Genomic DNA, 40,480 nt, shown 5'->3' with positions numbered 1-40,480 from the left:
TCCCCATGCCCGCGCCCGCCTCCGCGCCTCCGTCCACGCCAGTTCATCGGGCACCGCCTCCGTCCGGGCTCCGGCCGTGGCCCCCGTCCGCCAGGCCCGGCAGGGGCCCGTACCGTGGCTGCCACATCGCGTCCTGCACGGCCTGCACCAGGTCCGCCGGACGGTTCTCGGCGACCCCCTCGGTGATCGCGGCCCGTGCGACGGCCACGGCCACGGTCGCGGAGGAGGCACGCAGATCGGCCACCGGCGGCAGCAGCGCCGCGCCCGGCGCCCCCACCCGCGCCTGGTCCGCGACGGCCTCGGCGGCGGCGAGCAGCATGCCCGGAGTGACCCGGCGGGCGCGGGAGACAATGGTGCCCAGACCGAGCCCGGGGTAGAGCAGGGCGTTGTTGGCCTGCCCGATCGCATGCCGTACGCCCTTCAGATCGACGGGGCCGACCGGGATGCCCGCGGTGGTCAGCGCCTTGCCGTCGGTCCAGGCGAGGATGTCGGAGGGCATGGCCTCGATCCGCTCGGTGGGGTTGGACAGCGGGAAGATCACCGGCCGTTCGACATGCCGGGCCATCTCCGTCACCACCTCCCGGGTGAAGGCTCCGGGGACGGTGGAGGTACCGATCAGGATGGTGGGCCGTACATTGCGTACGGTCGCCGCCAGGCCGATCGCGCCGTTGCCGGCCCAGCCCTCCGCCTCCGAGGCCGGCCGGGCGTATCCGCGCTGGTAGTCGCGCAGATCGTCCATGTCGTCGGTGAGCAGGCCCTGCTTGTCGATCAGCCACACGCGGCGCACCGCGTCGTCCCGGTCCAGGCCGTCGCGGACCATCGCCTCCACGAGCTGGTCGGCGATCCCCACGCCGGCGGTGCCCGCGCCGAAGACCACCAGCCGCTGGTCCCTGAACGGTGTCCCGGTGACCTTCAGCGCCGAGACGACGGCCGCGAGGGTGATCGCGCCGGTGCCCTGCAGATCGTCGTTGAAGATCCGATAGCGGCCGGCGTTCTGCTCCAGGATCCGGCGGGCGTTGTCCGGGCCGAAGTCCTCGAAGTGCAGCAGGGCGTGCGGGAACAACTCGGCCGCGGTCTCCAGATAGGAGGCCACGAACTCGTCGTACAGCTTCCCGCGCGTGCGGCTGCGCCGTACCCCGAGGTAGAGCGGGTCGTTGAGCAGCGTCTCGTTGTCGGTGCCCACGTCCAGTACGACCGGGATGCAGCGGTCCGGGTGCAGGCCGGCCGCCGCGGTGTAGACGGCGAGCTTGCCCACCGAGATCTGCACCCCGTTGACGCCCCAGTCGCCGATCCCGAGGATCTCCTGCGCGTCGGTGACCACCAGCATGTCCACATCGTCAGGGCCGAGCCCCTGGTGTTCCAGGGCCGGCCGGATGTCCTGCGGATGGTCGATGGACAGATAGACGCCGCGCGGGCGGCGGAACTCATGGCTGTACCGCTTGATCGCGTCGCCCACCGTGGGGTCGTAGACAATCGGCAGCAGCTCGGCGAGATGATCGGCGAGGACGCGGTAGTACAGCACCTCGTTACGGTCGTGGAGCTGCTCCAGATACACGTTCTTGGCCAGCGCGCCGGGCTGTCTCTGAAGCTGTTCGTACGCGCGCTGAAGCTGCTCGTCCAGGGACAGCACCGCGTCGGGCAGCCGTCCCACCAGCTCCAGCCTCGCGCGCTCCTCGGCGGTGAACGCGGTGCCGCGGTTGGTGAGGGGGTCGGACATGACAGGGGGCAGGGCCTGGGACACGGGAGCACTCCTCGGAGAAAGGTCTCATCGAAGATCCGTCATGTGTTCTATGGTCGTCCCCGTCCGCCGGACTCGCGCGGCAGGAGCTCCGAGGCTGATGTCGGATTTCTGCCAGCCCGGCGGGCCTGTGTGCCGGATGCTGGAAGTCATGTACACCGATACCGAGCGCTGCGTACGGGCCGTGAGGTCCAAGGACGCGCGGTTCGACGGCTGGTTCTTCACCGCGGTGCTGACCACCCGGATCTACTGCCGGCCGAGCTGTCCGGTCGTACCGCCCAAGGCCGAGAACATGACGTTCTACCCGAGCGCCGCCGCCTGTCAGCAGGCCGGGTTCCGGGCCTGCAAGCGGTGCAGGCCCGACACCAGCCCCGGCTCCCCGGAGTGGAACGCCCGCGCCGACGCCGTCGCCCGCGCCATGCGGCTCATCCAGGACGGGGTCGTCGACCGCGAGGGCGTGCCCGGTCTGGCCGGCCGGCTCGGATACTCCGCCCGGCAGATCGAACGGCAGTTGCTGGCCGAGCTGGGGGCCGGGCCGCTCGCGCTGGCGCGCGCCCAGCGGGCCCAGACCGCGCGCGTACTGATCGAGACGACGGCGCTGCCGATGGCCGAGGTCGCCTTCGCGGCGGGCTTCGCCTCCATCCGTGCCTTCAACGACACCGTCCGGGAGGTCTTCGCGCTGTCGCCGAGCGAGCTGCGTACGCGCGCGTCACACGGCGCGCGAGCCACTCACGGCGCGCGCGGCACACGGGTTCCCGAGCAGGCGGGCACCCGCGGGGTCATCTCGCTCCGGCTGCCCTTCCGCGCGCCCCTCAACCCCGACAACCTCTTCGGCCATCTCGTCGCGACCGCCGTCCCCGGTGTCGAGGAGTGGCGCGACGGCGCGTACCGGCGCACGCTCTCCCTGCCGTACGGGCATGGCATCGTCGCCCTCTCGCCGCGCCCCGACCACATCGCCTGCCGGCTCTCCCTCACCGACCCGCGCGATCTCACCCTCGCGATCAGCAGCTGCCGCCGGATGCTCGACCTGGACGCCGATCCGGTCGCCGTCGACGAACAGCTACGCGCCGATCCGCAGCTCGCCCCGCTGGTCGACAAGGCGCCGGGGCGGCGGGTGCCCCGTACCGTCGACGCGGCGGAGTTCGCCGTGCGGGCCGTCCTCGGCCAGCAGGTCTCCACCGCCGCGGCCCGCACCCACGCCGCCCGGCTGGTCACCGCGCACGGAGTGCCGGTCGACGACCCCGAGGGCGGGCTGACGCATCTGTTCCCGGCCCCCGAGGCGCTGGCCGGACTCGACCCGGAGGCGCTGGCCCTGCCACGCACCCGGCGTACCACCCTCATCACCCTGGTCGCCGCGCTCGCCGACGGTTCGTTGCGGCTCGGCGCCGACAGCGACTGGGAGCTGGCGCGCGAGCAGCTCACCGCCCTGCCCGGATTCGGGCCCTGGACGGTCGAGGCGATCGCGATGCGCGCGCTGGGCGACCCCGACGCGTTTCTGCCGACCGATCTAGGCGTCCGCCGGGCCGCCGACCGGCTCGGTCTGCCGTCCACCCCGGCCGCGCTCACCAAGCGCGCGGCGGCCTGGCGGCCGTGGCGGGCGTATGCCGTGCAGTACCTCTGGGCGACGGACGACCATCCCATCAACCGCCTTCCCGTATAAGCGCGTTCGTTTCGTATCAGCACGTCAACCCGGCAAGTGTGTTCAGTCCGGCAGGCAAGGAACTTCCCTCATGACCACCACACACATCACGCACACCGTGATCGACAGTCCGTACGATCCGCTGACACTCGTCGCGGCCGACGGTGTCCTCACGGGCCTCTACATGGTCGGGCAGCGGCACCGGCCGCCCGAGGAGAACTTCGGCGAGCCCGACCCCCGGCCCTTCGCCGAGGCCGTGCGCCAGCTCACCGCGTACTTCGACGGAGAGCTGACGGAGTTCGATCTGCCGCTGCGGCTCGACGGCACCCCGTTCCAGCGCGGTGTCTGGGACCAGCTCCGGAAGATCCCGTACGGCGAGACGCGCTCGTACGGTGACCTGGCCGAGTTTCTCGGCAGGCCGGGCGCCTCGCGCGCGGTGGGGCTGGCCAACGGCAAGAACCCGATCGGCATCGTCGTGCCGTGTCACCGCGTGATCGGTTCGACGGGCAGCCTCACCGGCTACGGCGGCGGGCTCGACCGCAAGCAGCGGCTGCTGGCCTTCGAGGGAGCGGCGACCGGGGTTCCGGCCACCGCCACCCTGTTCTGACCGGGTCAGTTCTGATCGTTCTGACCCGGTCAGTTCTGATCGGGCCGGTCGCCGCGGTATCTCGTCAGCAGCGCGGGCAGCGCCGTACCGATCGGCTCGCGGATGATCTCGTGGGCGCGGTCGTCGTACGGCGTCGGCTCGGCGTTCACCACGATCAGCAGGGCCCCGTGATCGGCGGCGATCCCCGCCAGTGAGGCAGCGGGCTGCACCTGAAGGGTCGTACCGACCACGATGAACACCTCGCACGCCTTGGCGATCGCCACCGACTGCGCCAGCACCTCGGGGTCGAGCCGCTCCCCGAACATCACCGTGGCCGACTTGAGGATCCCGCCGCACGCCAGGCAGCGCGGGTCCTCCTCGCCCGCCGCGACCCGGCCCAGCGCCTCCTTCATCGACGACCGGACATGGCATCCGGTGCAGACGATCTCCCGTGCGGTGCCGTGCAGTTCGAGGACCTTGCGGGCCGGCATCCCGGCGAGCTGGTGCAGCCCGTCGACATTCTGGGTGATCACCCGGACCGCCGTCCCCGACCGGCTCAGCTCCGCCACCGCGCGATGCGCCCCGTTGGGCTCGGCGCGGAGTGTGGGACTGTCGCTCCGCATCCGCCAGGACCGGCGCCGGATCTCCGGATCCGTCATGTACAGGTCGTATGTGACGAGCTTCTCGGCCCCCGGATCGCGGCGCCACAGCCCGTTCGGACCGCGGTAGTCGGGGATGCCGGAGTCGGTGGAGATCCCGGCGCCGCTGAGGATCGCGACGAGAGTCATACGGCGAGCGTACGCAGCGGGGCCCGCGCGCGGCGAACGAATTGGTCCGGCGCGGGGCCTTGGCCGGATCCGCCCGTCAGGGAGCGGCAGGCTTGCCCACGGCGGCGAAGGGCGTCGGTGTACGGCCCGTCCAGCGGTGCATCACGGCGCGGCCCGTCCGGAGTGTGGCACCGCCGTCCTGGACCGTACCGGTCTCGGCGAGATAGTAGCGGCCGTCGTCGAGCGAGACCAGCCCGTACTGGCCCGCCGATTCCCAGCCGTACACCCCGGTCGGCGCGTGATGCAGGCCGCGGGGCAGCAGCGACAGCAACTGCCCGCGTTCCGGGCGCTGTTGGCCGCGGACGGTGCCGAGGGCGGCGCGCTTCGACCCGTCGACCACAAAGAGGGAGTAGTTGGGGAACCGTGTCTTCGTGCCCTTGTACACGGCCAGCAGCCAGTCGCCGCTGTGCGCGTCGTACTCCAGATTCTGCACGCCGTAGGTGGTGTTGCCGGTGTACGCGAAGTACTTGCCGTCGGGCGAGGCCGGGCCGCTGGTGTGCGGCGCGGACTCGGTGAGCGGCCTCTCGTACTTCCGCCAGCGCCGGACGTCGTACTGGAGCAGCACCTGGTGATCGTTGTCCCGGCGGTCGGCGTTGGCGTACACCCCGTACGCGACGGTCAGCCGGTCACCGCCGCGCCGGTCGAAGGCGGGGCCGAACGCGACGCCGTCGACACCGCTGCATCCGTACCGGTGGTCGGGGGTTTTCGCGGTGTCGCCGTCGAAGACCCCGTCGCGGTTCATGTCGGCCGTGTAGTCCTTCACCACTTCCTTGAGATGGACGGTGGAGACCACGCCGGTGGACTGGGCGTCCATGTTCATCCGGGTGATGCGGTCTCCGTCGAAGATCGCGACATAGAAGGCCTTCGCGGCCTTGTACTCCAGCGAGCCGTAGATCCGGCCGTCCCGCGCGTTGAGGTCCAGATCACCGAGATGACCGGTGAAGCCGGTGACCGAGCCGAGGGGTGTGCCGCGCAGATCGGTCTTCACCAGGAGGTCGGTGAAGGAGAAGTACATGTGGCCCTTGGCGCGGTCGACGGCCATGCCCTGGAGATGCCCCGACCGCCAGGCACCGCCGTTGACGGTGGTCGGCAGTACGGGAGGCCCAGCCGCCGGGCGCCGGTCCTGGGCGTGCGCCACGCCCCCGCCCCCGCCACTGCCTCCGGCGAAGGAGGCCGACACGACGACCAGGGATGTGAGCAGGGCCGCCAGCCGGCCGCGTGTCTGGCTTCGCGGGCTTCGCATGAGTCCTCCGGGGATCGCGGGACTCAAGAATGATGCCGGGCGGGGGAGTTCGGCGGGGCGATGCCGGGCGAATGTGGCGCATAGTCGCTGATCGCGCGTCACAGACCTGGTGTGAGGGCGATCGGCATCACCAGGGCGGTGAAGCTGCCGTGGTCGGCCGAGCACATCGTCACCGGCAGGACGGCCGGGGCCGGATCCGGGAGCATCTCGCGGTACGCGGGGAACTGCCCGTCGGACAGGGCGAGTTCGCGGTCGCGGGCTTGTCGTCCGTACGGTCCGTACCGTCCGTGGCGCGCGCCTCGGCGCCGTCCGGGCCTGCTCCGATGGTCGCCTCCGGGTGGCGGGTGGCCCAGGCGGCGAGCGCGTTCCGGGGCCGCTCCCGTACGGTCTCCCGGGGCCGCTCCGGCACGGTACGGGCGTCCGCCGCGCAACCGTCCAGCCCGACCCCGGCATCCGCCTGCGCCGTCCGCGGCCCCCGCGACAACCGCGCCCGCGCCTCCTCGCCGGGGCTACGCGTCAGGACGTGCCCGGGGGCAGGCCGTTCTCCAGTTCCACCGTGCCCGCGCCCGACTCCACCACGTCGAGTGCCGCCTGTACCCGCAGGCCGAGCGAGCCCAGCAGGTACGCCGGGATCTCCTCGCGGTCGAGCAGGCGCCACGACAGCAGCTCCTCCTCCTGGAGCCGGATCGCCGCGAGCTGCCGCTCGTCCAGCACCCCGCCGTCGTACAGATACACCGCGATCGGCGGCCGGGCCTTGCCCGGTACCCAGTCGACGGCCAGCAGCCGCCCCGGTTCGATGTCCAGGCCGATCTCTTCGAGCGTCTCGCGGTGGGCACCCGAGCGCGGGGTCTCGCCGTCGTCGGACTCGACGGTCCCGCCGGGCAGCGCCCAGCCCTCCCGGTAGTTGGGCTCGACGATCAGCACCCGCCCCGCGGCATCCCTGAACAGCATGGCGGCGCCGGCGAGCACTCGGGGAAGACCCGCGATATACGCGGCGTATTCGGTATCCGTATCGGTCACACGGGCAGCCTAAAGGCTGCCCCGGTGGATAGGGTCGGGGAGGCGCGACTGCCTGTTCGAAAGCAGAGGGAGTCAAGTGACGGACGGAGCAGTAACCGAAACCGCGCGCGTACTGGTCGCGGCGGACAAGTTCAAGGGGTCCCTCACGGCCCTGGAGGTCGCGGAGCGGGTGACGGCCGGGCTGCACCGGGTCGCCCCCGACGCGGTGGTCGAGACCATGCCGGTCGCGGACGGCGGCGACGGCACGGTCGCGGCTGCCGTGGCGGCCGGTTTCGAACGGCGTGAGGTACGGGTCACGGGACCGCTCGGCGACGAGCTGACCGCGGCGTATGCCCTGCGGGACGGTACGGCCGTCATCGAGATGGCCGAGGCGTCCGGCCTCCAGCACCTCCCCGCGGGCGTCTTCGCCCCCCTGACCGCGACGACGCGCGGCTCCGGCGAGCTGCTGCGCGCGGCGCTCGACGCGGGCGCGCGGACCATCGTCTTCGGGGTCGGCGGCAGCGCCACCACGGACGGCGGCGCGGGCATGCTCGCCGCGCTCGGCGCGCGTTTCCTGGACGCGGGCGGACAGCCCGTCGGGCCGGGCGGCGGCGGGCTGCGGGACCTCGCCACCGCCGATCTGTCCGGCCTGGACGGGCGACTCGGTACGACGGAGATCGTCCTCGCCAGCGATGTCGACAACCCCCTGACCGGGCCCAAGGGTGCCCCCGCCGTCTACGGCCCGCAGAAGGGCGCGAGCCCCGAGGACGTGGCCGTACTCGACGCGGCGCTCACCCACTACACGACGGTGCTGGAGGCGGCCATCGGCTCCCGCGCCGCCACTCTGGCGCTCTCGCCGGGCGCGGGCGCGGCGGGCGGTATCGGGTACGGCGCGCTGGTCGGCCTCGGCGCGGGCTTCCGGCCGGGGATCGAGGTGATGCTCGACGTCCTGGGCTTCGCGCCCGCGCTGGCCCGGGCGACCCTCGTGATCACCGGCGAGGGCTCGCTGGACGAGCAGACCCTGCACGGCAAGGCCCCCGCCGGGGTCGCGGCGGCGGCCCGGGCACGCGGCATCGAGGTCATCGCGGTCTGCGGCCGGCTGGCCCTGCCCCCGGAGGCCCTGGGCCGCGCGGGCATCCGCCGCGCGTACGCCCTCACCGAACTGGAACCGGACCCGGCGGTCTGCATGGCCCAGGCGGGCCCCCTGCTGGAACGCCTGGCGGCAAAGATCGCGACCGACTTCCTGACCTGAGCCGCCCCCCGGCCGGAACTCCTGCCAGGGCCCTGCGGAGTCGACCTCCACCGGGCGGGCACCCGGCGCGGGGCCGGCGGTTCCGTCCTCAATCGCCGGACGGGCTGGATGTGGCGATGGTCCGGCGCATGGGATGCCGGGGCCGACTCCGGCCGGGAGGGGACTCGGCGCTGGGGCTGGTGGTTCCGTTCCTCAATCGCCGGACGGGCTGGATGTGGCGACGGTCCGGCGCACGGGATGCCGGGGTCGACTCCGGCCGGGAGGGGACTCGGCGCTGGAGTCGGTGGTTCCGTCCCTCAAACGCCGGACGGGCTGGATGTGGCGACGGTCCGGCCCACTCGATGCCGGGGCCGGCCCGGCATCGAGGGCGTCCGGCCCCGGCGCCGTGCCGTCTCCGTCCTCAATCGCCGGACGGGCCGGAAGTGGCGATGGTCCGGCGCATGGGGTGCCGGGGTCGGCTCCGGTCGGGCGGGCGCGCGGCGCTGGGGCCGGTGGTTCCGTCCCTCAAATGCCGGACGGGCTGGATGTGGCGATGGTCCGGCGCATGGGGTGCCGGGGTCGGCTCCGGTCGGGCGGGTACCCGGCGCTGGAGTCGGTGGTTCCGTCCCTCAAACGTCGGACGGGCCGGAAGTGGCGATGGTTCGGCCCATGGGATGCCGTGCCCGGCCCCCCGCATCGGAGGGCATCCGGCCCCGGCGCCGTGCCGTCTCCGTACGCAAACGCCGGACGGGCTGGTCGTGCGTCACGCCCTGAGGTGTGTCCTCGCCCGCCCCCGCGCGTGTCCGGCCCGCCCCCGCGTGTGCGGCACGTATGACTTAGAGGTCTGCTGACCACAGGCCCGCGTGCCGAGCGAAGGAGCACTCCCCATGGGCTACCGCCTGAAGACGATCAAACGCGACGAACATCTGGCCTTCGTCCGGGCCAGACCCTCGATCAGCCATATGCAGGTTCCCGCGTGGGGCGACGTCAAGCCGGACTGGCGGGCGGAGAGCCTCGGGTGGTTCGACGAGCGGTCGCGCATCATCGGCGCGGGGCTCGTCCTCTACCGGCCGGTGCCGAAGATCAAGCGGTATCTCGCCTATCTGCCCGAGGGCCCGGCCATCGACTGGTTCGCGCCGGACCTGGCGCGGTGGTTCCATCCGCTGCTGGCCCACCTCAAGTCCCGCGGCGCCTTCTCGGTGAAGATGGGCCCGCCCGTCGTCGCCCGCCGCTGGAAGGCGGACGCGGTCAAGGCGGCCATCGCCGACCCCGAGATCCGCCGGCTGCGTGATGTCACGCCCAGCATGGAGGAACGCCGCGCCTACGCGATCACCGACCGCCTGCAACGGATGGGCTGGCGGCAGAGCGACGACGGATCGGACGACGGCTTCAGCGCCGGCCAGCCGCGCCATGTCTTCCAGGTGCCCCTCGCCGGGCGGACCCTGGACGAGATCCAGAACGGCTTCAACCAGCAGTGGCGGCGCAACATCAGGAAGGCCGAGAAGGCCGGCGTCAAAGTGGAGCGCGGCGGCTACGAGGACCTACCGGTCTTCTACGAGCTGTACCGCGAGACCGCCGAACGCGACCAGTTCCTGCCGCGCCCGCTGACGTACTTCCAGGGCATGTGGACCGCGCTGATCAAGGAGGACCCCGACCGTATGCGGCTCTATCTCGCCCATCACGACGGCGAGGTCCTGTCCGCGGCCACGATGCTCAACGTCGGCGACCACTCCTGGTACTCGTACGGCGCGTCCACCGGCCGCAGACGAGAGGTGCAGCCGAACAACGCCGTCCAGTGGCGCATGATGTGCGACGCCCACGAGCGGGGCGCGCGCGTGTACGACCTCCGGGGCATCACCGACACCCTCGACGAGAGCAACCACCTTCTCGGTCTGCTCCGCTTCAAGGCGGGCACGGGCGGCGAGGCCGTCGAGTATCTCGGTGAGTGGGACTACCCGCTGAACAAGCTGCTGCACAAGGCGCTCGACCTCTATATGGCACGGCGCTGAACAGCCACCGCGCCGAGCGGCGCGCTGCCGGCTCCACCGACTCCGTCGGCTCTGCCATAGGAACGACGCGGCCCGCCCGGACCCCGGCCGGGCCGCGCGGCGGTCCTCCCGGCCGACGCCCCGCCGAGGCGGAGGCGCCGAGCGTGCCCGTGCCGCGCTCCAAGGCCCGCCGGGGTTACGACGAAGCGTTCCCAGCCACGTGTCGCGAGGAACTCACCATCCGAGCCACCGATATGACGGCCCGTCGGATCGCGCAGCCGAGAGGGCCCCGGGCGCGTGTCGCACCCGGGGCCCTCAACGACTCGTCCACCGCGGTGGAACGTACCGCTGTCGAAATTACGGGAGCTGCGCCGCCCGCGCCTCGCGGCGGTTGTCGCGGAACGTGTTCACCCGCCGTGCCGTGGCGAACAGCGGAATGACCGCGCCCGTCACGACCTGGAGCGCACAGCCCGTCTGGAGCAGCAACTGCCCGCCGGGAGCGTCGAACGCCCAGGCGGCCAGCAGCGCCATCGCGGCCACGATCCAGCTCAGCATCGCCACCGCGAGAATGCCCCGCGGCTTCGGATACTCCACACGGCTGACCATCAGCCACGCCACCCCGACGATCGCCAGCAGCGTCGGTACGAACGGCAGTTCCAGTAGCACGATCGAGATGACCGTCAGCGCGCCGAAGGGGCTCGGCATGCCCTGGAACATTCCGTCCTTCAGCGTCACACAGGAGAATCTCGCCAGCCGCAGCACAACAGCCAGCAGCACCACCACCGCGGCCAGCGCCGACACCCGCTGATGGGCGTCGTCCGCGACCATGCCGTACACCAGCACGAAGTACGCCGGGGCGAGTCCGAAGCTGATCAGGTCCGACAGGTTGTCCAGCTCGGCGCCCATCGGCGAGCTGCGCAGCTTGCGTGCCACGAGCCCGTCGAACAGATCGAAGATGGCCGCGCACAGCATCAGGATCACTGCCGTCGCCGCGGAGTGCCGTGCCATCCCGCTCTCGTCGCTGCCCGTGAGATGGGGGATGAGAATGCCGGTGGTGGTGAAGTAGACGGCCATGAAGCCGCAGGTGGCGTTGCCGAGCGTCAGGGTGTCCGCTATCGACAGCCGCAGTGACAGCGGCATTTCCTCCGCGTCGTCCTCCGCTTCGGCCTCGGCCTCGGCGGCCCAGCCGGCTTGCGTATCAGGATCAATCACGGTCAATTCGAGTCACCCCTGCGGTCGTGGTCTGACCGACCTCGACAGCGACCTCGACACCTTCCGGAAGGTAGATGTCGACGCGCGAGCCGAAACGGATCAGGCCGATGCGCTCGCCCTGTTCCACCTTGGTGCCCTGGGGGATGTACGGGACGATGCGGCGGGCCACAGCGCCCGCGATCTGCACCATCTCGATATCGCCCAGCTCGGTGTCGAAGTGCCAGACAACGCGCTCGTTGTTCTCGCTCTCCTTGTTGAACGCCGGAACGAATCCGCCGGGGACGTGCTCCACCGAGGTCACGGTCCCCGCGAGGGGAGCGCGGTTCACATGGACATTCAGCGGACTCATGAAGATGGCGACCCGGGTGCGCCCGTCCTTCCACGGCATGATGCTCTGCACCACACCGTCGGCCGGGGAGATGACCCGGCCCTGAGTGATCTCACGCTCGGGGTCGCGGAAGAACCACAGCATGCCCGCCGCGAGCGCGGTGGCGGGCACAGCGAGAACAGCGGCACGCCGGGAACGGCGCGCACGGACCAGTCCGATCGCCGCGGTGGCGACTGTGGGCAGGAGCCACGGCGATGCTCCGCGCGCGAGGCGGACCCGGCCGCGTGGTGCAGAGGTTTGGCTGTGGGGCATGGATGACCTTCGTAGCGGATGATGCCGCGCGGGAAACAGGGGACGGCGGCTTTCCAGCGATGGTATCGGTTGCGAGCAGCAACTGAGCAAGCCAGCAGCCGAGTCGAGCGGCCGGAAGACGGTGGCTTCCGGCGACGGAGTGTGATGTGTACGGCGGCCAAATAAGATCAAACGCGACAATCAACTCTGGGCACGGTACTCCTCCAGCAGTCGGCGTCCAATGATCATTTTCTGGATCTCGGCGGTTCCCTCGCCGATCAGCAGCATCGGTGCTTCGCGGTAGAGGCGCTCGATCTCGTACTCCTTGGAGAAGCCGTAACCGCCGTGGATGCGGAAGGCGTCCTCGACGACTTCCTTGCAGTATTCGGAGGCGAGATACTTCGCCATCCCCGCCTCCAGGTCGTTTCGTTCGCCGGAGTCCTTTTTGCGTGCCGCGTTCACCATCATCGCATGGGCCGCTTCGACCTTGGTGGCCATCTCGGCAAGCTTGAACTGGATCGCCTGGTGCTGCGCGATGGGCCTGCCGAAGGTGTGACGTTGCTGGGCATATGCCACACCCAGTTCGAAAGCACGCTGTGCGACGCCACAGCCACGCGCGGCGACATTGACCCGGCCGACCTCGACCCCGTCCATCATTTGGTAAAACCCACGACCGGTGGTCCCGCCGAGTACCCGATTGGCCGGAATGCGCAGTCCGTCCATGATCAGTTCGGTGGTGTCGACCCCCTTGTACCCCATCTTGTCGATCTTCCCGGGGATGGTGAGGCCCGGCCGTACCTCACCGAAGCCGGGCTCCTTCTCGACCAGGAAGGTGCTCATCGACCTGTGCGGGGGCGTCCCCTCCGGATGGCCCTCGTCCGTACGGCACAGCACGGCGACAAGCGTGGAGGTGCCGCCGTTGGTGAGCCACATCTTCTGGCCGTCCAGTACGAAACCGTCGCCGTCCCGTACGCCCTTGGAGGTGATGGCGGAGACGTCCGAGCCGAGACCGGGCTCCGACATCGAGAAGGCGCCCCGTACCTCCCCCGCCGCCATCTTCGGCAGGAACGCGTCCTTCTGCTCCTGGGTGCCGTGCTGCTTGAGCATGTACGCCACGATGAAATGGGTGTTGACGATGCCCGAGACGGACATCCACCCGCGGGCGATCTCCTCCACGCAGAGCGCGTAGGTGAGCAGCGACTCGCCCAGACCGCCGTACTCCTCGGGGATCATCAGCCCGAACAGTCCGAGGTCCTTGAGGCCCTCGACGATCCGGGTCGGATACTCGTCGCGGTGTTCCAGCTCCGTGGCGACCGGAAGGATCTCCTTGTCGACGAAGTCCCTCACGGTGGCCAGGATCTCCCGCTGAATGTCGGTCAGCCCGGCGGTCCGGGCGAGTCGGCTCATGGCTGGGTCACTTCTCCCGCGGCTCTGGGCGGCCGGGCTGCTCGCCGCCGCGCTCCTTGACGTACTTCTCGGTCGGCACCATCACCTTGCGGCGGAACACACAGACGACCGTGGAGTCCTGCTTGTACCCCTTGGTCTCCACATACACGATTCCGCGGTCGCTCTTGGACTTCGAGGGCGTCTTGTCGAGCACGGTCGTCTCGCCGTAGATCGTGTCGCCGTGGAAGGTCGGCGCGATGTGGCGCAGCGACTCGACCTCCAGATTGGCGATGGCCTTCCCGGAGACGTCCGGCACCGACATGCCCAGCAGCAGCGAGTAGACGTAATTGCCGACGACGACGTTCTTCCCGAAGTCGGTCGTCCTCTCCGCGTAGTTGCTGTCCAGGTGGAGCGGATGGTGGTTCATGGTGAGCAGACAGAACAGGTGGTCGTCGTACTCCGTGACCGTCTTGCCGGGCCAGTGCTTGTAGACCGCACCGATCTCGAACTCCTCGAACGTCCTGCCGAACCGCATCGTCATGCCTCCGGGGCTTCGAAGGCGGTGGTACGGCGCATCCCAGCGGCCCGGCCTTTGCCCGAGATGACCAGCGCCATCTTGCGGCTGGCCTCGTCGATCATCTCGTCGCCGAGCATCGCCGAGCCCTTCTTGCCGCCCGCCTCCGAGGTGTAGTAGTCGTACGCGTCGAGAATCAGCTCGGCGTGGTCGTAGTCCTCCTGGGAGGGCGAGAAGATCTCGTTCGACGCCTCGATCTGGCCGGGGTGCAGCACCCACTTGCCGTCGTAGCCCAGCGCGGCCGCCCGGCGCGCCACCTCGCGATAGCCGTCCACATCGCGGATCTGGAGGTACGGGCCGTCGATGGCCTGGAGATCGTGGGTACGGGCGGCCATCAGGATCCGCATCAGGATGTAGTGATAGGCGTCCGCGCCATAGCCGGGCGGCTGCTGCCCCACCACCAGTGACTTCATATTGATGGACGCCATGAAGTCGGCGGGACCGAAGACGATGGTCTCGAGACGCGGGGACGCGCCGGCGATCTCGTCGACGTTCACCAGACCCCTGGCGTTCTCGATCTGCGCCTCGATACCGATCCTGCCGACCTCGAAGCCCATCGTCTTCTCGATCTGGGTGAGCAGCAGATCCAGTGCCACGATCTGCTGGGCGTCCTGGACCTTCGGCAGCATCACGCAGTCGAGGTTGTGGCCCGCGCCCTCCACGACCGTGATCACATCGCGGTACGTCCAGTGCGTCGTCCAGTCGTTGACGCGCACCACCCGGATCTTGCCGCTCCAGTCGCCCTTGTTCAGCGCGTCGACGATGGTGTGCCGGGCGCCCTCCTTGGCGAGCGGCGCGCAGGCGTCCTCCAGATCGAGAAAGACCTGGTCGGCCGGGAGCCCCTGGGCCTTCTCCAGAAAGCGTGGATTCGAGCCCGGTACGGCGAGACAGGAGCGGCGCGGACGCAGCCGGTCGGCGGGGGCTGCGGCCGGCTCGGCGGTGGCGTGCGTGGCAGGCGCGGTCATGCGGGGACCTCCAAGGGGTCGAGCTTGTTCGCTTTCCTGATCTCATCGACGATACGGCCGATGATCTCGGTGATTCCGAAGTCCTTCGGGGTGAAGACGGCGGCCACCCCGGCCGCCCGCAGTTCCTCGGCGTCGCCGTTCGGGATGATCCCGCCGACGATCACCGGGATGTCGCCCGCACCCGCCTCGCGCAGCCGTACCAGCACCTCCGGCACCAGCGCGCCGTGCGAACCGGACAGCACCGACAGGCCCACACAGTGCACGTCCTCGGCGAGCGCGGCACCGACGATCTGCTCGGGTGTCAGCCTGATGCCCTGGTAGACCACCTCGAACCCGGCGTCGCGCGCACGGACCGCGATCTGCTCGGCGCCATTGGAGTGCCCGTCCAGGCCGGGCTTGCCGACCAGCAGCCGCAGCCGCCCCGAGCCGAGTTCACCGGCGGTACGGGACACCGCCTCGCGGACCGCCGCGAGCGCCGTGTCCGGCTCCGCGCTCACCGCGACGGGTGCGCCGCTCACCCCGGTCGGCGCGCGGAACTCGCCGAAGACGTCCCGCAGCGCCCAGGCCCACTCGCCGGTGGTCACCCCGGCCCGCGCGCACTCCAGGGTCGCCGGCATCAGATTCGCGGTGCCGGCGGCGGCCTTCTTCAGCGCGGCCAGCGCCCCGGTGGCCCGTGCCTCGTCGCGGTTGTCCCGCCAGGTGTGCAGCGCCGCCGCCACCCGGGCCGCGTTCGCCGGATCGACCGTCATGATCGCGGTGTCCAGATCGGCGGTCAGCGGACTGGGCTCGGTGGACTCGTAGCAGTTGACCCCGACGATCCTCTGCTCGCCCGACTCGATCCGCGCCCGGCGTCCGGCGTGCGAGGCGACCAGCCGCGACTTGAGATACCCGGACTCGACGGCCGCCAGCGCGCCGCCCATCTCCTCGATCCGGTCGATCTCGGCGAGGGACTCCGTGACCAGGTCCGCCACCTTGGCCTCGACGACATGCGAGCCCTCGAAGATGTCCTCGTACTCCAGCAGATCGCTCTCGTGCGCGAGCACCTGCTGTATGCGGAGCGACCACTGCTGGTCCCAGGGGCGCGGCAGCCCCAGCGCCTCGTTCCAGGCGGGGAGCTGTACGGCGCGGGCGCGGGCGTCCTTGGACAGGGTCACGGCGAGCATTTCGAGGACGATCCGCTGGACGTTGTTCTCCGGCTGGGCCTCGGTCAGCCCGAGCGAGTTGACCTGGACGCCGTAGCGGAACCGGCGCTGCGAGGCGTCCTCGATGCCATACCGCTCCCGGGTGACCGTGTCCCAGATCCGGGAGAACGCCCGCATCTTGCACATCTCTTCGACGAAGCGGACCCCGGCGTTGACGAAGAACGACATCCGGCCGACCACCTCCCCCCTGCGCTCCTCGGGGATGCGGCCCGACGCGAACACCGCGTCCAGGACGGCGATCGCGGTGGACATCGCGTACGCGATCTCCTGCACCGGGGTCGCGCCCGCCTCCTGGAGGTGGTAGCTGCAGATGTTGATGGGGTTCCATCTGGGGATGTGGTTCACCGTGTACGTGATCATGTCGGTGGTCAGCCGCAGGCTGGGCCCCGGCGGGAACACGTACGTGCCGCGGGAGAGGTACTCCTTGACGATGTCGTTCTGCGTCGTCCCCTGGAGACGGGCGATGTCCGCGCCCTGCTCCTCCGCGACCACCTGGTAGAGCGCCAGCAGCCACATCGCGGTGGCGTTGATGGTCATCGAGGTGTTGGTGCGGTCCAGCGGGATGTCCTGGAACAGCCGCCGCATGTCGCCGAGATGGGAGACCGGGACCCCCACCCGGCCGACCTCGCCGCGGGCGAGGACATGGTCGGGGTCGTAGCCGGTCTGGGTCGGCAGGTCGAAGGCGACGGAGAGACCCGTCTGCCCCTTCGCGAGATTGCGCCGGTACAGCTCGTTGGACGCCTCGGCGGTCGAATGGCCCGCGTAGGTCCGCATCAGCCAGGGCCGGTCCCGGTGCCGCTCGCCCATCTCAGGCTCCCCGGACGAGGGTGGTGCGCGAGGCCCCGGCGGTGGCCGCCGCCTCCGCCGGGGTGTCGCGGAACAGGTTGATGGCGTCGATGTGCCGCGCGCGCAGCTCCTCGTCCCGTACGCCCAGACCCTCGCGCGGCGCCAGTGCCAGCACCCCGACCTTGCCCTGATGGCGGTTGGCGTGGACGTCGTGCGCGGCCTGGCCGGTGTCCTCCAGCGCGTACACCTTCGACAGGGTGGGGTGGATCCTGCCCTTGGCGACCAGCCGGTTGGCCTCCCACGCCTCGCGGTAGTTGGCGAAGTGGGAGCCGATGATCCGCTTCAGGGACATCCACAGATAGCGGTTGTCGTACTCGTGGGTGTAGCCGGAGGTCGAGGCGCAGGTGACGATCGTGCCGCCCTTGCGGGTGACATAGACGGAGGCGCCGAAGGTCTCACGGCCCGGGTGCTCGAAGACGATGTCCACGTCCTCGCCACCGGTCAGTTCGCGGATGCGCTTGCCGAAGCGCTTCCACTCGCGCGGGTCCTGGTGGTGCTCGTCCTTCCAGAACCGGTAGTCCTCGGCCGTACGGTCGATGATCGCCTCGGCGCCCATCCGCCGGCAGATCTCCGCCTTCCGGTCGCTGGAGACCACACACACCGGCGTGGCCCCGCCCGCGAGCGCGAACTGCGTGGCGTACGAGCCGAGTCCGCCGCTCGCACCCCAGATCAGCACATTGTCGCCCTGCTTCATCCCGGCGCCGTTGCGGGAGACGAGCTGGCGGTACGCGGTCGAGTTGACAAGTCCCGGTGCTGCCGCCTCCTCCCAGGTCAGATGCTGGGGCCTGGGCATGAGCTGGTTGGACTTCACAAGGGCCAGCTCCGCCAGGCCGCCGAAGTTGGTCTCGAAGCCCCAGATCCGCTGCTCCGGGTCGAGCATCGTGTCGTTGTGGCCGTCGGACGACTCCAGCTCGACGGAGAGACAGTGCGCCACGACCTCGTCTCCCGGCCGCCAGGCGTTGACCCCCGGGCCGGTGCGCAGCACGACGCCGGAGAGATCGGAGCCGATGACGTGGTACGGCAGGTCGTGCCGCCTGGCCAGTTCGCTGAGCTTGCCGTACCGCTCCAGGAATCCGAAGGTCGGCAGCGGCTCGAAGAGCGAGGTCCAGACGGAGTTGTAGTTGACCGAGCTGGCCATGACGGCCACCAGGGCCTCGCCGGGGCCGAGTTCGGGCACCGGCACCTCGTCGAGATGGAGCGACTTGCGGGGGTCCTTCTCGCGGCCGGGGAGACCGGCGAACATCTCCGTCTCGTCCTTGTGCACGGTCACCGCGCGGTACGAACCGGGGACGGGCAGTGCGGCGAAGTCGGCGGACGTGGTGTCCGGCGACTGGATCGCGTCCAGGATTTCCTTCACGGTGGTGCCTCCGGCGAAGCTGGGGGAGCGAGCCGCGAGGGCCGCTCGCTGGGGTGCGGTGGAGGTGTGCCGTCGGTTCGGCGGGGGCGCTGCTGATCGGCCTGTGGTGCTGACCGTGCTGATCGGCGGCGCCGGGTGAGCGCGGGAGGTGCCTGTGACGCAGGCGTCCGGGCGCACAAGCGAGACGGCTTGCGGGAACAGCCGGACACCTTCACGGTATGGCACGCCGTGACACCTGGCAAGGCACTGGGTGCCAGAAATCCCTCTCACTTGTCACCGGTGCGGCACGCATGAGCAGATCCCTACCGCTGTGCAAGCGGCAAATATCACTTCATGTGGGCAAAGGAACGCATGGCGTATCGCGATCAAGGGGGAGCACCGGGAAAGCGAAGGCAGAGGCCGGGGGACGCGGCTACGCGTCCCTGAGCGCCTGCTTGATGGTCCGCATGACCTCGTCCAGCGGTGCGTCCGTACGCGCCACCGTCACCAGCACATCGCCGCTGGTACGGGCCGTCGCGGCGGCGTGCTGCGGCTTGCCCCCGATGGTCCGGCCCGCGCCGATCCCGGCCCCGAAGGTCTCCCGGACGATCGCGAAGGCATGGTCGAGCTGCGCCTCCACATCGCCCTGCCCGCCGGCCCGCAGCCAGCGGCGCAGCACATGGTTGTGCGCGGTGACGACGGCCGACGCGGCGACCTCCGCCAGCAGCGGGTCGTCATTGCCGTCGGCATGGTCGCGCTCGTCGAAGTGGCCCAGCAGATAGCGGGTGAACAGCCGCTCGTAACGGGCCACCGAGGCGATCTCGCGCTCCCGCAGGGTGGGCACCTCGCGGGTGAGCCGGTAGCGCTCCACGGAGACCGCGGGGGAGGCCGCGTACATGCGCATGACCTCCTTGATGCCCCGGCAGACCGTGTCCAGCGGGTGCTCATGGGCGGGCGCGGCGTTGAGCACCGCCTCCGCCCGTACGAGCGTGTCGTCGTGGTCCGGGAAGATCGCCTCTTCCTTGGAGCGAAAGTGCCGGAAGAAGGTCCGGCGGGCGACCCCGGCGGCGGCGGCGATCTCGTCGACGGTGGTCGCCTCGTACCCCTTGGTCGCGAACAGTTCCATCGCCGCGGCCGCCAGCTCCCGGCGCATCTTCAGCCGCTGAGCGGCCGCGCGGGTGCCTGCGGCACTCTCCGGAACGTCGGTCCTGGTGTTCGTACGGGAGGACTTGGCGGGCTGGGACATGAGGTGAACGTACTGCATCGACGCAGGAGAGCGCGCCCGCGGGGCCCGGACCTTGATCACTGAGTGGACCGGTACCGGGATCCCGCGGGGCCGGTACGGGGATCAGCGCCGGGCGTACTCGCGGAAGCCGCGGCCGGTCTTGCGGCCGAGACAGCCCGCCGCCACAAGATGTTCGAGCAGTGGCGCCGGAGCCAGGCCAGGATCCCGGAACTCGCGGTGCAGGACCCGCTCGATGGCCAGTGACACATCGAGCCCGACCACATCGAGCAGTTCGAAGGGACCCATCGGATAGCCGCCGCCCAGTCTCATCGCGGCGTCGATGTCGTCGAGGCTCGCGTAGTGCTCCTGGACCATCTTGACCGCGTTGTTCAGATACGGGAACAGCAGCGCGTTGACGATGAAGCCCGCCCGGTCTCCGCAGTCGACCGGGTGCTTGCGGACGGCCGTGGCCACCGCGCGGGCGGTGGCCCGGACGTCGTCGGCGGTGAGGACCGTACGGACCACCTCGACGAGTCTCATCGCCGGGGCCGGATTGAAGAAGTGCATCCCGACCACGTCCTGCGGGCGCGAGGTCGCGCGGGCACAGGCCACCACCGGCAGCGAGGAGGTCGTCGTGGCCAGCACCGCGCCCGGCTTGCAGACCTTGTCGAGCGCGGCGAAGAGCTGCCGCTTGATCTCCAGGTCCTCGGCCACGGCCTCGACGGCGAGATCCACCTCGCTGAGGGCGTCCAGCGAGCCGGCCGGGGTGATCCGCGCCAGGGCCTGGTCACGGGCCTCGGCGGTCAGCCGGCCCTTGTCCACGGAGCGGGCCAGGGACTTCGCGATCCGGGCGGCGGCGGCCTCGGCCTTCTCCGGGGTGCGCGCCGCGAGCACCACATCGAAACCCGCCTTGGCGAAGACCTCCGCGATCCCGCTCGCCATGGTGCCGGAGCCCGCGACACCGACCGAGCGGACCGGGCGGGCGGCGGCACTCCCCGGACTGGGCATTTCCGGCGGGGTGAGCGCGTCCGGCACCACCGCGCCGCTGCCCGGGCCCTCGTACGTGTAGAAGCCGCGGCCCGACTTGCGGCCGGTCAGCCCGGCCTCGGCGAGCTGCCTGAGCACCGGCGCGGGCGCGTGCAGCCGGTCGCGGGACGCCGCGTACATCGCCTCCAGGACCGTACGGGCCGTGTCCACGCCGATCAGATCGAGAAGCGCGAGCGGGCCCATCGGCAGTCCGCAGCCCAGCTTCATCGCCGCGTCGATGTCCTCGCGCGAGGCGTACCTGGCCTCGTACATCGCGGCGGCCTGGTTGAGATAGCCGAAGAGCAGACCGTCCGCGACAAAGCCGGGCCGGTCGCCCACCGCGACCGGCTCCTTGCCCAGCTCCCGGGCGAGCCCGGTGACGGCCGCCACGGCCCGGGGCGCGGTGAGGACCGAGGACACCACCTCGACCAGCTTCATGGCCGGGGCCGGATTGAAGAAGTGCAGGCCGAGCACGCGCTCGGGGTGCGCCGAGTCCGCGGCCAGCCGGGTCACGGACAGCGCGTTGGTGCCGGTCGCAAGGATCGTGGAGGGGCCGACGATCCCGTCCAGCGCCCGGAAGACCCGCTGCTTGGTCTCGTACGACTCCGGCACCACCTCGATCACCAGATCGGCGCCGGCGGCGGCGTGCAGATCGGAGAAGGTGCGGAATCGCGCGAGGACCGTGCGCCGCTCCTCCGCGGTGAGCCGCCCCCGTGCCACGGCCCTCGCGGTGGACGCTTCGAGCGAGGCGACCGCCCGGGCTGCGGCGATGTCACTGATGTCGATGCCGACGACCTCGCGGCCTGCGCGGGCGAGGATCTCGGCGATACCGGTACCCATGGTGCCGAGGCCGACGACGGCGATGGTGGAGAGAGGGATGTCCATCACGGGACTCCAGGGGATGAGTGACGACTGAGAGGGGCGGGCCCGGAATGGCTGACCAGGGGCCGCGGGGCGCGGCGGGCGCGCGTGGCTGATGCGGTCACGGTGCTGGGCGGCGGACTCTGTCCCGGAGCCGCGCCGTACCGGCGGTCCGGACGGGCCGGACCGCAAGGGTGCTGAACCGACAGCGCTCTCGGCGGCTGCGTCACCAGGCCACCGGGAGCAGCGGGGGTTTCCCGCTCATTTGAGATTAACCGACGAGTAACGAGCGCGCCAGAGAGGAGCGGCTGTGCGCTGGATCACTGTGGGCCGGGGGCGAGGCGCGCCTGGCCCTCGTCGGCGCGAGCCGGTCGGCACGTCAGGGTTTCCGGGTGACCGCTGTCGTCGTGTCCGGTGAATCGAGCAGGGCGGCCAGCAAACTGAGCCGCTCGTCGTCCGGGCTTCCCGCCTCGGCGGTGTAGGTGATGAGCACCGGGCCGGGGGTGCCCGGCACCGGGTAGGCGTCCCATTCCAGGCTCAGCTCGCCGACCATCGGGTGCTGGACACGCATCCGGCCACGGACGGCCTCCTCGACGTCGTGGCGCGCCCACAGCGATGCGAACTCGTCACTCCGTACGGCGAGTTCGCCGACGAGTTCCACACCGCGCGGGTGCCCCGGATCGGCGGCGATCTGGGTCCGCAGCATCCCGGTCAGTTCGGCCACGGTAGCCGCCCGGTCGGGGCACGCCCGGTCGGCTTCGGGGTGCAGCAGCAGCTTGAGCAGATTCCGTTCGGCCGTGGGGAGCAGGGTGAACTCGCCGAGCAGGGCACCGGCCAGCGGGTTCCATGCCAGGACGTCCAGGAAGCGGCCGACGACCATCGTGGGCGTGGTCATGGTGCGCAGCAGCCGCAGCGTGGTGGGCGGTACCTCTTCGGGCTCGTGGCGGCGCGGACCGCGGGCGGGCGTGCGGGCGGCGGCGGCGAGGCTGTGCAGGTACCGGGACTCCTCGGCGGAGAAGTTGAGGGCACGCGCGAGAGCGTCCAGGACCTGTTCGGAGGGCCGGACGTCGCGTCCCTGTTCCATGCGCTGGTAGTAGTCCGCGCTCACCCCGGCCAGCAGGGCCAGTTCCTCCCGCCGCAGCCCGGCGACACGCCGCCTCGGGCCCGGTTCCAGGCCGACATCCTGTGGCAGCAGCCGGGTGCGGCGGGCACGCAGGAACTCGGCGAGCTCACGCCGGGGATCGTCACTCACGGCAAGGGAATGGTCGGTCACGGCGCCAGTATGCCCCGGGCGCGGCTCGTGAGGGTGGGTCCGCCGGACCCAGGAAAAGCGGAACGACCGTGGTTCCGCGCGCAGGGTCCAGCATCGGATCATCCACCCCGCCACGGAAGGGCAACGACATGAAGGCCGTTCAGATCACGAGCTACGGTGCGCCGGACGTCCTGCGCGTCAACGAGGTCGCCCGTCCCGCTCCCGGCGCGGGCGAGGTACTGGTGTCGGTCGAGGCGTCCAGCGTGAACGGACACGATGTGATCGTCCGCGCGGGAGGGCTGAAGATGGTCTCGGGACGCCGGTTCCCGATCGGTGTGGGGCTGGACTTCGCCGGCGTCGTCGCCGCGACCGGCGCCGATGTCGAGGGTTACCGGGCCGGGGACCGGGTGTGGGGCACGGTGCACCCCCGGGAGCGGCACACCACCGGTGGGGCGGCCGAATACGTCGTAGTGCCCGCGGACCGCATCGCGCCCGCGCCAGTGGGCATCTCGTCGGTCGAAGCGGCCTCCGTGGTCGTCGCGGGCACCACCGCGCTGATCGCGCTGCGCGACAGCACACACCTTGCCGCCGGGGAACGGGTTCTGGTCCGGGGCGCTGCCGGCGGCGTCGGCACGGCCGCGGTGCAACTGGCCCACGCGATGGGCGCTCATGTCACCGCCCTGGCCCGCGACCGCCACGCCCGGCTTCTCACCGGCCTCGGCGCCGACGAGGTCTTCGACTACGGCTCCACCACCTCGGACCGGATCGGCCCCTTCGACGTGATCCTCGACACCGTCGGCACGGAACTGAACTGCTATCGAAGCCGACTCGCCAAGACCGGCCGCATGGTCACCGTCGGACTCTCCGCGCCCGCCCTGGCCGCGATCGCCGCCTCCAGCGTGTACGGTCCCCGCCGCATCCGTACCTTCAGCGCCAACCCCGGCACCGCCGTCCTCCGCGATCTGGCCGGCCATGTCACCTCGGGTGCGCTGCGCCCGGTGGTCAACGGCGTGTATCCGCTCTCGGACACGGCCGCGGCGCACCAGGCATTCGAACGGGGCGGCGTGGCGGGCAAGCAAGTGATCCAGGTGACCGCATGACCCCGCGGCGGCTCCGCGTCGGCGGATCCATCGACGGCGAGCCGCGCGGTACGGACTACCGTCCCGTCGGCTGCGGGGGCAGGAGCCCGGGAGGGTTCGTCCAGCGGCCGTGGTGACGGCCGGGCGCCTTCCGGGTGAGGGTCTGTTCGAACCAGACGGTCTTTCCGTACGCCGTACTGCTCGTCCCCCACTCGTGCGCCAGCGTGCTCACCACCCGCAGTCCGCGCCCGGACTCGTCGTCGGGCCGCGCGCTCAGCAGGGCCGCGGGGGCCGGTGTGTCATCGGTGACCTCGCACAGCAGCGCGTCCGTGCGGACCAGCCGCAGCCCGACCCGTTGTGACCGCGCGTGATTCATCGCGTTGGTGACCAGCTCACTCACCATCAGCTCGGCCGTCTCCACCGCGTCCGGCAGCGACCAGCCCAGCAGCCGGTCGCGCACCAGCCGTCGCGCCCTGCCCACCTCGCGCGGATCCAGGGCGAGTTCGTACTCCGCGACATCGCTGTCAGGAATGCCGTTGAGGCGGGCCATCAGCAGCGCAACATCATCCTTGCGCCCTTCCCGGACGTTGAGCGCGCGGATGATGGCGTCGCAGGCGGTGTCCATGGCGGCGGCGGGATGCGCGGCGGACGCGCAGAGCGCCGCCAGGCCCCGGCCCTCCCCGATGTCTTGACCTCGCACCTCGATCAGCCCGTCGCTGCACAGCACCAGCCGGTCGCCCGGCCCGACCCGTACGGACACCGTCTCGAAGGCCACTCCGCCCACACCGATGGGCGCTCCGGTCGGCAGGTCGAGCACCTCGGCACTGCCGTCCTCCGCACGGACCAGAACCGGTGGAATATGACCGGCGTTGGCGATCTGGATCTCGGATCCGATCGGGTCGTACACCGCGTACAGACAGGTCGCCAGATACCGTTCGCCGAGGCGCTGCGCCAAGTCGTCGAGATTGCGGAGCAGTTGGGCGGGCGGCAGCTCCATGGCCGCCATGGTCTGTACGGCGGTGCGCAACTGGCCCATCATCGCCACCGAGTTGAGACCGTGGCCCATCACGTCTCCGACGACCAGCGCGGTCCGCGATCCGGGCAGCTTCACGGCGTCGAACCAGTCACCGCCGATCCGGCCGGGCCGGGTACCGGGCAGATAGCGGGTGGCGATGTCACAGCCCGCCATCCGCGGCGCGATGTGCGGCAGCATGCTGTCCTGGAGGGTCTCGGCGACATTCTCCTGGTACGTGTGCATCCGGGCGTTGTCCAGTACGAGCCCGGCCCGCGTGGCGAGTTCGGCGGCGGTCGTACGGTCCATGTCGTCGAACGGCTCACGGTCGGGCCGCCGCAGCAGCACCATGAATCCCAGTACGACGTCCCGCGCCTTCAGCGGTACCAGCAGCATGGACCGGTGGTTGATGAGCGGGCGCAGATCCCGTTTCTCGAATTCCGCGGAGATACGATTCCCCGTCTCCTCGCTCACCCGCGGGACGAGCATCGGCTCCCCGGTGACCATGCACTGGAAGAACGGGGTGTGCTCGGGGAAAGCCATGGCCTCGCCGACCGGCACCGTATCGTCCCAGCGGCCCGGCTCGTCATTGTGCTCGACCCATACCCGATGCCAGACGGTGGTGGCGTCGGGCGGGCCGTCCGGGAATCCCTCCCCGGCCAGGACCGCGGCCCGCAGATGCGTACCCGCGAAGTCGGTGAAGTGGGGGACGAGGGCGCTGGTGACCTCGCGGATCGTACGGGCCGGATCGAGGGATGAGCCGATACGCCGGCTGACATCGTTCAGGAACTCCAGACGCTCACGCACCGCGGCGTATTCGAGGCCGGGTTCGGGACGGGGCACCGCTCTTCGTCTGAACCGCGCCTCCGCCGGTACGGGCTCGGCGCCTGCCGGTACGGGCTCGGCCCCAGGGCTTTCGTACCGTACGGCGGACTGCCGGGGCACACCCCAGTCGGGCGTGACCGGAACCCGGTCGTGACGGCTGAATTCCACGACGGGATATCCCAGTTCGAGTACCTGGGCGACAATGCGGCCGCATTCGGCGGGGCCCATGTCCGGCAGAATGCCGGGCAGCCGCCGGGCCAATGCGTCCGCGTCCGGGAATTCCGTGTGATGGGCGAATCCGGGGGCGATCCGCAGAATGTCCGCGGCGCTTTCCCCGGCCTCGGGGCGCAACTGCCCGGCGTCCGCCGCGAGTACGAGATGGCGCCCCGGTCCCGGTCCGATCAGTGGATAGGCCCACCACAGCACATCGAGCCGGCCGCGCTCCGGATGGGAGACCTTCGCGCGGCCCGCGGTGGGGTAGGAGCCCCGGGCGTGGAGTTCCGGTCCCAGTTCGTCATAGCCGTCGCAACCGCCGTGCGCCACCCCGCGCTCGTCCTCCGCGAGGGCCCCGGCGACCGGCATCAGATCTCCGGCATGCCGTCCCAGCGCCTCGTCCCCGGGGTGGCCGAAGAGCCGCCGCGCACCGGACGACCAGTGCGACACCAGGCCGTCACCGTCCACGACGACCACGGCGAGCGGAATCCGGCCGGCCGCGGCGGACTGCCGCGGCAGTCCCGGCGGAATACCACTGTCCATGGGTGGGAGGCTCCTTCCCTGCCGCCAGGATCCGCGGCTCCGCCCTCCACGGTACGGCCCTTGACAGGCATTGCGCCGGTCAATGAACCAATAGGTGGTGCGCCCGCGCACAACTGCTTATTGACTGAAATTCAGTCAATCTTCATGACCCAGTTGGAGATCGCGTTCGGTGCGTCCGCCGCCCGCCATATGGAGGACGGTGGCGACGGGCGGATAGCCCGCGGCGATCACGGTGTACTCGCCGGAGGAGAGGTCCACGAACCGGAAGGTGCCGTCGGAACCCGTGGTGAGGGTATCCACCACATTGCCCGCCGCGTCGAGGAGGGTGACCCGGGCGTCCTCCACCGGACGGCCGCCGCCGGCCCGTACCGTACCGCGCAGCACCGCTCCGCCCGCCAGCTCGATGTCCTGCCGGGTCTCGCGTGAGGCCTGCACACTGACCGGCAGCGCCGCGGGCCGGAAGGCGGGCGCGCTCGCGGCGAGGGTGTACTCCCCGGCCACCAGCTCCGAGATGACATACGCGCCCTCGCGGCCGCTCCGGGTGGACGCGACGACATCGCCCCGTACATCCGTGAGGGTCACGGCGGCGTCGCGCACCGGGGTGCCGTCGGCGGTACGGACGGCCCCGGCGAGCCTTCCCGCCCCGCCGAGGACCACATCCAGCTCGACGGGCCGCTCGCCCACGGTCACCGTGACGGCCTGCGGCTGGTGTCCGGCGGCGGCCGCGATCATCACGTACGAGCCGGAGCCCGGCACACTCAGCGCGTACCGCCCGTCCGCGCCGCTCGCCCCGCGCCCGATCTGCTGTCCATGGACATCGATCAGGGTCAGCGCGGCGCGGGGCACGGTGGAGCCGTCGTGGTGCTGCACCGTCCCGCACACCGCCACCCCCGAGGTGTACGGGGCGGGCGCGGGCGGCGGAGCGGCGGGGCCCGCGGGCGCGGTGCGCGCGCCGGGGACCGGGACGGTGACGGACTCGGCGGCTGAGGCGTTCTGGGACACCAGTGGTTTCTCCTTGAGGAAGAGGGCGATCAACAGGCCGAGGACCAGCACCGGCACGAGGTAGAGGAAGATCCGGGGCATGGCGTCCGCGTACGCCTGGACATAGCCGTCGCGGACGGCGGGCGGCAGGGCGTGCACCGCCTGCGGGGTGATGGACTCGGCGTCGGGCAGGCCCGCCCCGGCGGGGATACGGGCGGCGAGCGCGTCGGCCAGCCGGTCGGCGAAGAGGGTGCCGAAGACGGCGGCGCCCACGCTGCCGCCGATCTGCCGGAAGTAGTTGTTGGCGCTGGTGGCGGTGCCGAGGTCGGCGGGGCGTACGGCGTTCTGCACGGCGAGGATCAGCACCGGCATGACCAGGCCCATGCCCAGTCCCAGCACCGCCTGCGCGACACCGTTCTCGGTCATCGAGGTGCCGGTGTCCAGCCGGGACAGCAGCCACATGCCCGCCACCGAGAGCGCGCTGCCCAGCACCGGATAGATCTTGTAGTGACCGGTACGGGTGATGAGATGGCCCGAGACGACGGAGGCGACGACGATGCCGCCCATCATGGGCAGCATCAGCAGACCCGACTCGGTGGCGCTGGCCCCCTCGACCATCTGGAGATAGGTCGGCAGATAGCTGGCCGCGCCGAACAGCGCAACGCCGACGATCGCCCCGACCAGGCTGGTGATGTTGAAGACCGTGTCCCGGAACAGCCGCAGGGGGATGAGCGGTTCGGCCGCGAAGTGCTCGACGACCAGGAACAGCAGGGTGGTTCCGGCGGCTCCCGCGGCGAGACCGACGATGACCCGGGAGTCCCATTCGTACTCCGTCCCGCCCCAACTGGTCAGCAGCACCAGACAGGTGGACGCGGCGGCGAGCATCAGGGTGCCGAGGACATCGAGCCGCGCGCGGGCGGTGGGCTTGGGCAGCCGGAGCACCACGGCGACGACGGCGAGGGTGATCAGCCCGAAGGGCACATTGAAGTAGAAGCACCAGCGCCAGGAGACATGGTCGGTGAAGAAGCCGCCGAGCAGCGGCCCGGCCACGGAGGCGAGCCCGAAGGCGGCGCCGATCAGTCCCATGAAGCGGGCGCGTTCCCGGGCGGGCACGATGTCCGCGATGATCGCCTGGACCCCGATCATCAGTCCGCCCGCGCCGATTCCCTGGATGGCGCGGAAGGCGATGAGCTGATCCATGGTGCGGGACCAGCCGGCCAGCGCGGACCCGATGACGAAGACGACGATCGCGAACTGGAAGACGCCCTTGCGGCCGAAGAGATCGCCGAGCTTGCCGTAGACGGGGAGCCCGATGGTGGCGGTGAGCAGATACGCGGTGATCGCCCAGGACATCCGGTCCAGGCCCTGGAGCTCCCCGACGATCTTCGGCAGCGCGGTGGCCACGATCATCTGTTCGAGAGCGGCCAGCAGCAGGGCGAGCATCAGCCCGACGAAGACCAGCCGCACCCGGCGGGGGCTGAGGGGTTCCGCGAGGACCGTGCCCATGGCGGGCTGTGGTGGCGAAGCGTCCGCGGTGGCGGGTACGGGAAGCGCCGCGGCCCGCGCGGCACCGTTCTCGTTCGCGTACTCGATGGCCTGCCCGCCGCCCTTGACCAGAGTGGTCCCGCCCACGTACTGCTCCCCTCGTCGCACCTGCGCGGCGTCATACTTCACATTGCACGCCAAGCAGGAGCAAGCGGAAGGCTCTCCGGCTGAACGGGGTTGTGACGGGGGCGGGTTGAGCGGTGAAGCCTGCGCCGGGGCGCTCATCAGGGGCTTTCCCGCGACGTGTCGCGCGGGGGCGCGCAACGGCGCCGCGGGGAAAACCACTCGTACCGGTGACCCCGGCGGTGACACGCCGAGACCTGCCGCAACGAGTCGAACTGTCCGGCCGGACGGGCCGGTCGGGGCTCTCGGCCGGTAGGGCTACTTGCCGGAGCCGTTCTCGCGCGCCTTCTCGGTCTCGGCGGCGAGCCTTTCGAGGATCACGTCGTAGATACGGCCGAGACCCTTGGGGGCGAAGGTCCGCTCGAAGAACCCGCCGATCCCGCCCGCGCCGTCCCAGACGGTCGTGACGACGGCCTTCGAACGGCCCTCACCGGCGGGGGTGACGGTCCAGGTGGTGACCATCGAGGAGTTGCGGTCCTTCTCGATGAGCTGTCCGTCGGTCGGCTCGGTCACCTCCAGCAGACAGTCGCGCACCCGCTTGCTCGTCGCCTGGAGCTTCCAGTGGACGAGCGAGCCCTCGCCGTCGCCGCCCTCCCGCACCTCGTACTCGCTGAACTGCGCGGGCAGCAGCTTCGCCCGGGTGTTCTCGTAATCGGCCAGCGCGTCGAACACTGTCTCCGGGTCCGCCGCGATGATCCGCTCCGTGGTGGCCTCGACCTGCGCCATGGCTGTTCCTCCAGCACTCGTTCCGGGTGGGGTGCGGCCAGCCAACCACCCTCCGGTACGCCCGCCCAAATCCGCTCGGCGAGCGATCAAGGGAACATGTGTTCTATTCTGAGGTGAGTGCTACCGAGGAGGTATCCATGCGCTGGGACAATCTGGTCGAGAACACCTCAATGCAGGGGGCGACCGGGGACATCGCGCTCTTCGGTACGGACGCGGTGACCACCAGGACCTTCGACACACCCGAATTCCGTGGTGTCACCTTCTACGAGATCCGTGCCCGTTCGATTGTGAACCGGGTGCCGGGGGCGTCCCGTATGCCGTTCGAATGGACGGTGAATCCGTACCGGGGCTGCACACACGCCTGCGTCTACTGCTTCGCCCGCAAGACCCACAGCTATCTCGACCTCGACACCGGTCAGGGCTTCGACTCCCAGATCGTGGTCAAGATCAACGCCCCGGAGCTGGTCCGGCGCCAGCTCGCCTCGCGCAGCTGGCAGGGGGCGCACATCGCGATGGGGACGAATGTCGACTGCTACCAGCGCGCGGAGGGACGGTACCGGCTGATGCCGGGCATCATCACGGCCCTGCGCGACCGCGCCAACCCGTTCTCCATCCTCACCAAGGGCACGCTGATCCTGCGCGATCTCGAGCTGCTGCGGGAGGCGGCGTCCGTCACCGAGGTGGGCATCTCGGTCTCGGTCGGCTTCACCGACCAGGAGCTGTGGCGCACGGTCGAACCGGGCACGCCCTCGCCCGAGCGGCGGCTCGACGTGGTGCGGACGATGGCCGAGAACGGGATCGGCTGCGGGGTGCTGATGGCGCCGGTCATCCCGTTCCTGAGCGACAGTCCCGACCAGCTCAGGGCGACGGTACGGTCGATCGCCGCGGCCGGGGCCACCTCGGTGACCCCGCTCGTACTGCATCTGCGGCCGGGCGCGCGCGAGTGGTTCATGTCCTGGCTGGAGCGGCACCATCCGTATCTGGTGGCGCGGTACGAGCGGCTGTACGCGGAGGGCGCGTACGCGCCCAAGTGGTACCAGCGGCGGATCACCCGGCAGGTGCACGAACTGGCCGACGAGTTCGGGATCGGGCCGGCGGGGCGCGGCGAGGCCCGGCGCATATCCGTGCCCCGGGACCCGGAACTGCCCGCGCGTCCCGATCTGCCGGTCCGTCCGGCGGCGACCCAGCTCACGCTGCTGTGACCGGCGGTCTCCTCATGCGGTCACAGCGGTCACAGCGGTCACGGAAACCTCTTGGCCGATTGTCAGTGGCATCGGCAAGGATGGGCACATGACTGAACTCACGCATCTGCCCGCCCCCGACGGCGTCGCTCCGGGCAACGGTTACAGCCATGTCGTCTGGGGCACGGGCCGTTTCGTCGCCGTCTCCGGCCAGTGCGCGTTCGACGCGGACGGCAGGGTGGTCGGCGAGGGGGATCCGGCCGCCCAGGCGCGGCAGGTGTTCGAGAATCTGCGCCGCTGTCTGGCCGCGGCCGGGGCCGGATTCGCCGATGTCGTCAAGCTGACGTACTTCGTCACCGATGTGGCGCATCTGCCCGCGATACGGGAGGCGCGGGACGCGGTGATCGACACGGCGCGTCCGCCGGCGAGTTCGGCGGTCCAGGTCGCGGCGCTGTTCCGGCCCGAACTGCTGGTGGAGATAGAGGCTTTCGCGATCGTCGGGGGGACCGATGGCGGGACGGACTGAGCCCACGGCCTCCTGCGCCACCGCCGAGCCCGCGCCCGGCCCGGCGAGCGGCCCGGCGTACGAACCTGCGGCGCACGGCCGGCCCGCGGCCGCTGCGCCGGTCCGGATCCGTGAGATGACACTCGACGACTGCGAGGCCGTCGCCACGGTCCGGGTGCGCGGCTGGCAGCACGCGTACCGGGGGCTGATACCGCAGACGTATCTCGACGCGATGAGCGTCGAGGAGGACGCGGCCCGCCGCCGGGAGTATCTGACCAAGGGCGAGGGCCGGGTGGTCGACCTGGTGGCCGAGCGGGCGGGCCGGGTGGTCGGCTGGGGGTGCTGCGGCCCGAGCCGCGACGAGGACGTGCCGGACAGGACGGCGGAGCTGTACGCCCTGTATGTGCTGCCCGAGTGGATCGGCACGGGAGTGGGCAGTGCGCTGGTCGACGCGCTGACCGCCAGGGCCGAGGCGGCGGGCGCCTCTTCGCTGCTGCTCTGGGTCCTCGCGGCCAACGACCGGGCCCGCCGCTTCTACGCCAGGGCGGGCTTCGCTCCGGACGGCACGGAGGCGCGGTTCGACGTGGAGGGGGTGACGGTGCCCGAGGTGCGCTATGCGAGACGGCTCAGCGCGTCCGCGGCGGCGGAGCCCAGGCGGGGATGATTCCGGGCGGCTTCCAGCACGGCCCGGGCCCGGCCGTCCCCGAGCGTGCCCAGGCCCTCCACGCAGGCCAGTGCCACCCGCCAGTGCGGCTCGTCCGGTGCCAGCAGCCGTTCGAGGGTGCTGATCAGCGCCGGTACGGACTCGGGGGCGCGTAACGCGGCGAGGAGCCGTACGGGGTGGAGCGCGTAGGCCGTGCGGAGTTCATTGGTCGCGAGGGCGGCCGCCGCCCGGGGCGTACGCGGGTCACCGAGCCGGGCCAGGGCGTACGAGGCGGAGACACAGCGCTCGGGGTCGCGGTGGTTGAGGAGCAGCACCAGCGTCTCGAACGCCCGCCGGTCACCGGCACAGCCGAGCCGGAAAGCGGCGGTCTCCCGTGCCCACAGGGGCCGTCCCCGCTCGGTGAGGACAGCGGCCAGTTCGTCGAGATCCCGGGTCGCGATGAGTTGCGCGTACGAGGCGGACCCGCCGGACTCGTCCCGCACCCGGTCCACGAGCGAGCGGAAGTCCTCATCCATATGGCCCAGCGTATCGGGCGGGTAAGGGACGAGGGCGGCTCGACGTCCGGTGATCGTGTCGGAGGCGGCGACGTGCGTGAGACGGGCGCCCGAAGGGTGAGACTTCCGTCATGACACCTGAACCGATCCTGGTCATCGGCGGCACCGGCAAGACCGGCCGCCGGGTTGTCGCCCGGCTGCGCGAGCGGGGGGTGCCGGTGCGCGTCGCGTCACGGTCCGGGGACATCCGCTTCCACTGGGAGGACCGCGCCACCTGGAAGGCCGCGCTCGACGGCGCCTCGGCCGTGTACATCGTCCCACTGGACACCGCCCCGTCCAGGACCCCCGATCTGGTGGCACAGGCCGTGGCGTGCGGGGTCGGGCGGCTGGTGCTGCTCTCGGCACGCGGGGCCGACATTTCCGGCTATTTCGGACCGGCCTTCGATGGCGGCCCGCATATCGAGGGGGAGGAGGCGGTACGGGCCTCGGGGGTGCCGTGGACGGTCCTGCGGCCCGGCTGGTTCGCGCAGAACTTCAGCGAGGGCGCGTTCAGGGACGAGGTGGCCGCCGGTGAACTCGGGCTGTACGCGGGGGACGGAGCGGCCTCGTTCGTGGACGCCGAGGATGTCGCGGCCGTCGCGGTCGCCGCGCTCACCGGACCGGGGCACGAAGGCCGGGTGTACGAACTGTCCGGGCCCCGCGCGCTGACGGTCGACGAGGCCCTGGAGGAGATCGGGAAGGCCACCGGCCACCGCGCCCGCTACCTCCCGCTGGACGACGCCGCGTACCGGGCGCGCCTGATCTCGCGGGGGGTGTCCGAGGCCGAGGCCTCGGTCTGGGCGGACGCGCTCAAGCCGATCAGGACGAGCTGGGAGGCTCCCGTTCTCGACGGGGTCGCGCGGGCACTGGGCAGGCCGCCGAGGGACTTCGCCGAGTTCGCGAGGGCGGAGGCGGCGCGCGGTGCTTGGCGTGCCTGAGGGGCACCGGGGCGGCACCGGGGCGGCACCGGGGCGGAGTTCCGGGCCGCCGCCGGCCGGCCGTGGGCGGTTTTCCACAGGGCTGGCAGGGTGCGGCGGGGACGCGTACGGTTCCAGCCATGAAGATCTTGATCAGCGCCGACATGGAGGGCGCCACCGGGGTGACCTGGCCCGCGGACGTCCTGCCGGGCACACCGCAGTGGGAGCGCTGCCGCTCCCTGTTCACGTCCGACGTCAACGCGGCTGTGCTCGGCTTTCTCGACGGCGGCGCCGATGAGGTCCTGATCAACGAGGCGCACTGGTCCATGCGCAATCTCCTGCTGGAGCGGCTGGACGAGCGCGCACAGATGATCACCGGGCGGCACAAGTCGCTCTCGATGGTCGAGGGCGTGCAGCACGGCGATGTCGACGGGATCGCCTTTGTCGGCTATCACACCGGCGCCGGTACGGAGGGCGTGCTCGCGCACACCTATCTGGCCAACTCGCTCACCGGGGTATGGCTGAACGGAGCGCGGGCGAGCGAGGGACTGCTGAACTCGCATGTGGTCGCGGAGTACGGCGTGCCGGTGGTCCTGGTCACCGGGGACGACCTGACCTGCAAGGACGCCGAGGGGTACGCACCGGAGGCCCGCAAGGTCGCCGTCAAGGACCATGTCTCGCGGTACGCCGCGGTGTGCAGGACCCCGGCCCGTACCGCCGCCGACATCCGGGCCGCCGCCAAGGAGGCCACGGCGCTGGCCGGGCGGTACGAACCGGTCGTGGGCGGCCCGTTCACCCTGGAGCTGGAGTTCGACGCCACCCATCTCTCCGAGGTGGCCACGGTGGTGCCGGGGGTGGCCGTGAGCGGTGAGCGGCGTGTGACGTACACCAGCGGGACGATGTATGAGGCCATTCGTACCTTCAAAGCGGTGACCACGATCGTTTCGGCCTCGGTGGAGGAGCAGTATGGCTGACATGACGCCCATCGACACGAGCGTGGCTCCTGATTCCGCGGCGCTCGACGAGGTGGTCACCTTCACCTCGGATCTCATCCGTATCGACACATCCAACAACGGGAGCGGGGACTGCCGGGAGCGGCCCACGGCCGAATATGTCGCCGAGCGTCTCGCCGACGCGGGCATCGACCCCCTCCTTCTGGAGCGGACCCCGGGCCGCACCAATGTGGTGGCGAGGATCGAGGGCACGGATCCGTCCGCCGACGCGCTCCTCGTCCACGGTCATCTCGACGTCGTCCCGGCCGAGCCCGCCGACTGGAGCGTGCACCCCTTCTCCGGGGAGGTCAGGGACGGCGTGGTCTGGGGGCGCGGCGCGGTCGACATGAAGAACATGGACGCGATGATCCTGGCGGTCGTCCGCGCCTGGTCCAGGTCCGGGGTCCGGCCGCGCAGGGACATCGTGATCGCCTACACCGCCGACGAGGAGGCCAGCGCGGCCGACGGCTCGGGCTTTCTCGCCGGTCGGCATCCCGAGCTGTTCGAGGGGTGCACGGAGGGCATCAGCGAATCCGGGGCCTTCACCTATCACGCGGGTCCCGGAATGGCGCTCTATCCGATCGGCGCGGGGGAGCGGGGCACCGCCTGGCTCAAGCTCACCGCCCATGGCAGGGCCGGCCACGGCTCCAAGGTGAACCGCGCCAACGCGGTCAGCAGGCTCGCCGCCGCCATCACCAGGATCAGCGACCACCCCTGGCCGGTCCGGCTCACCCCCACGGTCCGGGCCGCCCTCGCCGAACTCGCCGCGCTCTACGGGATACACGCCGATGTCGAGGCGGCGGACTTTGACCCGGAAGGGCTGATCGGCAAGCTCGGCCCGGCCGCCGCGCTGGTCGAGGCGACGATCCGGAACAGCGCCAATCCGACGGTCCTGGAGGCCGGTTACAAGGTCAATGTGATTCCCGGCCGGGCCACCGCCTTTGTCGACGGGCGTACGGTGCCCGGCGGCGAGGACGAGTTCCGCGCCACGCTGGACCAGCTCACCGGGCCGGATGTGGAGTGGGAGTTCCACCACCGGGAGACCGCGCTCCAGGCGCCGGTGGACTCGCCGACCTTCGCCAAGCTGCGCGCCGCCGTCGAGCGCTTCGACCCCGACGGGCATGTCGTGCCGTACTGCATGTCGGGCGGCACCGACGCCAAGCAGTTCTCCCGGCTCGGGATCACCGGCTACGGCTTCTCGCCGCTCAAGCTGCCCCCGGGCTTCGACTACCAGGCGCTCTTCCACGGCGTCGACGAGCGGGTGCCCGTCTCGGCGCTGCACTTCGGCGTCCGTGTCCTCGATCACTATCTGAAGACCGCTTAGGAGCGCCGACCATGCCGATGACGCCGTCCGTGGATGCCTACGGGAGCTGGCCGTCCCCCATCGACGCCACCCTCGCCGCCTCGCACGACGGGCGCCCCGAGTATGTGGGGACGGTCGGCGACGAGGTGTGGTGGACGGAGCCGCGTCCCGCCGAGGCGGGGCGGCGCGCGCTCGTCCGGCGGCGGGCGGACGGCCGCGAGGAGTCGGTGCTTCCGGCGCCCTGGAATGTCCGCAGCCGGGTCATCGAGTACGGCGGTCTGCCCTGGGCGGGTGCCACCCGGCCCGAGGGCGGCCCGCTGGTCGTCTTCGTCCACTTCCCCGACCAGCGGCTGTACGCGTACGAACCGGACGGCGCCGCCGCGCCGCGCCCGCTCACTCCGGTGTCGGCGACCGGCGGGGGTCTGCGCTGGGCCGATCCCCGGCTGCTTCCCGGCCGGGGCGAAGTCTGGTGCGTGCTGGAGGAGTTCACCGGCGAAGGGCCCACCGATGTACGCCGGGTGATCGCGGCCGTCCCGCTGGACGGATCGGCCGCCGAGGATCGTTCCGCGGTACGGGAGCTGTCCGACGACCGGCACCGCTTTGTCACCGGACCCCGGCTCTCGCCCGACGGGCGCCATGCCGCCTGGATCGCCTGGGACCACCCGCGGATGCCCTGGGACGGCACGGTCGTGATGCTGGGGGAGATCACGGAATCCGGGCCGTTCACGGGAGTCAGAAGTGTCGTCGGGGACACGGACGAGTCCGTGGCACAGGCCGACTGGGCGCCGGACGGCTCACTGTTCTTCGTCTCCGACGCCGGCGGCTGGTGGGAGCTTCAGCGCATCCGCCCCGACGCGCTCGGCCCGGCCGGAGCACCCGGGGTGATCGCGAGCACCGGCCTCTGCCCCGGCCGGCGGGAGGAGTTCGGCGGGCCGCTCTGGAAGATCGGCCTCCAGTGGTTCCACCCCTTGGAGAACGGGCTGATCGCCGTCATCCACGGCAAGGGCACCACCGCGCTCGGCATCCTCGACCCGGCCACCGGTGAACTGGCCGACGCCGCCGGACCCTGGACCGAATGGGCGCCCACCCTCGCCGTACGGGGGGACAGGGTGATCGGGGTCGCGGCCGGACCGCGCAGCGCGTACGAGATCGTGGAGCTTGACTCCGCCACCGGCCACACCCGGGTGATCGGCGCGGAGCACCAGGACCCGGTGGATCCCGCCTACTACCCGGAGCCCCGGATACGTACCTTCACCGGGCCCGGCGGCCGGGAGATCCACGCCCAGATCTATCCGCCGCACCACCCCGCCCACCGCGCGCCCGAGGGCGAGCTGCCGCCCTATGTGATCTGGGCCCATGGCGGACCCACCGGCCATGCCCCGCTCGTTCTCGATCTGGAGATCGCCTACTTCACCTCGCGGGGCATCGGAGTCGCCGAGGTCAACTACGGCGGGTCCACCGGCTATGGCAGGGCCTACCGCGAGCGGCTGCGCGAGCAGTGGGGCGTCGTCGACGTCGAGGACTGCGCCGCCGTCGCCGAGGCGCTCGCCGCGGAGGGCACCGCCGACCCGGCCAGACTCGCCGTACGGGGCGGCAGCGCGGGCGGCTGGACGGCCGCCGCCTCGCTCACCACCACCGGTGTCTACGCCTGCGGCACCATCATCTATCCGATCCTCGATCTGCTGGGCTGGGCGACGGACGAGACCCATGACTTCGAGTCGCGGTATCTGGAGTCGCTGATCGGACCGCTCGCCGAGGTCCCCGAGCGCTACAGGGAGCGCTCGCCGCTGCACCAGGTCGACCGGATCACCACGCCCTTCCTGCTGCTCCAGGGGCTGGACGATGTGATCTGCCCGCCCGCGCAGTGCGAGCGGTTCCTCGACCGGATCGCGGGCCGCGGCATTCCGCACGCGTATCTCGCCTTCGAGGGGGAGGGGCACGGTTTCCGCAGGGCCGACACCATGATCCGCGCACTGGAGGCCGAACTGTCCCTGTACGCGCAGACCTTCGGCATCGACCGCACCGATATCCCGAGGCTGGAGCTGAAGAAGTGACCCCGAGGCCGAACGCCACGCCCGCGCCCGCCACCCCGTCCGCTTGTGCGGCGCCGCTGATCAGGCCCGCACGGCTGCGGCCCGGCGCGCGGGTGGCCGTGGTGGCGCCCAGCGGGCCCGTACCGCAGGACCGGCTCGAAGCGGGTCTCGACATCCTGCGCGGCTGGGACCTCGACCCGGTCGTCGCCCCGCACGTGCTGGAGACGCACCCCTGGCTGGGGTATCTCGCGGGCACGGACGAGGACCGGGCGCGCGATCTCCAGGAGGCGTGGTGCGATCCGTCCGTCGAGGCGGTGCTCTGCGCGCGCGGTGGCTACGGGGTTCAGCGCATGGTCGATCTGCTCGACTGGACGGCGATGCGGGCCGCGGGCCCCAAGGTGTTCGTCGGCTACAGCGACATCACCGCGCTGCACGAGGCGTTCGCCCGGCGGCTGGGCCTGGCCACCCTGCACGGCCCGATGGTCGCCACCGTGACCTTCCTCAAGGACGCCAGGACCCAGGAGTCGCTGCGCGCCACGCTGTTCGAACCCGAGTCGGTACGGACGCTGGGGCTGGAGACGGCCGGGGCACTCGTCCCCGGCCGGGCCAGGGGTGTCACGCTCGGCGGCTGTGTCAGTCTGCTCGCCGCGGATGTCGGCACCCCGTACGGACGCCCCTCGGCGGCGGGGGGCCTGCTGCTGATCGAGGACGTGGGCGAGGAGCCGTACCGCCTGGACCGCATTCTCACCCAGTTGGTGCGCTCCGGCTGGCTGGACGGGGTCGCGGGTATCGCGCTCGGCTCCTGGGCGGGGTGCGGTCCGTACGACGCCGTACGGTCGCTGCTCCTCGACCGGCTCGGCGGGCTGGGCGTACCGGTCGTGGAGGAACTGGGCTTCGGGCACGGCGAGCCGGCACTGACCATGCCGCTGGGCGTGTCGGCGGTCCTGGACACGGAGAGCGGCACCCTGACCCTGGAGGTGCCCGCGCTGAGCTGACCCGGGCGGGCGTCCCGGCGGCGGGCCCGGCCCGCGGCCGGACAGACCCTTAAGCTGGCGCGGTGTCCGATACGCCCATCCCGCTCGCCGAGGGCGACCGTACGTTCGTACGCGCCTACCGCCACGAGGACGCCGACGAGTTCGTCTCGCTCGTCCGCGCGAGCGAGGAGCTGCACCGGCCCTGGCTCTTCCCGCCGCGCACGGCGCAGATGTACGCCGAGTACGCGGGCAGGCTCATCGGGGATCCCGCCAGGGCGGGTTATCTCGTCTGTACCCGCGACGACGGCCGGATCGCGGGATTCATCAACATCAACAACATCGTGCGGGGCGCGTTCCTGAGCGGGGCTGTCGGATACGGCGCGTTCGCGCACGCCGCCGGGCGCGGGCTGATGACCGAGGGGCTCGGGCTGGTCATGCGCCATGCCTTCGGCCCGCTCGGGCTGCACCGGCTGGAGGCCAATGTGCAGCCCGCCAACACCGCGTCCATCGCGTTCGTCCGGCGCGCGGGCTTCCGGCAGGAGGGGTACTCGCCGGACTTCCTGTTCATCGACGGTGCCTGGCGCGACCACGAACGATGGGCCGTCACCGCGGAGATGCTCAAGCCCGCCCCTGAATCCGGTCCCTGAGGGCCCTGAGCCGGCTCGGGGCCGGTGAACCCGGCGACCGACCCCGGCTCCTCCTGCCCCCCGGCTCCTGACCCCCCGGCTCCTCCTGAACCCCCGGCGGCTCAGCGGCCCTTGCGGTTGATCTTCATGGTGTCCATGTCGGTCACCGTGGACCGCAGCTCGCCATGGCCGCAGCCCAGTTCCCTCAGCGCCGACTCGGCGCGGTCCTCGGCGAGCGCGCCCGCCATCTCCTCGCCGTCGTCCGCGTCCGAGACGATCACATACCGGTAGCTGAAGTGCTTCAGCACCCGGTCATAGGTGAGCGAGCCCTCCGGGGTGAACCGCATCTGCGTCAGACCGTGTTCGTCGACCTCCGCGAGCAGCCGCGCCCGGGCGTCGTCCGTCAGGTCCTCCCACGTCCCCCGCACGATCACCCGGTAGGTGTGCTGCGTCGTCATTCCCTGGCCCGCTTTCCGCTCGTACCGCTGTACCGCTCGTACCGCATCCGTCGTGAAGTCCGGATCGAAGACCGAGGGTACGGCGAGGAGGACGGCCCGCACACGGAATTTCCTGGCGACCGACGCCCCCCGACGCCGCTCGATGCCTCCCCGGAGTCCCCTCCGACCACGCCCGGGCCCGCGTCCCCCGGCCCCGGCCGGGTCACCCTGGTCAGCGTGGCGTTGAGCGTGTTCCATGGTCATCGGGACGTCGGCCGGAGGAGCCGCCGGACCGCCCGCGTGAACGAAGCGAGGTTGCCGTGGCCACGACCGTGCGACGTGCCGTACTGACCCTGCCCGCCGCCCCCCTGGGGCCGGAGAACCCCCTGCCGGCCCTGCGGACCCTCGATGAGGCGCACACCGTCGACGAGCGCGCCAGAAAGGGGCTGCCGGCGGACATGGCACGGCAGATCGGCGACGCGCCCCGCCGCACCCCGCTGCCCGTCCGGATCC

The 40,480-nt window shown here is 71.1% G+C and carries 35 protein-coding genes; 15 read left to right on the top strand and 20 right to left on the bottom strand.

Annotation, left to right across the window (positions count from 1 at the left end):
• Positions 1-43: 43 nt before the first annotated feature.
• Complete coding sequence (locus WH07_RS14785) at positions 44-1,741, bottom strand: NAD-dependent malic enzyme (protein WP_079023227.1); 1,698 nt, start codon at positions 1,739-1,741, stop codon at positions 44-46.
• Between the two features lie 148 nt (positions 1,742-1,889).
• On the opposite strand from WH07_RS14785, the gene WH07_RS14780 reads away from it, so the two are divergent.
• Both WH07_RS14780 and WH07_RS14775 read left to right on the top strand, forming a co-directional pair.
• The gene (locus WH07_RS14780) at positions 1,890-3,398 is read left to right on the top strand and encodes an AlkA N-terminal domain-containing protein (protein WP_046500336.1); all 1,509 of its coding nucleotides are present in this window, start codon (positions 1,890-1,892) and stop codon (positions 3,396-3,398) included.
• A gap of 70 nt (positions 3,399-3,468) precedes the next feature.
• A complete protein-coding gene (locus tag WH07_RS14775; protein WP_046500328.1) occupies positions 3,469-3,984 on the top strand; it encodes a methylated-DNA--[protein]-cysteine S-methyltransferase in 516 nt (171 codons plus the stop codon).
• 29 nt (positions 3,985-4,013) lie between these two features.
• Here WH07_RS14775 and WH07_RS14770 read toward each other — a convergent pair whose 3' ends face one another.
• From WH07_RS14770 to WH07_RS14755, 4 genes are all read right to left on the bottom strand, one after another.
• Positions 4,014-4,751 carry an SIR2 family NAD-dependent protein deacylase gene (locus WH07_RS14770; protein WP_046500327.1) on the bottom strand — a complete coding sequence of 246 codons (738 nt, stop codon included), beginning with the start codon at positions 4,749-4,751 and terminating at the stop codon, positions 4,014-4,016.
• Between the two features lie 76 nt (positions 4,752-4,827).
• The gene (locus tag WH07_RS14765; RefSeq protein ID WP_052744386.1) at positions 4,828-6,033 is read right to left on the bottom strand and encodes a hypothetical protein; all 1,206 of its coding nucleotides are present in this window, start codon (positions 6,031-6,033) and stop codon (positions 4,828-4,830) included.
• Positions 6,034-6,202: 169 nt separating this feature from the next.
• Positions 6,203-6,517, bottom strand: a complete 315-nt coding sequence (locus WH07_RS14760; protein WP_046500326.1) for a hypothetical protein — start codon at positions 6,515-6,517, stop codon at positions 6,203-6,205.
• A gap of 32 nt (positions 6,518-6,549) precedes the next feature.
• Positions 6,550-7,053: an NUDIX domain-containing protein gene (locus tag WH07_RS14755; RefSeq protein ID WP_046500325.1), complete on the bottom strand. Its 504-nt coding sequence runs from the start codon at positions 7,051-7,053 to the stop codon at positions 6,550-6,552.
• Between the two features lie 76 nt (positions 7,054-7,129).
• Here WH07_RS14755 and WH07_RS14750 point away from each other — a divergent pair, with 76 nt between their 5' ends.
• Both WH07_RS14750 and WH07_RS14745 read left to right on the top strand, forming a co-directional pair.
• On the top strand, positions 7,130-8,284 hold the full coding sequence (locus WH07_RS14750; protein ID WP_046500324.1) for a glycerate kinase: 1,155 nt from the start codon (positions 7,130-7,132) through the stop codon (positions 8,282-8,284).
• Positions 8,285-9,150: 866 nt separating this feature from the next.
• Positions 9,151-10,272 carry a lipid II:glycine glycyltransferase FemX gene (locus WH07_RS14745; protein ID WP_046500323.1) on the top strand — a complete coding sequence of 374 codons (1,122 nt, stop codon included), beginning with the start codon at positions 9,151-9,153 and terminating at the stop codon, positions 10,270-10,272.
• 336 nt (positions 10,273-10,608) lie between these two features.
• Here the strand turns inward: WH07_RS14745 and pssA are convergent, their stop codons facing one another.
• From pssA to WH07_RS14695, 10 genes are all read right to left on the bottom strand, one after another.
• Positions 10,609-11,463 carry a CDP-diacylglycerol--serine O-phosphatidyltransferase gene (pssA, locus tag WH07_RS14740; protein ID WP_046500322.1) on the bottom strand — a complete coding sequence of 285 codons (855 nt, stop codon included), beginning with the start codon at positions 11,461-11,463 and terminating at the stop codon, positions 10,609-10,611.
• Positions 11,456-12,103 carry a phosphatidylserine decarboxylase gene (locus WH07_RS14735; RefSeq protein ID WP_063775769.1) on the bottom strand — a complete coding sequence of 216 codons (648 nt, stop codon included), beginning with the start codon at positions 12,101-12,103 and terminating at the stop codon, positions 11,456-11,458. The genes pssA and WH07_RS14735 overlap by 8 nt, the downstream gene beginning before the upstream one ends.
• A gap of 180 nt (positions 12,104-12,283) precedes the next feature.
• Entirely contained in the window at positions 12,284-13,489 is a 1,206-nt protein-coding gene (locus tag WH07_RS14730; protein WP_046500320.1) for an acyl-CoA dehydrogenase family protein, read from the bottom strand.
• 7 nt (positions 13,490-13,496) lie between these two features.
• On the bottom strand, positions 13,497-14,003 hold the full coding sequence (locus WH07_RS14725) for a MaoC family dehydratase (RefSeq protein WP_046500319.1): 507 nt from the start codon (positions 14,001-14,003) through the stop codon (positions 13,497-13,499).
• Between the two features lie 2 nt (positions 14,004-14,005).
• Complete coding sequence (locus WH07_RS14720) at positions 14,006-15,007, bottom strand: HpcH/HpaI aldolase/citrate lyase family protein (protein ID WP_046500318.1); 1,002 nt, start codon at positions 15,005-15,007, stop codon at positions 14,006-14,008.
• Positions 15,004-17,016, bottom strand: coding sequence for a protein meaA (locus tag WH07_RS14715; protein WP_046500317.1), 2,013 nt, complete (start codon positions 17,014-17,016; stop codon positions 15,004-15,006). Before WH07_RS14715 ends, WH07_RS14720 begins: the two co-directional genes overlap by 4 nt.
• A 1-nt stretch (position 17,017) precedes the next feature.
• Positions 17,018-18,412 carry a crotonyl-CoA carboxylase/reductase gene (gene ccrA / locus WH07_RS14710; RefSeq protein WP_046500316.1) on the bottom strand — a complete coding sequence of 465 codons (1,395 nt, stop codon included), beginning with the start codon at positions 18,410-18,412 and terminating at the stop codon, positions 17,018-17,020.
• Between the two features lie 412 nt (positions 18,413-18,824).
• Entirely contained in the window at positions 18,825-19,637 is an 813-nt protein-coding gene (locus tag WH07_RS14705) for a TetR family transcriptional regulator (RefSeq protein WP_198533807.1), read from the bottom strand.
• A 102-nt stretch (positions 19,638-19,739) separates the two neighbouring features.
• Positions 19,740-21,527, bottom strand: coding sequence for a 3-hydroxyacyl-CoA dehydrogenase family protein (locus tag WH07_RS14700; RefSeq protein WP_046500314.1), 1,788 nt, complete (start codon positions 21,525-21,527; stop codon positions 19,740-19,742).
• A gap of 355 nt (positions 21,528-21,882) precedes the next feature.
• On the bottom strand, positions 21,883-22,776 hold the full coding sequence (locus tag WH07_RS14695) for a helix-turn-helix transcriptional regulator (RefSeq protein ID WP_198533806.1): 894 nt from the start codon (positions 22,774-22,776) through the stop codon (positions 21,883-21,885).
• Between the two features lie 128 nt (positions 22,777-22,904).
• On the opposite strand from WH07_RS14695, the gene WH07_RS14690 reads away from it, so the two are divergent.
• Positions 22,905-23,855: an NAD(P)-dependent alcohol dehydrogenase gene (locus WH07_RS14690; protein ID WP_046500313.1), complete on the top strand. Its 951-nt coding sequence runs from the start codon at positions 22,905-22,907 to the stop codon at positions 23,853-23,855.
• A gap of 55 nt (positions 23,856-23,910) precedes the next feature.
• Here the strand turns inward: WH07_RS14690 and WH07_RS14685 are convergent, their stop codons facing one another.
• The 3 genes from WH07_RS14685 to WH07_RS14675 form a co-directional block, all read right to left on the bottom strand.
• Entirely contained in the window at positions 23,911-26,427 is a 2,517-nt protein-coding gene (locus WH07_RS14685; protein WP_046500312.1) for an ATP-binding SpoIIE family protein phosphatase, read from the bottom strand.
• Positions 26,428-26,562: 135 nt separating this feature from the next.
• Positions 26,563-29,040 (bottom strand): MFS transporter, encoded by a 2,478-nt coding sequence (locus WH07_RS14680; RefSeq protein ID WP_408645844.1) that lies wholly within the window; start codon positions 29,038-29,040, stop codon positions 26,563-26,565.
• A 294-nt stretch (positions 29,041-29,334) separates the two neighbouring features.
• Positions 29,335-29,802 (bottom strand): SRPBCC family protein, encoded by a 468-nt coding sequence (locus WH07_RS14675; protein WP_046500311.1) that lies wholly within the window; start codon positions 29,800-29,802, stop codon positions 29,335-29,337.
• Positions 29,803-29,939: 137 nt separating this feature from the next.
• Between WH07_RS14675 and WH07_RS14670 the strand changes: the two genes are divergently transcribed.
• The 3 genes from WH07_RS14670 (at position 29,940) to WH07_RS14660 (ending at position 32,152) form a co-directional block, all read left to right on the top strand.
• Complete coding sequence (locus tag WH07_RS14670) at positions 29,940-31,004, top strand: Rv2578c family radical SAM protein (protein WP_046500310.1); 1,065 nt, start codon at positions 29,940-29,942, stop codon at positions 31,002-31,004.
• A gap of 88 nt (positions 31,005-31,092) precedes the next feature.
• The gene (locus WH07_RS14665) at positions 31,093-31,509 is read left to right on the top strand and encodes a RidA family protein (RefSeq protein WP_046500309.1); all 417 of its coding nucleotides are present in this window, start codon (positions 31,093-31,095) and stop codon (positions 31,507-31,509) included.
• Positions 31,493-32,152 (top strand): GNAT family N-acetyltransferase, encoded by a 660-nt coding sequence (locus tag WH07_RS14660; protein ID WP_232788898.1) that lies wholly within the window; start codon positions 31,493-31,495, stop codon positions 32,150-32,152. Before WH07_RS14665 ends, WH07_RS14660 begins: the two co-directional genes overlap by 17 nt.
• On the opposite strand, the gene WH07_RS14655 is transcribed toward WH07_RS14660, so the two are convergent.
• Positions 32,101-32,667, bottom strand: coding sequence for an adenylosuccinate lyase (locus WH07_RS14655; protein WP_046500308.1), 567 nt, complete (start codon positions 32,665-32,667; stop codon positions 32,101-32,103). The two genes, WH07_RS14660 and WH07_RS14655, sit on opposite strands and share 52 nt — an antisense overlap.
• A 110-nt stretch (positions 32,668-32,777) precedes the next feature.
• On the opposite strand from WH07_RS14655, the gene WH07_RS14650 reads away from it, so the two are divergent.
• From WH07_RS14650 to WH07_RS14625, 6 genes are all read left to right on the top strand, one after another.
• Entirely contained in the window at positions 32,778-33,623 is an 846-nt protein-coding gene (locus WH07_RS14650) for an NAD(P)H-binding protein (protein WP_046500307.1), read from the top strand.
• Between the two features lie 119 nt (positions 33,624-33,742).
• Positions 33,743-34,576 carry a M55 family metallopeptidase gene (locus WH07_RS14645; RefSeq protein WP_046500306.1) on the top strand — a complete coding sequence of 278 codons (834 nt, stop codon included), beginning with the start codon at positions 33,743-33,745 and terminating at the stop codon, positions 34,574-34,576.
• A 1-nt stretch (position 34,577) separates the two neighbouring features.
• Positions 34,578-35,918, top strand: coding sequence for a M20/M25/M40 family metallo-hydrolase (locus tag WH07_RS14640; RefSeq protein WP_408645845.1), 1,341 nt, complete (start codon positions 34,578-34,580; stop codon positions 35,916-35,918).
• Positions 35,919-35,935: 17 nt separating this feature from the next.
• Complete coding sequence (locus WH07_RS14635; protein WP_046500331.1) at positions 35,936-37,951, top strand: S9 family peptidase; 2,016 nt, start codon at positions 35,936-35,938, stop codon at positions 37,949-37,951.
• The gene (locus WH07_RS14630) at positions 37,948-38,925 is read left to right on the top strand and encodes a S66 peptidase family protein (protein WP_046500304.1); all 978 of its coding nucleotides are present in this window, start codon (positions 37,948-37,950) and stop codon (positions 38,923-38,925) included. Before WH07_RS14635 ends, WH07_RS14630 begins: the two co-directional genes overlap by 4 nt.
• 62 nt (positions 38,926-38,987) lie before the next feature.
• Positions 38,988-39,551: a GNAT family N-acetyltransferase gene (locus tag WH07_RS14625; protein ID WP_046500303.1), complete on the top strand. Its 564-nt coding sequence runs from the start codon at positions 38,988-38,990 to the stop codon at positions 39,549-39,551.
• Positions 39,552-39,652: 101 nt separating this feature from the next.
• Here the strand turns inward: WH07_RS14625 and WH07_RS14620 are convergent, their stop codons facing one another.
• Positions 39,653-39,988, bottom strand: coding sequence for a DUF6204 family protein (locus WH07_RS14620; protein WP_046500330.1), 336 nt, complete (start codon positions 39,986-39,988; stop codon positions 39,653-39,655).
• Positions 39,989-40,287: 299 nt separating this feature from the next.
• On the opposite strand from WH07_RS14620, the gene WH07_RS14615 reads away from it, so the two are divergent.
• The coding region (locus WH07_RS14615) for a hypothetical protein (protein ID WP_046500302.1) at positions 40,288-40,480 on the top strand (193 nt) is incomplete at its 3' end.

Origin of the sequence: Streptomyces odonnellii, assembly GCF_000981895.1 — a bacterium.
In the GTDB taxonomy this organism is placed as follows: Bacteria; Actinomycetota; Actinomycetes; order Streptomycetales; family Streptomycetaceae; genus Streptomyces; species Streptomyces odonnellii.
This window is presented reverse-complemented; position numbering and strand designations above follow the sequence as displayed.

Coding starts and splice junctions, on each gene's coding strand:
- WH07_RS14780 (WP_046500336.1), top strand. CDS start 1,890: ATGTACACCGATACCGAGCGCTGCGTACGGGCCGTGAGGTCCAAGGAC.
- WH07_RS14775 (WP_046500328.1), top strand. CDS start 3,469: ATGACCACCACACACATCACGCACACCGTGATCGACAGTCCGTACGAT.
- WH07_RS14770 (WP_046500327.1), bottom strand. CDS start 4,751: ATGACTCTCGTCGCGATCCTCAGCGGCGCCGGGATCTCCACCGACTCC.
- WH07_RS14765 (WP_052744386.1), bottom strand. CDS start 6,033: ATGCGAAGCCCGCGAAGCCAGACACGCGGCCGGCTGGCGGCCCTGCTC.
- WH07_RS14745 (WP_046500323.1), top strand. CDS start 9,151: ATGGGCTACCGCCTGAAGACGATCAAACGCGACGAACATCTGGCCTTC.
- WH07_RS14735 (WP_063775769.1), bottom strand. CDS start 12,103: ATGCCCCACAGCCAAACCTCTGCACCACGCGGCCGGGTCCGCCTCGCG.
- WH07_RS14730 (WP_046500320.1), bottom strand. CDS start 13,489: ATGAGCCGACTCGCCCGGACCGCCGGGCTGACCGACATTCAGCGGGAG.
- WH07_RS14725 (WP_046500319.1), bottom strand. CDS start 14,003: ATGCGGTTCGGCAGGACGTTCGAGGAGTTCGAGATCGGTGCGGTCTAC.
- WH07_RS14720 (WP_046500318.1), bottom strand. CDS start 15,007: ATGACCGCGCCTGCCACGCACGCCACCGCCGAGCCGGCCGCAGCCCCC.
- WH07_RS14715 (WP_046500317.1), bottom strand. CDS start 17,016: ATGGGCGAGCGGCACCGGGACCGGCCCTGGCTGATGCGGACCTACGCG.
- WH07_RS14705 (WP_198533807.1), bottom strand. CDS start 19,637: ATGTCCCAGCCCGCCAAGTCCTCCCGTACGAACACCAGGACCGACGTT.
- WH07_RS14700 (WP_046500314.1), bottom strand. CDS start 21,527: ATGGACATCCCTCTCTCCACCATCGCCGTCGTCGGCCTCGGCACCATG.
- WH07_RS14690 (WP_046500313.1), top strand. CDS start 22,905: ATGAAGGCCGTTCAGATCACGAGCTACGGTGCGCCGGACGTCCTGCGC.
- WH07_RS14685 (WP_046500312.1), bottom strand. CDS start 26,427: ATGGACAGTGGTATTCCGCCGGGACTGCCGCGGCAGTCCGCCGCGGCC.
- WH07_RS14675 (WP_046500311.1), bottom strand. CDS start 29,802: ATGGCGCAGGTCGAGGCCACCACGGAGCGGATCATCGCGGCGGACCCG.
- WH07_RS14670 (WP_046500310.1), top strand. CDS start 29,940: ATGCGCTGGGACAATCTGGTCGAGAACACCTCAATGCAGGGGGCGACC.
- WH07_RS14665 (WP_046500309.1), top strand. CDS start 31,093: ATGACTGAACTCACGCATCTGCCCGCCCCCGACGGCGTCGCTCCGGGC.
- WH07_RS14660 (WP_232788898.1), top strand. CDS start 31,493: ATGGCGGGACGGACTGAGCCCACGGCCTCCTGCGCCACCGCCGAGCCC.
- WH07_RS14655 (WP_046500308.1), bottom strand. CDS start 32,667: ATGGATGAGGACTTCCGCTCGCTCGTGGACCGGGTGCGGGACGAGTCC.
- WH07_RS14650 (WP_046500307.1), top strand. CDS start 32,778: ATGACACCTGAACCGATCCTGGTCATCGGCGGCACCGGCAAGACCGGC.
- WH07_RS14645 (WP_046500306.1), top strand. CDS start 33,743: ATGAAGATCTTGATCAGCGCCGACATGGAGGGCGCCACCGGGGTGACC.
- WH07_RS14640 (WP_408645845.1), top strand. CDS start 34,578: ATGACGCCCATCGACACGAGCGTGGCTCCTGATTCCGCGGCGCTCGAC.
- WH07_RS14635 (WP_046500331.1), top strand. CDS start 35,936: ATGACGCCGTCCGTGGATGCCTACGGGAGCTGGCCGTCCCCCATCGAC.
- WH07_RS14620 (WP_046500330.1), bottom strand. CDS start 39,988: ATGACGACGCAGCACACCTACCGGGTGATCGTGCGGGGGACGTGGGAG.